At 71.8% G+C, this 57,671-nt stretch carries 47 protein-coding genes (2 of these 47 only partly in view); 20 read left to right on the forward strand and 27 right to left on the reverse strand.

The window, feature by feature from the left end:
* The 3 genes from ACFYWX_RS15160 to ACFYWX_RS15170 all read left to right on the forward strand — a co-directional run.
* Nucleotides 1-409: the 3' end of an AAA family ATPase gene (locus ACFYWX_RS15160; RefSeq protein WP_389424458.1), read on the forward strand. Its footprint begins 695 nt before the window's first position; 409 of the gene's 1,104 nt are visible here — the last part of the coding sequence; its start codon lies beyond the left edge, outside the window; it ends in the stop codon at nt 407-409.
* 40 nt (nt 410-449) lie between these two features.
* Nucleotides 450-4,631 (forward strand): SAV_2336 N-terminal domain-related protein, encoded by a 4,182-nt coding sequence (locus ACFYWX_RS15165; protein WP_389424459.1) that lies wholly within the window; start codon nt 450-452, stop codon nt 4,629-4,631.
* Between the two features lie 67 nt (nt 4,632-4,698).
* Entirely contained in the window at nt 4,699-6,282 is a 1,584-nt protein-coding gene (locus ACFYWX_RS15170) for a glycoside hydrolase family 3 N-terminal domain-containing protein (RefSeq protein WP_389424668.1), read from the forward strand.
* Nucleotides 6,283-6,285: 3 nt separating this feature from the next.
* Here the strand turns inward: ACFYWX_RS15170 and ACFYWX_RS15175 are convergent, their stop codons facing one another.
* The gene (locus ACFYWX_RS15175; RefSeq protein ID WP_389424669.1) at nt 6,286-7,572 is read right to left on the reverse strand and encodes a glycosyl hydrolase; all 1,287 of its coding nucleotides are present in this window, start codon (nt 7,570-7,572) and stop codon (nt 6,286-6,288) included.
* Nucleotides 7,573-7,594: 22 nt separating this feature from the next.
* Between ACFYWX_RS15175 and ACFYWX_RS15180 the strand changes: the two genes are divergently transcribed.
* On the forward strand, nt 7,595-8,761 hold the full coding sequence (locus ACFYWX_RS15180) for an N-acetylglucosamine kinase (RefSeq protein WP_389424460.1): 1,167 nt from the start codon (nt 7,595-7,597) through the stop codon (nt 8,759-8,761).
* A 268-nt stretch (nt 8,762-9,029) separates the two neighbouring features.
* Nucleotides 9,030-11,213, forward strand: coding sequence for a glycoside hydrolase family 3 N-terminal domain-containing protein (locus ACFYWX_RS15185; RefSeq protein WP_389424670.1), 2,184 nt, complete (start codon nt 9,030-9,032; stop codon nt 11,211-11,213).
* On the opposite strand, the gene ACFYWX_RS15190 is transcribed toward ACFYWX_RS15185, so the two are convergent.
* From ACFYWX_RS15190 to ACFYWX_RS15215, 6 genes are all read right to left on the reverse strand, one after another.
* Nucleotides 11,177-12,055, reverse strand: coding sequence for a carbohydrate ABC transporter permease (locus tag ACFYWX_RS15190; protein ID WP_389424461.1), 879 nt, complete (start codon nt 12,053-12,055; stop codon nt 11,177-11,179). The two genes, ACFYWX_RS15185 and ACFYWX_RS15190, sit on opposite strands and share 37 nt — an antisense overlap.
* Complete coding sequence (locus tag ACFYWX_RS15195) at nt 12,052-13,068, reverse strand: carbohydrate ABC transporter permease (RefSeq protein WP_389424462.1); 1,017 nt, start codon at nt 13,066-13,068, stop codon at nt 12,052-12,054. Before ACFYWX_RS15195 ends, ACFYWX_RS15190 begins: the two co-directional genes overlap by 4 nt.
* 2 nt (nt 13,069-13,070) lie before the next feature.
* The gene (locus tag ACFYWX_RS15200) at nt 13,071-14,444 is read right to left on the reverse strand and encodes an extracellular solute-binding protein (protein ID WP_389424463.1); all 1,374 of its coding nucleotides are present in this window, start codon (nt 14,442-14,444) and stop codon (nt 13,071-13,073) included.
* 127 nt (nt 14,445-14,571) lie between these two features.
* Nucleotides 14,572-15,228 (reverse strand): peptidyl-prolyl cis-trans isomerase, encoded by a 657-nt coding sequence (locus ACFYWX_RS15205; RefSeq protein ID WP_389424464.1) that lies wholly within the window; start codon nt 15,226-15,228, stop codon nt 14,572-14,574.
* Nucleotides 15,225-19,490, reverse strand: a complete 4,266-nt coding sequence (locus ACFYWX_RS15210) for an NEW3 domain-containing protein (RefSeq protein ID WP_389424465.1) — start codon at nt 19,488-19,490, stop codon at nt 15,225-15,227. The genes ACFYWX_RS15205 and ACFYWX_RS15210 overlap by 4 nt, the downstream gene beginning before the upstream one ends.
* A 110-nt stretch (nt 19,491-19,600) precedes the next feature.
* Nucleotides 19,601-20,485, reverse strand: coding sequence for a MurR/RpiR family transcriptional regulator (locus ACFYWX_RS15215; RefSeq protein WP_389424466.1), 885 nt, complete (start codon nt 20,483-20,485; stop codon nt 19,601-19,603).
* A 134-nt stretch (nt 20,486-20,619) separates the two neighbouring features.
* On the opposite strand from ACFYWX_RS15215, the gene ACFYWX_RS15220 reads away from it, so the two are divergent.
* On the forward strand, nt 20,620-21,384 hold the full coding sequence (locus ACFYWX_RS15220) for a sugar isomerase domain-containing protein (protein WP_389424467.1): 765 nt from the start codon (nt 20,620-20,622) through the stop codon (nt 21,382-21,384).
* Nucleotides 21,385-21,916: 532 nt separating this feature from the next.
* Here ACFYWX_RS15220 and ACFYWX_RS15225 read toward each other — a convergent pair.
* Entirely contained in the window at nt 21,917-22,642 is a 726-nt protein-coding gene (locus ACFYWX_RS15225) for a hypothetical protein (RefSeq protein WP_389424468.1), read from the reverse strand.
* Nucleotides 22,643-23,526: 884 nt separating this feature from the next.
* Here ACFYWX_RS15225 and ACFYWX_RS15230 point away from each other — a divergent pair.
* The 3 genes from ACFYWX_RS15230 to ACFYWX_RS15240 are packed head-to-tail and all read left to right on the forward strand — an operon-like array spanning nt 23,527 to nt 26,619.
* Nucleotides 23,527-23,925 (forward strand): hypothetical protein, encoded by a 399-nt coding sequence (locus ACFYWX_RS15230; RefSeq protein WP_389424469.1) that lies wholly within the window; start codon nt 23,527-23,529, stop codon nt 23,923-23,925.
* A complete protein-coding gene (locus tag ACFYWX_RS15235; protein ID WP_389424470.1) occupies nt 23,922-25,745 on the forward strand; it encodes an FAD-dependent oxidoreductase in 1,824 nt (607 codons plus the stop codon). The genes ACFYWX_RS15230 and ACFYWX_RS15235 overlap by 4 nt, the downstream gene beginning before the upstream one ends.
* Before the next feature lie 19 nt (nt 25,746-25,764).
* Nucleotides 25,765-26,619, forward strand: coding sequence for a hypothetical protein (locus ACFYWX_RS15240; protein WP_389424471.1), 855 nt, complete (start codon nt 25,765-25,767; stop codon nt 26,617-26,619).
* A 216-nt stretch (nt 26,620-26,835) separates the two neighbouring features.
* Here ACFYWX_RS15240 and ACFYWX_RS15245 read toward each other — a convergent pair whose 3' ends face one another.
* The 3 genes from ACFYWX_RS15245 to ACFYWX_RS15255 form a co-directional block, all read right to left on the reverse strand.
* Nucleotides 26,836-27,633, reverse strand: a complete 798-nt coding sequence (locus ACFYWX_RS15245) for a maleylpyruvate isomerase family mycothiol-dependent enzyme (protein ID WP_389424472.1) — start codon at nt 27,631-27,633, stop codon at nt 26,836-26,838.
* Between the two features lie 440 nt (nt 27,634-28,073).
* Nucleotides 28,074-28,604 (reverse strand): GNAT family N-acetyltransferase, encoded by a 531-nt coding sequence (locus ACFYWX_RS15250; RefSeq protein ID WP_389424473.1) that lies wholly within the window; start codon nt 28,602-28,604, stop codon nt 28,074-28,076.
* Complete coding sequence (locus ACFYWX_RS15255) at nt 28,589-29,842, reverse strand: helix-turn-helix domain-containing protein (protein WP_389424474.1); 1,254 nt, start codon at nt 29,840-29,842, stop codon at nt 28,589-28,591. Before ACFYWX_RS15255 ends, ACFYWX_RS15250 begins: the two co-directional genes overlap by 16 nt.
* A gap of 252 nt (nt 29,843-30,094) precedes the next feature.
* Between ACFYWX_RS15255 and ACFYWX_RS15260 the strand changes: the two genes are divergently transcribed.
* Entirely contained in the window at nt 30,095-30,580 is a 486-nt protein-coding gene (locus ACFYWX_RS15260; RefSeq protein ID WP_389424671.1) for an ATP-binding protein, read from the forward strand.
* Nucleotides 30,573-30,917: a hypothetical protein gene (locus tag ACFYWX_RS15265; protein ID WP_389424475.1), complete on the forward strand. Its 345-nt coding sequence runs from the start codon at nt 30,573-30,575 to the stop codon at nt 30,915-30,917. Before ACFYWX_RS15260 ends, ACFYWX_RS15265 begins: the two co-directional genes overlap by 8 nt.
* A gap of 418 nt (nt 30,918-31,335) precedes the next feature.
* Here the strand turns inward: ACFYWX_RS15265 and ACFYWX_RS15270 are convergent, their stop codons facing one another.
* Nucleotides 31,336-31,521: a hypothetical protein gene (locus ACFYWX_RS15270; RefSeq protein ID WP_389424672.1), complete on the reverse strand. Its 186-nt coding sequence runs from the start codon at nt 31,519-31,521 to the stop codon at nt 31,336-31,338.
* A gap of 496 nt (nt 31,522-32,017) precedes the next feature.
* On the reverse strand, nt 32,018-33,298 hold the full coding sequence (locus ACFYWX_RS15275; RefSeq protein ID WP_389424476.1) for a helix-turn-helix domain-containing protein: 1,281 nt from the start codon (nt 33,296-33,298) through the stop codon (nt 32,018-32,020).
* Nucleotides 33,299-33,420: 122 nt separating this feature from the next.
* Between ACFYWX_RS15275 and ACFYWX_RS15280 the strand changes: the two genes are divergently transcribed.
* Nucleotides 33,421-33,765, forward strand: coding sequence for a DUF5958 family protein (locus ACFYWX_RS15280; RefSeq protein WP_389424477.1), 345 nt, complete (start codon nt 33,421-33,423; stop codon nt 33,763-33,765).
* A 611-nt stretch (nt 33,766-34,376) separates the two neighbouring features.
* On the opposite strand, the gene ACFYWX_RS15285 is transcribed toward ACFYWX_RS15280, so the two are convergent.
* The 4 genes from ACFYWX_RS15285 to ACFYWX_RS15300 form a co-directional block, all read right to left on the reverse strand.
* The gene (locus ACFYWX_RS15285) at nt 34,377-34,670 is read right to left on the reverse strand and encodes a DUF1330 domain-containing protein (RefSeq protein WP_389424478.1); all 294 of its coding nucleotides are present in this window, start codon (nt 34,668-34,670) and stop codon (nt 34,377-34,379) included.
* A gap of 111 nt (nt 34,671-34,781) precedes the next feature.
* On the reverse strand, nt 34,782-36,125 hold the full coding sequence (locus ACFYWX_RS15290; protein WP_389424479.1) for an MFS transporter: 1,344 nt from the start codon (nt 36,123-36,125) through the stop codon (nt 34,782-34,784).
* Between the two features lie 119 nt (nt 36,126-36,244).
* Complete coding sequence (locus ACFYWX_RS15295; RefSeq protein ID WP_389424480.1) at nt 36,245-37,690, reverse strand: sensor histidine kinase; 1,446 nt, start codon at nt 37,688-37,690, stop codon at nt 36,245-36,247.
* On the reverse strand, nt 37,687-38,376 hold the full coding sequence (locus ACFYWX_RS15300; protein WP_389424673.1) for a response regulator transcription factor: 690 nt from the start codon (nt 38,374-38,376) through the stop codon (nt 37,687-37,689). Before ACFYWX_RS15300 ends, ACFYWX_RS15295 begins: the two co-directional genes overlap by 4 nt.
* Nucleotides 38,377-38,527: 151 nt before the next feature.
* Between ACFYWX_RS15300 and ACFYWX_RS15305 the strand changes: the two genes are divergently transcribed.
* The 3 genes from ACFYWX_RS15305 to ACFYWX_RS15315 are packed head-to-tail and all read left to right on the forward strand — an operon-like array spanning nt 38,528 to nt 41,286.
* Nucleotides 38,528-39,865: a ferric reductase-like transmembrane domain-containing protein gene (locus tag ACFYWX_RS15305; RefSeq protein ID WP_389424481.1), complete on the forward strand. Its 1,338-nt coding sequence runs from the start codon at nt 38,528-38,530 to the stop codon at nt 39,863-39,865.
* Nucleotides 39,866-39,875: 10 nt separating this feature from the next.
* Nucleotides 39,876-40,550 (forward strand): FMN-binding protein, encoded by a 675-nt coding sequence (locus tag ACFYWX_RS15310; protein ID WP_389424482.1) that lies wholly within the window; start codon nt 39,876-39,878, stop codon nt 40,548-40,550.
* A 22-nt stretch (nt 40,551-40,572) separates the two neighbouring features.
* Complete coding sequence (locus ACFYWX_RS15315; RefSeq protein WP_389424674.1) at nt 40,573-41,286, forward strand: FAD:protein FMN transferase; 714 nt, start codon at nt 40,573-40,575, stop codon at nt 41,284-41,286.
* A gap of 22 nt (nt 41,287-41,308) precedes the next feature.
* Here the strand turns inward: ACFYWX_RS15315 and ACFYWX_RS15320 are convergent, their stop codons facing one another.
* A complete protein-coding gene (locus tag ACFYWX_RS15320) occupies nt 41,309-43,342 on the reverse strand; it encodes an ArnT family glycosyltransferase (RefSeq protein ID WP_389424483.1) in 2,034 nt (677 codons plus the stop codon).
* 263 nt (nt 43,343-43,605) lie between these two features.
* Here ACFYWX_RS15320 and ACFYWX_RS15325 point away from each other — a divergent pair, with 263 nt between their 5' ends.
* Genes ACFYWX_RS15325 through ACFYWX_RS15335 form a run of 3 tightly spaced genes read left to right on the forward strand, consistent with a single transcriptional unit; the run spans nt 43,606 to nt 46,216 of the window.
* The gene (locus ACFYWX_RS15325) at nt 43,606-44,847 is read left to right on the forward strand and encodes an ABC transporter ATP-binding protein (RefSeq protein ID WP_389424484.1); all 1,242 of its coding nucleotides are present in this window, start codon (nt 43,606-43,608) and stop codon (nt 44,845-44,847) included.
* Nucleotides 44,844-45,551 (forward strand): ABC transporter permease, encoded by a 708-nt coding sequence (locus ACFYWX_RS15330; protein ID WP_389424485.1) that lies wholly within the window; start codon nt 44,844-44,846, stop codon nt 45,549-45,551. The genes ACFYWX_RS15325 and ACFYWX_RS15330 overlap by 4 nt, the downstream gene beginning before the upstream one ends.
* Complete coding sequence (locus ACFYWX_RS15335) at nt 45,548-46,216, forward strand: ABC transporter permease (protein WP_389424486.1); 669 nt, start codon at nt 45,548-45,550, stop codon at nt 46,214-46,216. Before ACFYWX_RS15330 ends, ACFYWX_RS15335 begins: the two co-directional genes overlap by 4 nt.
* 47 nt (nt 46,217-46,263) lie before the next feature.
* Here the strand turns inward: ACFYWX_RS15335 and ACFYWX_RS15340 are convergent, their stop codons facing one another.
* From ACFYWX_RS15340 to ACFYWX_RS15355, 4 genes are read right to left on the reverse strand one after another with little or no spacing between them, the layout of a single operon-like run.
* Complete coding sequence (locus tag ACFYWX_RS15340; RefSeq protein ID WP_389424487.1) at nt 46,264-46,863, reverse strand: ATP/GTP-binding protein; 600 nt, start codon at nt 46,861-46,863, stop codon at nt 46,264-46,266.
* Nucleotides 46,850-47,299, reverse strand: a complete 450-nt coding sequence (locus ACFYWX_RS15345; protein WP_389424488.1) for a DUF742 domain-containing protein — start codon at nt 47,297-47,299, stop codon at nt 46,850-46,852. The genes ACFYWX_RS15340 and ACFYWX_RS15345 overlap by 14 nt, the downstream gene beginning before the upstream one ends.
* A 37-nt stretch (nt 47,300-47,336) precedes the next feature.
* Entirely contained in the window at nt 47,337-47,819 is a 483-nt protein-coding gene (locus tag ACFYWX_RS15350) for a roadblock/LC7 domain-containing protein (protein WP_389424489.1), read from the reverse strand.
* Nucleotides 47,816-50,866, reverse strand: coding sequence for an ATP-binding protein (locus ACFYWX_RS15355; protein WP_389424490.1), 3,051 nt, complete (start codon nt 50,864-50,866; stop codon nt 47,816-47,818). Before ACFYWX_RS15355 ends, ACFYWX_RS15350 begins: the two co-directional genes overlap by 4 nt.
* A 294-nt stretch (nt 50,867-51,160) precedes the next feature.
* On the opposite strand from ACFYWX_RS15355, the gene ACFYWX_RS15360 reads away from it, so the two are divergent.
* Together ACFYWX_RS15360 and ACFYWX_RS15365 are read left to right on the forward strand one after the other, a co-directional pair.
* Nucleotides 51,161-52,138 (forward strand): ABC transporter substrate-binding protein, encoded by a 978-nt coding sequence (locus ACFYWX_RS15360; protein WP_389424491.1) that lies wholly within the window; start codon nt 51,161-51,163, stop codon nt 52,136-52,138.
* A gap of 7 nt (nt 52,139-52,145) precedes the next feature.
* The gene (locus tag ACFYWX_RS15365; protein ID WP_389424492.1) at nt 52,146-53,717 is read left to right on the forward strand and encodes an aromatic amino acid ammonia-lyase; all 1,572 of its coding nucleotides are present in this window, start codon (nt 52,146-52,148) and stop codon (nt 53,715-53,717) included.
* Between the two features lie 654 nt (nt 53,718-54,371).
* Here ACFYWX_RS15365 and ACFYWX_RS15370 read toward each other — a convergent pair.
* From ACFYWX_RS15370 to ACFYWX_RS15390, 5 genes are all read right to left on the reverse strand, one after another.
* Nucleotides 54,372-55,745: a glycoside hydrolase family 43 protein gene (locus ACFYWX_RS15370; protein WP_389424493.1), complete on the reverse strand. Its 1,374-nt coding sequence runs from the start codon at nt 55,743-55,745 to the stop codon at nt 54,372-54,374.
* Nucleotides 55,746-55,950: 205 nt separating this feature from the next.
* Entirely contained in the window at nt 55,951-56,532 is a 582-nt protein-coding gene (locus tag ACFYWX_RS15375) for an ATP/GTP-binding protein (RefSeq protein ID WP_389424494.1), read from the reverse strand.
* Nucleotides 56,519-56,878 (reverse strand): DUF742 domain-containing protein, encoded by a 360-nt coding sequence (locus tag ACFYWX_RS15380; RefSeq protein WP_389424495.1) that lies wholly within the window; start codon nt 56,876-56,878, stop codon nt 56,519-56,521. The genes ACFYWX_RS15375 and ACFYWX_RS15380 overlap by 14 nt, the downstream gene beginning before the upstream one ends.
* Nucleotide 56,879: 1 nt before the next feature.
* Nucleotides 56,880-57,311, reverse strand: a complete 432-nt coding sequence (locus tag ACFYWX_RS15385) for a roadblock/LC7 domain-containing protein (protein WP_389424496.1) — start codon at nt 57,309-57,311, stop codon at nt 56,880-56,882.
* Between the two features lie 11 nt (nt 57,312-57,322).
* Nucleotides 57,323-57,671 carry the final stretch of a nitrate- and nitrite sensing domain-containing protein gene (locus tag ACFYWX_RS15390; RefSeq protein WP_389424497.1) on the reverse strand. Its footprint extends 2,015 nt past the window's final position, so 349 of the gene's 2,364 nt are visible here — the last part of the coding sequence; its start codon lies off the right edge, out of view; it ends in the stop codon at nt 57,323-57,325.

The following is a 57,671-nucleotide window of genomic DNA, read 5'->3' on the forward strand; positions in this document are numbered from 1 at the left end:
CCAGCCCGAGGTGGCCATCGCCACCGACGACGCGCAGGACCGGTACGTGACGATCCGGCGGGGCCGCGTGCAGTGCCGCTACTTCCCCGTCGTGGTGCTGACGAGCAACGGTGAGCGGGAGTTCCCCCCGGCCTTCCTGCGCCGCTGCGTACGCCTCCACCTCCAGGCGCCGGACGCGGAGAAGCTGGCCCGCATCGTCCGCCGACGGCTCGGCGTCGACGTGGCGGAGTCGACCGAATACCAGCAGCTGCTCCTGGACTTCCTCGACCGCAGGGCCGACGGGGATCTGGCGACGGACCAGCTCCTCAACGCCATCCAGCTCCGGCTCAGCCGGGCCTGGACGAACCCGGAGGACCGCGAACGGTTCCTCGGCACCGTGTTGCAGCACCTGACGGGGCCCTCGGCGTGAGAGGCGGACGGAGCCCCGTCCGCCGGAAACGAGCCGACGCGTGATCGAGGAGCTGCTCGCCGCGTTCGCCGAGGACGGCACGGACGTAGGCGTGGACGAGGTCGCGGACGTCCTGTGGCTGGCCGCCCGGGTGGCGGCCGCCGCCCGCACCCCGCGCCCCGAGCCGCCCGCCTCCGAGCCGCTCCCGGCCCCCGGACAGCGACGGCCCGCCGCACCCGCCCGTGAGCCGGAGGCGGAGCTCTTCCCGAGGCGGTCCGCGACGAAGGGGGACGAGGCCGGTCGGGACGGCGCGCGCGGGGGCGTACCGCTGCGCGTACCACGCGCTGCCGCGCTGCACGACCCGCTGGACCTCATGCGCTCACTGCGGCCCCTGGGCCGGCGGGCCATCGGCGGTCCGGGCGACCGGCTGGACGAGCAGGCGACCGTGGAGCACAGCGTCGAGCAGATGCTGCCGTGCCCGGTGCTGCTCCCGGCCGAGAGCAGATGGCTGGACCTGGCCCTGGTCGTCGACACGCACCACTCGATGCTCCTGTGGACCGACCTGGTCGACGAACTGCGCCGGGCCCTGACCAGCAGCGGCGTCTTCCGTGACGTACGGACCTGGTACCTGTCCGGCACGGTCGGTGCCGGGACCCCCGGGGTGGCCCACCGCCCCGGCGCGCCGCCGCGCGACCCCGCGGAGATCGCCGACCCGTCGGGGCACCGGCTGATCGTCGTGGTCACGGACACCGTGGCCGACGGCTGGAGACGGGGCGCGCTGCACGACGTACTGCACCACTGGAGCGGACACAACTCGGTGGCCGTCCTCAACGTCCTTCCGGAACGGCTGTGGTCCCGCGCCGCCGTCCGGCCGGTGTCACTGTCGCTGCGCGCCGACCGCCCGGCACGGCCCACCCGGTCCTGGCAGCGCGCAGCCGCACCGCGCCGCACCCGTGCGCGGCACCGGCTCGGCCCCGCGCCGACGGCCGGGACACCGCCGGTCGTGCCCGTGGTGTCCGCGTCCCCCGGGAGCCTCGCGCGGCTCGCCCGGCTCGTCTCCGGCGATGCCGGCCGGCACCGCTTCGCCTGCCTGCGCCTGGACGTGCGGCGCGCCGACGACATCGGCACGGAGGCCCCGACCACGGGCGCCGCCCCCGACCCGCTGGTGGCCGTGGAACGGTTCCGGGCAGGCGCTTCACCCACCGCTCAGCGACTCGCCGCGTACCTGGCGGCGGTGCCCCTGACCCTGCCCGTCATGTCGCTGGTACGCCACAGTCTCCTGCCCGGCTCGGAGCACGGTCACCTCGCCGAGGTGGCCCTCGGCGGGCTGTTCGAGCCGTGGGGTACGACGGGTGCCGATGTCCCGCCCGACGACTTCACGTTCGACTTCCTGCCGGGTGTGCGCGACGCGCTGCTCGGCTCCCAGCTCCGCGGTGACGTGGCCGCCGTGCGGGAGCTGGTCCGGCAGAGCGTCTGGGACCACCTCGACCGAGGCCAGGGCTTTGGCGGGGAGTTCACCGCGACGCGGGTCGGCCGGGGCGCGTCCGGTCGGCGCCGGGTCGAGGCGGACGAGCAGTCCTTCGCCGAGCGGCGGCCACGTGAGACCGGGCAGGAATCCGGGCGGACCGAGGCGGACTCCCCGAGCGGCCCACCACCGAGCGGCCTCGCCGGTCGCCTGGTCAGAGTCTCGCCCCTGGTCTCCACCGGCGGCGACGGCGGAGTCGGCCTCCTGCTGACGCCGCAGTTGGTGCTCACCTGTCTGCAGGCCCCGGCCGGCGGCGACCCGGGGTACGTCGTGAGCGTCGACGGCCGGGACATCTACGCCTGGGTCGTCTGGAGCGAGGGCCGTACGCCCGGTGCCGGCCTGCTCCTCACCCAGGAGGACGTCCTCGACGCGGACACCTGGGCGCAGCGCGCTCCGGAGCGGCTCCGCTGGGCGTCCCAGGGGGACTCGGCACCGGTGCCGGTGGACATCGACGCCTTCTCCGAGGTCGGCGATCCGGTCCGGCTGGGCGCAGAGGCACACCCGGCGGGCAACGTGCTGAAGGTCGACATCACCGCGCCCCATCCCACGACGGGGTGGCCGCAGCTCGCGGGGGCACCGCTGTCCAGGGACGGTGAGTTCAGCGGCTTGGTCGTGGGGCGGGACCGGACGGGGACGAGGCTCGTCGCGCTGTCCGCGAGCCGGTTGCTCGGTGAAGGGGAGCTGCAGCAAGCACTCGCCCAGGCCGGTCATACGCCATACGCACGCGAGTCGGCGGGACCGTTGTGCCTGGCCGTTGAGATCGTGCGGCGGGACGGCTCCACCACCGATGGCGGACAGAGTGAGCACGAAGTGGCCGATCTCCTCGTCGAGTTGATGGCCGGTGCGGAGGTCGACGGCACAGTCACGCGGCAGGGCGGACCGGGCAGGCCCGATCTGCTCGTGGAGCTGGACGCTCCGTTCGCCCTGCCCGGTCTCGGCCGCCTCCTCACCGAACTGTCCGACAGGCTGGCCCAGTACGGCGACCGGACGGGCACCGGGATGACCCTCGTCATGGCGGTCGCGCAGGAGTCGGAGGGCCGGGATGCCACTGCGTTGCTCAGGCACCCGGGCTTCCGCGACCGGCATGCCGGGATGGTGTTGTGGCCGGGCGAAGGCCCGCTGCTGCTCGCCGTGTCCCCCCTGGTGCACTTGCGCATGATCGAGGCCCTGGACCCGGAAAGCGGGTCCAGGTGGTTCATCCCGATCGGAGGCCTGGGGCCCGGTGCCCCCATCGGCTGGTTCCGGACCAGCGACTGCGTACGCTTCGGACGGGCCCTCGCGGTGCTTACGGATGCGGACCCCGTTCCGGTTCGCTGCGGCTTCGGAGCGGACGGCACCGACGGCGGGGGCTGCGTCGGGCGGGCGCTGCCGGGATACGAGGCCTGCCTGGAGCATGTGTCGGCCGAGGAGCGGCGGCGCTACCTGGCCACCCTGCCCTCCGCGGTGTCGGTCGACTTCTCCGGCACGACCTTCTCGCAGGCTCTGTTGGCGGAGCTCCTGAGGGCGCTCGCGGATCCGGACCTCACCCTCCACCCGGTCCTCGGGCGCGCGATCTTCGACCGGGCCGTCTTCAGCGACGGCTGTGACTTCCGGGGTGTCGAGTTCTTCGAAGAGGCGCGGTTCGACCGGGCCGTGTTCGCGGGTCCTGCCCGCTTTTCCGGGGCCCTCTTCCGGGGCACCGTCTCGTTCGATCGTGCTGTTTTCAGCGACCAAGCCGACTTCGACACGGCCGCATGCAACTCCGATGCCTCCGTGTGCCGTGCGGTCTTCGAAGGCCGGGCGAGCTTCGCCGAGGCCCGGTTCAGCAGCACGGCCTCCTTCGACCACAGCAGATTTCGCGATGCGGCACTGTGGACGCGTGCACATTTCGGAGGGGCGGCCTCCTTCGCTCAGACCGTGTTCGAAGGCCTGGTCGACTTCAGCTCAGCGGAGTTCGACGGGGCGGTCGACATCGCGGGCAGACGCTTTGCAGGCGGCTCCGAGACCGGCCTCCTCGCCGTTGGGGACACTGACGAGCCGGCCTACCTGCGCAGGCTGATCGGCTCGGCACAGGCCGTGGTGTTCGGCTTCGACGGGACCCTCTGCCGGCTCTTCGCCGGGCGCGGTCCCGAGCACATGGCCCGCGATCTCGCCGAACGGCTCCGCGCGCGCGGCCTGGGCGCGCTGCTCCCGGCCGGTGACGCGGTCGACCCCTATGCCCTGCTGAGCGACATCTCCCGTGGGTATCCGGGCAGTGATCTGGTCAGGGAACTGGACGAGCGTCTGACGCGGCAGGAGCTGCGAGCCGTGACCACGGCCTATCCGATCGCCTATGCGGACCCCCTGCTCCGGTCGTTGTCGGCGATCGGGACGCCCCTCGCCGTCGCGACCCACTGCTCTCCGAGGGCGGTGCAGGCCTACCTGGACAGCCGGGCGCTGGCCTCCGTGGTCGGGCACGTCCACGGCCGCTCCTCGAGCGGCGAAGCCTTCCCCCCGCCGAGCATGCTTCGGGCCGTGAGCGCCCTGGGTATCGCCCCGGCCCAGGCCCTCATGATCGGCGCCACGCCCGCCGACTACCGGGCGAGCCGGGAGGCCGGCGCCCGGTTCCTCGGGCTCGCGCGCGATGACCGGGCGTCCGAGCGGCTGCGCGCGGAGGGAGCGGACGCGGTCGTCCGTTCCTTGGAGCCTGTCCTGGCCGTGATCCGGGACATCGCGTCCGGCCGACCCCCGTCCGACTGAACCTTGCCTGACACGGTGAATCACTCATCCAATTCTTCTGTTGACTTTCGGTTAAGTCAGCCAGATGATGTCCGGGGTGACCCACACCGCGCACGACACCGTCGGTCCTTTCCTTCCCTCCGCCCTGGACGAGGCGGCGCACCGCTGTCTCGTCGCGGGCTTCGAGGGCACCACGACCGTCCCCGACACCCTGAAGCGGCTCATCGACCGCGGACTGGGCGGGGTCATCCTGTTCACCCGGAACGTGCGGGACGCGCAGCAGGTCCGGCAACTGACCGACACGCTGCGGGCGTTGCGGCCGGACCTGCTCGTCGCGATCGACAACGAGGGCGGCGGCATCGGGCACCTGGTGGGCGCGAGCGCGCCCGACGTGCCGGGCTCCTGGGCGCTCGGTGTCGTCGACGACCCCGCCCTCACCGCCCGCTGCGCCGACGCGCTGGCCGGACATCTCGCCTCACTCGGCATCACCGCCTCCTACGCCCCCGTCGCCGACGTCCAGCACCGGCCGGAGAACCCGATCGTGCGCACCCGCTCCTTCGGCGCCGACCCCGGGCTGGTCTCCCGTCATCTGCGCGCCTGGATCGCCGCCACCGAGGCACGCGGCGTCGCCTCCTGCGCCAAGCACTTCCCCGGCCACGGCGGCACGGTCACCGACAGCCACCACGAGACGGCGGTCGATCCGCGGCCGTACGACGAGCTCGACCTCGCGCCCTTCCGGGCCGCGATCGACGCGGGCGTGCCGATGCTGATGAGCGCGCACGTGGTCTTCCCCGCGCTCGACCCCGACCGTCCCGCCACGCTGAGTCCCGGTGTCCTGGGCGGCCTGCTGCGCGACGAGCTCGGCTTCGACGGGGTCCTGGTCAGCGACGCCCTGGAGATGAAGGCCATCGCCGACCGTTACGGCGAGGCGGCGGGCGCCCGGCTCGCCCTCGGCGCCGGGGCGGACCAGGTCATCGTCGCCGTACCCGACCTGGCCACCACGCTCGCCTGCCGGGACGCGCTGCTCGACGCGCTGTGCGCCGGGGAACTGGCGGCGGAGCGGGTCGAGGAGGCCGCGGGTCGGGTGCGGCGGCTGGCGGAGCGGTACGCGGTCCGGGCGGGGGCGGGTGTAGTGGAGTGCGGGCCGGTGGGCGCGGGCGCCGGGGCCGGGGTGCTGGGTGTGGGCGCGGTGGGCGGGGGACCGGGCGCCGCGGTCTCGTGGGACGTGACGGCCGGGCTGACGGCCGCGCGGCGGGCCGTGCGCAGTCGGGAGCCGCTCCCGGCGCCCGTGCCCGGCGCCCACGTCGTCGACCTCTTCCCGCTGCCGCACCCCGCCCTCAACTGGGGCGGCGAGGACCTGCTGACCGAACTGCGCGCCCTCGACCCCGCGGCCACGGGGACGGCCGTCGCCGGGGAACCCGAGAACGCCGAGTCCGTCCTGGCCGCGGCCCTGCGAGCGGCCGAGGGGCGTCCGTTGGTGGTCGCCGTGTGCGATGCGGAGCTGCACCCCTGGCAGGCCGGCCTGCGCGACGCCCTGCTGGCGGCACGACCGGACGCGGTGCGGGTGTCGACCGGGTTGCCGGAGGCGGCGGACGGCGCGGGGGTGGTCTGCTCGTACGGGCGGGGGCGGGTGAACCTGCGGGCGGCGGCGGAGGTGCTGGCAGGGGTGTGAGCGTCACTCCGTGGGCAGCAGTTCCTTGATTCCGCGTGCCGTGAGGTGGTCCGGGTCGTCCGCGCGCTCGGCCAGGACCACCGCCGGGCGGGCGCCCTCGGTGCGCAGCCGCATCCACGCCTCGAAGAAGGCGCCGCCCGGGCCGGACGCGGAGCGGGTGGACGGGGTGCAGTCCAGGACCAGGGCCGTGTCGCGCGGCGGGGGCGGGACGGGCTCGGTGCGTAGGGCGGTGATCGTTTCGGCCAGGGCGTGCGCCATCGGCTTGGGGCGGCCCGCGGAGTCGAAGAGGCCGAGGGTGTACTCGAGTTCCGGGTAGTCGGCCAGGGCGCGGTCCACGTCGTGGGAGCACCACCAGGTCACGCCCCACAGGCCCGTGCAGCCGGCCGCGTTGCGCAGGGTCGCGCGGGCGAAGCCGGGGGCGTCGGGCGCCGGGATGTGCGGTTCGGGCGCGCCGGTCTCCTGGACCCAGACCGGGCGGGCCGGGTCGGTGGCGTAGGCCTTGGCGAGCTCCACTCCGTACTCGGCGAGGTGCCGCACCTGCGGGGAGCGGGGGCCGTAGCGGCGGGCGCAGTCGCCGGAGAAGACCCAGGGGTGGACGGTGGTCAGGTCGCCCTTGCGGGCGGAGGCCTCGGGGGTGAAGGGGTGGTCGTCGCCGTACCAGGCGGCGTCGTACGCGGAGTGCGTGACCAGTCCGCCGCCCTCGCCCAGGCCGTCCCGCGCGGCGGCCAGCAGCGTGTCGAGGTAGTGGTCGACCTCGTCCGGGGTGACCGGGTTGTGCTCGACCAGGTTGTTCAGCTCGTTGCCGAGCTGCAGCCCGAGGACGTTCGGGCGGCCGGCGAGGGCGCGGCCGAGCGTGCGCAGGAGCGTGGCCTGGGCCTCGATCGCGTCGGGGTCGCTGAACACGTTGCGGTGGTGCCAGGTGCGGGTCCACTCCGGGTAGAAGTCGAAGCTCGAGAGGTGGCCCTGCACGCCGTCCACGAGGACGTCGAGTCCGAACTCACCCGCCAGGTCGACGAGTTGTGTCAGCTGGTCGACGGCGGTGGAGCGGATGAGCGTACGGTTCGGCTGGAGGAGCGGCCACAGGTGGAAGACTCGGACATGGTCGAGGCCGAGTCCGGCGATCTGCGCCAGATCTTCACGAGCGTGACCCGAATCGAAATCGTGCCAGGCGTGGAACCAGCCCCGTCGAGGCGTGTAATTGACGCCGAACCGGAGCGGCGGTGCGGGCGCGGTGGACGCGTGGGGAGTGGCGATGGGGTCCTCCTCCGGTCGGGCTTGTCTCCGCCGAATGTATCAACCACCATGGGCGCCAATGAATAATTATTTGAACCAGGATTTCGCCGCCGGTGCCTACGTCGTGGGTGTCGACGCCGGTGGCACCCGGACGCGCGCCGTCCTGGCCGCCGTGGAAGGCGGCGGGCCGCAGGGTGAGGGCAGCGGAGGGCCGGGGAACGCGCTGAGCGTCCCGGTGCCGCAGCTCACCGCGCACCTGGTCGAGGCGGTGGGCCGGGCGGTGCCGGAGCGGCTGCGGAGGCGTGTGGTCGCGGTGGCGGGCGGCTTCGCGGGGGCCGCGCGCACGGCGGACGAGCCCGGCCGGGTCAGGGCGGAGGCGGCCCTCTCCGCGGCGCTGGAGCGGCTGGGCATCGCCCCGACCTCGATCGAGATCCACAGCGACATCGAGGCCGCGTTCGCCTCAGCGCCCGGGCATCCCGCCGACGGGATCGCGCTCGTGGGCGGGACCGGCGCGGTCGCGGCCCGGATCGAGGGCCGCGTGTGCGGTGCGACCGCGGGCGGCGACGGGTGGCTCCTCGGCGACGACGGCAGCGGCTTCTGGATCGGCAGGGAGGCGGCCAGGGCAGCCCTCCGCATGGCGGACGGACGCGGACGGCCCACGGTGCTGGCCGGTCTGGTGGGGCGGGAACTGGGGGTGCCGGGGGATGTGCTGCCGGGCGGGGAGCTCCTGGGAGGGGGCCGTGGAGGCGGCGGGGCGGGGGACTGGCCGGCGAGCGGTGTACTGCCGGGGGAGGTCTCGCTGGGTGACGCACTGGCGGGTGAGGCGGTGACGGGGGAGGCCCTCACCGGGGACGGACTGCCGTACGGCCGTGAAGGCGGCCCGCGCTGGACCCGGGCGCAACGTGTGGCCTACCGCATGCATGTGCTGCCCGCAGTGATGGACCGGCCGCCGGTCCGGCTCGCCCGCCTCGCCCCGCTGGTGACGCTGGCCGCCCAGGACAAGGACCCCGTCGCCGAGGCGATCCTCCAGGAGGCGGCCGACCATCTCGCCGACACCGTCGAGGCGCTGGCACCGCGCCCGGGTGAGCGGCTCGTCGTCACGGGCGGCCTGCTCGGCCCCGACGGCCCCCTCCTCGCCCCCCTCACCGACCGCCTCCGCCTCCTCGGCCTCACGATCGACCGCGTCACCGACGGCTGCCCGGGAGCGGCGGCCCTGGCCCGCCTCGCCCTCGCCCACGAGGACTGACGCCCGCAGGGAAAGGACCGACGGCATGCCGACCCCGCACCACACGGCCGACCCGGCCGAGAGCTCACCTTCGACGGCCGACACGGCTGAGGGCCCGGGTCCGACAGCCGACACGAGTGAAGCCCCGCGCCCCGTGCCCCCGACCGGGGCCCGACCCGTGGCGGCACCCTCGCTCGCCGCCGAGTCCCGCACCGCAGACCCGATCCTCCCCCCGTACCGCGACCCCACCGCCCCCCTCCCCGCCCGAGTCGCCGACCTCCTCTCCCGGATGACCCTGCGGGAGAAGGCCGGTCAGCTCAACCAGCGGATGTACGGCTGGGACGCCTACCGGCGCACCCCCGACGGCGGCTTCGAGCTCACGGAGGCGCTGCACGCCGAGACGGACCGTTTCGAGGGGCTCGGGGCCCTGTACGGGCTGATGCGTGCCGACGCCTGGTCCGGGGTCGACCACGGCAGTGGACCGGGGGCGCGGGACAGCGCGGAGCTACTCGACCTCGTGCAGCGCCACGTCGTCGAGCGCAGCCGCCTCGGCATTCCCGCGCTGTTCGTCGAAGAGGTCCCGCACGGCCACATGGCCCTGGACGGCACCGTCCTGCCGGTGAACCTCGCCGTCGGCGCCACCTGGGACCCGGAGCTGTACGCGCGTGCCGCCGCCCACTCCGCCGCCGAACTGCGGGCCCGCGGCGGGCACATGGCACTCGTGTCCGCCCTGGACATCGCGCGCGACCCGCGCTGGGGCCGCACGGAGGAGTGCTTCGGCGAGGACCCGTACCTGGCCGCCCGGCTCACCGAGGCGCTGGTGCGCGGCATGCAGGGGGAGCTCGGGGAGCCCGACGCGCACTTCGCCGCCGACAAGGCCCCCGTCGTCCTCAAGCACTTCGCCGGTCAGGGCGCCACCGTCGGCGGCCGCAACTCCGCCGAGTCCGAACTCGGCCGGCGCGAGCTGCACGAGATCCACCTCCCCGCCGCCCGGGCCGGCGTCCGCGCCGGGGCCGCCGCCGTGATGGCCGCGTACAACGAGGTCGACGGCACGCCCTGTTGCGGCAACCGCGCCCTGCTCGACGGGCTCCTGCGCCGGCGCTGGGGATTCGACGGGCTGGTCATGGCGGACGGCCTTGCCGTGGACCGGCTGGCCCGCATCACCGGGGACAAGGTCTCCGCAGGGGCTCTCGCCCTCGACGCCGGTGTCGACCTGAGCCTGTGGGACGAGGGCTTCACGCACCTGGAAGAGGCGGTCGAGCGGGGACTGGTCGGCGAGGAGGCCGTCGACGCCGCCGTGGCCCGCGTGCTGCGGCTCAAGTTCCGACTCGGGTTGTTCGAGCGGCCGTACGGCCATCACGGGCCCGCACCGTCGGCCGAGCGCGGGCGCGAGGTGAGCACGGCGCTCGCCCGGGCCGCGGTCACGCTTCTCCACAACGACAGCGGCGTGCTCCCGGTCAGCCCCGACGTGTCCCGGCTCGCCGTCCTCGGCCCGCACGCCGACACCACCGCCCACCAGCTCGGCGACTACACCGCCCCCCAACGCCCCGGCACCGGCAGCAGCGTGCTGGACGCGCTGCGCCGGCTCGCCCCGCCCGGCACCGCCGTCCGGCACGCCCGCGGCTGCGCCCTCACCGGCGACGACCGCACGGGCATCCCCGAGGCGGTCGCCACGGCCACCGCCTCCGACCTGGCCGTCCTGGTCCTGGGCGGCAGCAGCGCCCGTACGCCCGACACGGAGTTCGACGCCAACGGGGCCGCGCGCACGGCCGTCTCCGAGATGACCTGCGGCGAGGGCGTCGACCTCGCCGGACTGCGCCTCGGCCCCGCCCAGCACGCGCTCCTCGACGCGGTCACCGCGACCGGCACGCCCACCGTGGTCGTCCTCGTCCAGGGCCGCCCGCACGCCGTCCCCGAGGCGGCGGACCACGCGGCCGCGCTGCTCACCGCCTGGTATCCGGGGCCCTGGGGCGGCGAGGCGGTCGCCGAGGTGCTGCTCGGGCGCGCGGAACCGGTCGGCCGTCTGCCGGTCTCCGTCCCGCGCTCGGCGAGCCAACTCCCCGTGTACTACAACCACAAGGACACCGAGTACGGCGGCTACGTCGACGACAGCGCCGAGCCGTTGTACTCCTTCGGTCACGGGCTGTCGTACACGAGCTTCGCGTACGGCCCGCCGCAGGTGGACGGGCGAACCGTCCGCGTCGACGTCACCAACACCGGCCAGCGGTACGGCCGCAGTGTCGCGCAGCTCTACATCCGCCGCCTGCGGACCCCCGTCTGGCCCCGCACCCTCGAACTCCGCGGCTTCCAGGCCGTCGACCTCGCGCCGGGCGAGACCCGCACGCTTGCCTTCCCCCAGCTCGGCTCCGGTTCGCAGACCACGGTGGAGATCCGCGTCGCCGAGTCGGCGCGGGCGGCGCTCACCGCCGTACCGACTCAGAGCTTCACGGCGCCCGACGACACTCCTCTGTAGAACCACCGCTGCGTGATCACGAACAGCACCAGCACCGGGATCACCGAGATCACCGAACCCGCCATCACCAGCCGCTGGTCGTAGCCGAACGACGACGACTGAAGCCGTGCCAGCCCGAGCGTCAGCGTGAAGTGGTCCTCCGTGCGCAGCACGATCAGCGGCCACAGGAAGTCGTCCCAGGCACTGATGAAGGTGTTGATGGTGACGACGAGGAGCGCGCCGTACGCGGACGGCAGGTACAGATACCGGAACCGCTTCCACTCGCCCGCCCCGTCGAGCATCGCCGCGTCCTCGATCTCGCGCGGGACGGCGAGGAACGCGGCCCGCATGATGAGGACGTTGATCGCGGCGACGAAGCCGGGCAGCCACACGCCGGCCAGGTTGTCGACCAGGCCCAGGTCCCGGATGCTGAGGAACAGGGAGACCATGATGGACTCGAAGGGGAACATCATGGACGCCATCAACAGCACCCACACCAGCTTGCGGCCCTTCCAGCCGGGCTTGGAGAGCATGTAGCCGGCCAGCGTGGAGAAGACGAGCTGGCTGCCGATCGACAGGAGCGCCACCACCAGGCTGTTGCGGATGTACGTCCACACCGGGACCTGGTCGAAGACCTGCCGGTAGGCCCGCAGCGACGGATGGTGCGGGAAGAGCGAGGCACCCGAACCGAACACGTCCTCGCCGGCGCCCTTCAGCGACGACAGCACCTGCCACAGCAGCGGGCCGACGGTGATGCCCAGGACGAACAGCAACAGCAGGTAGCGCACGACGAGTTCGCGGGGGCGGCCGTAGTCCCGCCAGCGCGGCATCAGGCGACGGCGCTTCTGCACGGCCGTGGTCATCCCTCGTCCTCCTTCGTCAGGCGCTGTGCGAACAGCGTGAGGCCCAGGGTGAGGGCGAAGAGGGCGACGCTGACCGCGGATCCATAGCCCACGTTTCCGGTGAGCGGGTCCAGGCCGACGTCCCGGATGTAGAACGGCAGCGTGCGGTCCGCGCCGCCGGGCCCGCCGGTGGAGCCGCCGAGCATGTAGATCTCGGTGAAGACGCGCAGCGAGCCGATGCCGGTGAGGGTGCCGACCAGCATCATCGAGGTCCGCACACCGGGCACGGTGACGTGCCAGAAGCGGCGCACCGCGCCCGCGCCGTCCACGGCTGCGGCCTCGTGCAGCTCCTTGGGGACGTTCCCCAGCGCGGCAAGGTAGAAGATCATGTACCAGCCGAGGCCCTTCCACAGCGTCAGGCCCATCGCCGACAGCAGGATCAGCCACGAGTCGGAGAGGAAGGGGATGGCGGACCGGATCAGGTGGGCCTTCTCCAGCCAGGTGTTGACCAGGCCCTGGTCGGCCAGCAGCCACTGCCAGCTCAGGCCGACGACCACGCTGGAGGCGAGGACGGGCGTGTAGAACGCGGAGCGGAAGAAGCCGATGCCGGGCAGGTTCTTCTCGACCAGGACGGCCAGCAGCAGCGGCAGCAGCACCATCAGCGGCACGACGATCAGCGCGTACAGCAGGCTGTTGCGGGTGGCCAGCCAGAAGTCGGAGTCGCCGAACATCCGGGTGTAGTTGTCCAGGCCCACGAAGGACGCGGCGCCGCCGAGCGGCTTGGCGTCGGTGAAGGACAGCAGGAGCGTGTTGAGGAACGGGTACACCCCGAAGACCGTCACGCCGACGATCGCCGGTGACATCCACAGCCAGGGCAGCCACCAGCGGCGGTAGAGCGCGGCGCCGCCCGCGTCGGCGCTGGGACCGGGCAGCACCGACCGGAGCCGCCCGCGCCACCGGGCGGGGCGCCCGGCGGTGGCCGGGGCGCCCGTGTCCGATGCCGCCGGCACGGGCGCCGAGGACAGTGTCGTCATCGTCAGCTTCCCTGCGCGATCAGCGCGTTGGCCTTCGACTGGGCCTCGTCGAGGGCGTCCTGGGCGCTCTTCTTGCCCTGCATGGCGAGCTGCACCTGCGCCGAGACGGCGTTCAGCTCACCGGGTGTCAGGGCGATTTCGTCGGCCGTCGCGGTCTTGCGGTCGCTCGCCACGATCTTGCGGGCCTCGGCGAAGGGATCGTCGCCCTGGACCGACTGGAAGAACGGGTCGTTCAGGGAGGCGGTGGTCGACGGGAAGATGACGACGTTGGGGTCCTTCGCCCACTCCAGCTGGTTCTGGGCGTTCGTCAGGAACTGCGCGAAGGCCAGCGCGGTCGAGGCGTTCTTGCTGGTGGACGCGGTGCCGATGTACTGCGGGGCGCCGACGGTGTGGCCGAGGGCGTCCAGCATGTAGCGGGCGACGCCGGTCTTCTTGTAGACGCTCGGGTTGTTCTGCTGGATGAAGCGCAGGAAGTTCGGGTTGGTGGAGCCGTAGACCAGCTTGCCCTGGCCGTAGACCGTGGACGGGTCCTGGTTGGAGGAGAGCGAGTCGCGCGGCATGGCGCCGGCCTTGTAGAGCCTGGTCATGCCCTCGACCCACTGTGCGGTCTTCGGGTCGTCGGCGAAGGTGAACTTCTTGCCGTCGGCGGTGAGCACCTTGATGCCCATCTGCTGCCAGTCGGCGGGGATGCGCAGACTGGGGTTGGCGAGGAAGGCGTAGTACTTGCCGTCGGAGACCTTGGCGATCTTCTCGGCGTCGTCGAAGAGGCCGAGGATGGTCGTCGGAGGTTTGGCCGGATCGAGGCCCGCCTTCTTCAGCAGGTCGTCGTTGAAGGTCTGCACGATGCCGCCGGAGTACCAGGGCAGGACGCTGTGCACGTCGGTGCCGGAGGAGTCCGCGTAGGTGCTCGACTGCCACATCGAGGTGGTGAACGGCTTGCCCGCGCCGGGGGCCTTCTTGTCCAGGTTCAGCAGGTAGCCGTTCTTGGTGAGCGCGATCGCGGTGTTGACGTTGATGTTCACCACGTCGGGCAGGGTGCAGGCCTGGGCGTCGGCGACCAGCCGCTGGGTGAAGGTGGCGTCGCCCGGGTCGTCGATCCACTTGACGCTCGTGCCGGGGTGCGCCTTCTCGAACGCCTTGATGACGCCGTTGAAGTAGCCGCTGAAGTCCTTCTTCAGGTTGGTCGTCTGGAAGGTGATCTTGCCCTTCACCTCGCCGGTGAGCTTCCCGGACCCGACGTTGTCCTTGGCCACCTTGCACCCGCCGGCGGTGGCGGAGCCGTCGCCGGATCCGCCACCCGACAGGCCGCAGCCGGCGGCCGTCAACGTCAGGGCGACGAGACAGGTGAGGGATCCGGTGAGTCTTCTCGCACGCATAGCTGCTGCCTCCTGCTGGTTCAAATCACCAACTCTGACCCCGATTGATGAAAAGGTGGACCAGAATTCATCGGAGGTCAATGGTTTCCCGTGTTGCGTTTCGGTTCCGTGCGGGAGCCGGGTGCGATCAGTGCCGGTGTTCGTGGTCCGGGTGGGACGGGTCGCCCGGGTGCTCGTGCCCGGCCGCGTACACCACCCCGGCACGGGCCCGGTCCAGCCAGTCGAAGAAGGCCCGCTGGGCCGCCACCCGCCGCAACTCGCGCGCGATGCCCGCGCGGGCGCGCCCGTAGGGCAGGAAGTCCTCCGGGGCCGCCCCGCCGAACGGGTCGACCCCCTGCCGGAGCGCCTCGGGGGTGAGGAAGCGGTCCGGGTTGCGGTCGTAGTAGTCCCGTACGGCCGCCTCCGGGACCTCCTGCTCGCGCTCCAGCTCGGCCAGCAGGGCGCGCGCGGCCGGGGAGTGGGCGAGCGTCGCCGCGACGATGCTGCCGAGGTCGGCGACGTCCGTCCCGGCCACGGCGAGCACCCGGGACGGCGAGACCTCGTCGGGCGGTGCCAGGCCGCGTTCCGCGCAGGTCCGGCGGGCGAGTTCGTCGGTGACGACGACCTGGGTCGCCCAGCGCCGCCGCTGCCGTCCGGCCCGGGCGAGCGCCTCGGGGCGCGTCTCGCGATCCCGGGCCGGGACGGCGGTGAGCAGGGCATCCACCCGGCTCCGGGGAACGGCCTCGCCGTGCACCAGGGCGGCGTGCTCCACATGGGCCGGTTCATGAGACCCGTGTTCCCTCACGGCGTCACCTCCACCGGTACCGCCTCCGTGTACGCCACACAGCCGTGCCAGGCGAGCTTCGCCATCAGCCAGTACGTGCCCGGCGGCACCGCCGAGCCGTCCACCTCGATGGCGTACTCGGCCTCCTGCCCGGCGTCCACCGTGAACCCCTGGCAGCCCGGTGCGACCCCCGCCCAGGTGCCCCAGGAGGACACGGCCCACAGGGTGCCGTTCACCGGCCCGTGGGTCGGGTTGCGCAGGGTCACAGGGACCCGCGCGCGCTCGCCCCGGCGTACGGTCACCCGCTCCACCGCGAGGCCGGACACCAGCGTCGGACCGGGGGGTTCGCCCGGCACGTCGAGGGCGACGACATCCTCGTACGCCTGCCCGCCGTACGACAGCCGAGCGGTCAGCCAGTGCCGGCCGGGCGCCGCGTCCGGCGGCGGCACCACCGTGACCTCGCCGAGCGTGAACCCGCCGGGGCCCAGCGCGTACGGCAGCTCGGCGGGCTCGACCGACCAGCCGGGCGGCGCCTCCAGGCGCACCGCCCCCGAGACGGGCGCGTCGGTCAGCTCCGAGCCGACCCGGACCGTCGCCGTGACGGGGCCGGACGCGGTGAGCGTGCTCGGGGAGAGGTACACCGCCACGGGGAGGTTGCCGCGCGGCGCGGGGCCGGAGTTGTGCAGCCAGTAGCGGGTGGCGACAGGTCGGGCGGGCTCGTGGGCGGCGACGCCGGGGCCGGAGGCTCCTGGGCCGGTGAGGGGTGTCGCCAGGACCGTCGCCACCTCGAAGCCCGTCAGCCGCACGTCGAGGCTGCCGTCCGCCTCAGGTGACAGGGGCTCCCCGGCCCGTTCCAGTACGTCCGCCCGCGCGCCGCCCGTCCACGCGCGGGGGCCCCGCACCCGCGCCCGCACCGGACGCCCGTTCACCTCGTGCATCCGGACGACGACCCCGCGCCCCGGGTCGGCCGGCGCGACGCTGCCCCGGGCGAGCGGTGAGCCCGCCGGCTTGAGGGCGTCGAGCAGGACCGTGCCCGCGGGTTCGAGCTCCAGCAGGGTCGCCGACCTCGGCAGCAGCGCGTCCTCTTCCGAGGGCCGCCTCAGCCGTGCCGTGAGCGGATGGTTGAACGCATGGCCCGCCTGCGGCAGCCGTAGTTCCCGCCAGTCGCCCTCGCCCGCGACGACCGCGTACTCGAACGTGTGGGACCAGCGCTGGAGCTGGAAGGCGGACCCGTCGGGGGCGGTGCGGCGGGGCGGGTCGACCCAGATGCCGGAGGGCCAGCCGGTGCAGGAGCGCATCAGGGACATGTAGAGGTCGCCGGAGGGTGTGACGACACATCCCGGCGTGCCGCGGTTGAGGAGGGCGAAGCTCCGGCCGTCCCAGGCGTCGCCCGGCGGCAGCGCCTCGCCGCCGCCCGCCGCGGCGGCCCGCACGGTCGCCGTGTCGTCGAGCTGGTCGACCAGCGCGTCGACGGCCTTGGCGTCGTCCTCGGGGCGGGCGCCCGCCACCACGAGCAGCGGCAGCCGTTCGAGGTCGCGCAGGTCCGCCCCGGGCACCCACTCCTCGCGCAGCGAGGCACGCGGCGCGACCCACACGGCCGCGAGGCCGCCCTCGGCGAGCTGTCGGCGCAGCTCGCGCGCGGCGGCCGGGTCCCAGCCGAGGGCCTCGGCGACCACGGCGTTGCGGTCGGGCCCGCCGACGGCGACGCGGATGTCGGGGAGGTTGGAGTCGACCTCCAGGTCGCCGTACCGGGGGCCGCCCGCGATCGTCGAGGTCGCGGTGACGCCCGCGCGGACCAGGGCGGCCGCGAGCGGGGTGCCGAGGTCGCCGGCCTCCTCCCAGGAGGCGAAGACCAGCTCGGCGACCCCGATCGCCCGGTGCCCGAGGAACCGCCCGGAGTCGTCATGCACCGCGACGCGCGCCGTGGACCCGAGGCCGAACCAGGTGTGGGCCGGGTTGTCCAGCGTCCACGGGAACCGCTCGCTGTCCACGTCCACGAAGCCGAAGCCGCGCCCGATCACCGCGTCCGCCACCTCGTGCACCGGCAGCCCGCCCCGCACGTCCGACGGCCAGCGCACCCGGATCAGCCGGTCGGCGCCGTCGTAACCGTCGACGGTGGTGGACACGTCGAGGCGGTCGACGCCCGTCCACAGCGTGAGCCGCTGCGTGTAGTGGAAGAGGCCGAGGTCGGCGCGGACGGTGATGCGGGACCCGGCGGGGGAGTGCTCGACATCGATGTCGGCGCTCACGTCACGGCTGCGGGCGACGGTCGTGCCGGTCGGGGTGAGGTGCCAGGGGCCCTCGCCGAAGCGCGGGTGCCTCGGGTACTCCTCCTGGACGACGAGCTCGTTGCCGACGTCACCGGCGCGCAGCAGCTCCCGGCCGGCCCCGGCCCCGGCTTCGGTTTCGGCCCCGGCTTCGGTGAGGGCGCGCAGGCCGCTGACGGCGCCGCCGCGTGCCGGGTCGACCGTCACCTCGTAGAACTCGTTGCGGATCGTTGTCCCCTCGCCCCTGGTCCACCCGGGCACGGGACCTCTGGCGAGGGGGAGGGCCTTGAGTCCCGTGCCCGGTGTCTTCGGTGCGACGACCCGCAGGCACCCGTCGTCGTCGCGTACGGCGGGCAGGGGCTGGAAGGTGTCGTCCAGGGGGACCAGGTCCGGATCGTCGACGGTGAGCACGTCCCGCCGCTGCCAGGTCGCGGAGTTGAAGACGACCAGGTCCGGGCCGCTGCCCGGGGTGACGCGGTCGGCGAGGGCCTGGGTGGCGTCGGCGTGCACGGTCCGGGCGAGGTCGTACAGCTCGCGCCAGCCCGTCAGCAGGTCGATGTAGACCTGGTCGGACTCGGAGCCGGTGATCGCGTCGTGGTGGGCGCCGTAGATCAACTGCCGCCAGGCCTTGTCGAGGGCCGCGTCGGGGTAGGGGTGACCGGTGACGAGGGAGGCGAGGGTCGCCCAGGTCTCGGCGTCGGCGAGCAGCGTCTCGCCGTGGCGCTGGGCCTGCTTGGTGTCGATGTAGGAGACGTCCTTGCCGGTGTAGACGGGGTTCATGTCCCGCGTCTGCGGCGAGGCGCGGCGGCCCTCCGCGGCGAGCTGGGCCCGTACGGCGGCGAAGAAGTCGCGCGGGATGCCGCTGACGAAGCGCGGCCAGACGTACCGGGCGTTCCAGTCGCGGTGGATGGCCATCACCCAGCGGCAGGGCGGCGCGTAGTCCCCGCCGACCGGGAGCAGCACGTTGCGGGTGAGCGCGACCTTCTTCAGTCCCGTGAACAGTTTGAGGGCGGCCGCCTCCGCCTCCGGCAGGGTCGGCGCGTTGTCGATCGCCCAGCCGGCGCCGTAGTGGTTGACCATGTACGCGGTCAGCAGCCCGCGCCCGGAGGGGGCGATCCACTCGAACTCGGCCGGGAACTGCATCCGCTGCGGATCCCTCGGCTCCTCCCCGAACACGGACAGCGTCGGCCCCCACTGGTGGAACGGCCCCCGCGCCCACGAGCTGGAGGTGACCCCCGCGTCCGCCATCAGCCCCGGGAACTGCGGATCGTGCCCGAAGGCGTCCAGCTGCCAGGCGGTCTCGGGGGACGCCCCGATGATTCCGCGCTGGTATCCGTCGCCGTACAAGGCGTTGCGTACGGTCGCCTCGGCGCCGGTGAGGTTGGTGTTGGGTTCGTTGTAGGTGCCGCCCATGATCTCGACGCGGCCGGTGCGGATCAGCTGGCGCAGGAAGGCGCGCTCCTCCGGGAAGGCGTCCCAGTACGGCTTGAGGTAGTCGACCTCCGCGAGCACGAAGGTGTACGCCGGGTCGCGCCGGGCCAGGTCGCAGTGGGCGCGGACCAGGCTCATGCCGGACTGGCCGCGCGAGTCGAAGGTGCGGGCGGGCAGGCCGGTGAGGGCGGGGTCGTCGGCGACGTCCCAGGTCTCGGTGTAGGCGGCCTGGGTGTTCCACCAGACGGGGTCGTAGTGGAAATGGCTGACCATGAACATGGTCCAGCCGGGCTCGGCAGCCGTGAACTCGGCGGTGTGCCGCACCACTTGGGCGCCGTCCTCGGCGGTCACCGTGATCTCGCGGCGCTCGCCGGGGGCGAGGCCGGCGGCGGTCACGGGGACCTCGGCGCGTACGGTGCCGTCGTCGTCCGTCGTGGCGAGGGACTCTCCGGTGACTCCCGGGCCCTCGACGGTGAGGCGGACGCTCCGGCCGGGGGTGTGGCCCAGCTCGACGGCGACCACTTGGCGCGGCTGCTCGGCGGTTCCGACGAACAGCTCGGTCGACTCGACAGAGGTGACGCGCATGGGGCTCCTACGAGGGATGCTCGGCGGGGCCCCATGGTGGCATCGTAAGGATGATTCAAACAACCATCTTCACGATTCGAAGTTGGTTCATCCATACATTCGTGGTTGGCTCAGCGCGCGCGCCGGTTCTTCACCGCGTGCTGCCCGGCGATGTGGTCGGTCAGCGCCAGCGACGCGCTCGCGCGCTGGTAGGCGAGCTGGGCGACCCGGACGTACAGGCAGTCGATGAGGACCAGGACGGAGTGGCGGGCCCCGATGCTGCCGGTGCGGAAGCTGGTCTCCGAGGAGGAGGAGATGAGCCGGACGTCGGCGACGCGGGCGAGCGGCGAGCGCGGGTCGGCGGTGATCGCCACGGTGGTGGCACCACGCTCCTTGGCCAGTTCGAACGGCTCGATGACCTCCCGGGTCGCCCCCGAGTGCGAGATGCCGACGGCGACGTCCGCCGGGGTGAGCAGAGCCGCGGAGGTGGTCGCCGCGTGCACCTCGGTCCAGCCGCGGACCGCGCAGCCGATGCGGAACAGCCGGGTCTCCGTCTCCTGGGCCACCGCGCCGCTGCCGCCGACGCCGTAGACGTCGATGCGCCGGGCGCGGGCCGTGGCCTGTGCCGCCCGCTCGATCGCGTCGAGGTCGATGCGGTCGATGGTCTGCTGGACCGCCCGCAGGTCCGCGCTGCCGACCACCTGCACGACCCGTTCCAGATCGTCGTCGGGGGAGATGTCGGGGCCGATCTCGGCGCTGCCCCAGTCGGACGCCTCGCCGCGGCCGCGCTCCTGGGCCAGCTCGATCAGCAGGTGCTGGTAGGAGTCCAGGCCGATGGCGCGGCAGAAGCGGGTCACCGTGGCCTGGGAGGTGCCGGTGCGGCGGCCCAGTTCCGCGGCCGAGCAGTGGGTGACGGCGGCCGGGTCCTCCAGGATCAGCTCGCCGACTTTGCGGAGGGAACCGGCCAGACGTGGCAGTTCCGTGCGGATCAGGGTGGTGACGTCGGTCGAGGGCATGAAGAGAAGGTATCAGCCACCGATTGACGCGCTGATTGAATACCAGGACCGTGTGTGATTTATTGATTCACCGATAGAGTTGCAGAGGGTGGTTCAATCCACCAGATCTGTTCCGCCAGTGTGGGGAGTGTCGTGTGTCCGTCGAGTCCGTGAGCGCCGAGAGTTTCGCGCGGGAGGGCCTGGCCGTCCTCCACCGCGTCACCGAGTCCGCCCGGGACGACGTGGCCCGGGCCGCCGCACTGATCGCCGACTGCGTACGCGCGGGCGGTGTGGTCCAGGCGTTCGGCACCGGTCACTCCCAGGCCCTGGTCCTCGAACTCGCCGGGCGCGCGGGCGGGTTGGTGCCCACCAACCGGCTGAGCATCGCCGACCTCGTGCTGTACGGCGGCGACGCCCCGAGCGTCCTCGACGACCCCCTCCTCGAACGTGAGCCGGGCGTGGCCGAGCGGCTCTACGACCTCGCGGCCCCGCGCCCCCAGGACCTCCTCGTCGTCATCTCCAACTCCGGCGTCAACAACGTGATCGTCGAGATGGCCCTGCACGCCAAGGAGCGGGGCCACCGCCTGCTCGCCATCACCTCGCTCGCCCACACCCGGGCCGTCCCCGCCGGCCACCCCAGCGGCAAGAAGCTCGCCGACCTCGCCGACGTCGTCCTCGACAACGCGGCCCCGCCCGGCGACGCTCTCCTCGAACTCCCCGGCGGCGGCTCGGTCTGCGCCCTGTCCACCCTGACCGGCGTCATGCTCGTCCAGATGACCGTCGCCGAAACCGCCGCCCAACTCCTCGCCACCGGCGACCGCCCCCCGGTCTACGTCTCCGCCAACGTCCCCGGCGGCTTCGAGGGCAACCTCGAACTGGAGAAGCGGTACGCGGGACGGATCCGGCGGACGGCGAGCTGAGAGGGACGGCCGGCTGGGCCGGGCGTCCGTGGCCGCGGCGCTGGGAGGTGTGTGACCACTCTCGTGGAAAGAAACACCCCATCTTGGCTGAACGCCACCCCCGGGTGGTAACCCAAATGGCTGGGACGCTGTGACCTGGGGTTTCGCTGTAGACGCCTGCGGCTGGTCTGTCAGTGTCGGTCGCTGTTGAGGGCCTCGTTCACCCTCGTACGGCCCAGAGACGGCCCAGGATTAATCATCTCGATTCGCCCGCGCGGTCGACGGCGACCCCCTCGACTCTGCCCGTCTGAACCTCAGCCGCCGACAGCCGGCCACGACGGCGGGCCGGCCAACCGACCATGCGCGCGTGTGCCTCGCCGCACCCCCACCGGCCTCAGCCACGCTGCCTCTTTGTTATGGCGAGCAGGCCGAGCACCATGCCCCTCGTCTCTGCAAGCCGCACCAGCGAGCCGATTACTCAGCACAGCCACAACAACATCACTCAGAGATGCAGAAGACACCGACCATGTTGAGGACCCCCTCGGGCCACGCCTCACGGGATCCGGATACGCGTGCAGGTCGGCCCGCGTTGGCTGCGTGATTCGCACAGGTCGTCGGTTCCGTTACTCGCGTTGAGGGCCGTGATGCTGATGCCCCCTGCCTCTGGTGGAAGTGCCATCGGCATGCTGACTCGCTGCTCGACCGTGCCCGTGTCGTCAGGTCTGAGCTCACTTGAGTAGTCGTCGACCGAGCCCCGGACGGGCGTGTCCAAGTTGGCCCTGGTGACCGTCACGTACACCCGGATGGTCGCCCACGTCTCCACGCCGTCGGCATGCACGTCGAAGCTCAGTTGCAGATGGGACCGAGGGCCTTCGATCTTGACGTCGGTGATGTTGGGTCGTCCGTTCCCGCCGGCGGCCTTGGCCGCGCCGATCACCGCCACGCTGAGAGCCACCATGTAGAAGATCACTCCAAGGATGAGAACGCAGGTCTCCCACAGATTGCCCCGCTGGGTGGGGTGGATGAGCAGGGCAACGATGCTGCAGACGATGGCGAGGATCGCGCAGAGCGAGGCCACGTAGATCGGCCATGACTCGTTGTTGAGGGCGACGAACACGACGTCGCTGGACAGCCCAAGAGCCGTCATGATCCCGGCAACGGTGATCAGCGCACCGGCCAGGATCTTGGCGACGTCGTCCAGGCGCTTTCCGACCCTGGCCTGGATCTCGTCGGGCGTCGGCGCAGCCTCTTTGTCGTCGCCCGTGTTCGGCACCCTCATTGCGGCCCTCCACGCCGTAGGCCCACGCAGGCAAGGCCATACACCGCTTGGTGCGCCCAATAAAGAGGCAACCCAGCCCATGGCACCCGCTCGACTACTCGCCATCGGGTGGGTGAGGCTGCCAGCCCCAGTCTGGCCGTGGCCTGTGAGCAGGTTGCTGCAACCTATCGACGGGCAGCCGTGATCGTGCTGCGGACACTCGCACTCCACGCATCTTCACCGAGCGAAGTCACCCCATCGAGGCGGCTCCCATTCCCGGCTTCTGGATGTTGCGGGTCTGCCATGGCGGCGGCATCGCCATCCCCCTCAACTCACCACTCTCCCTAGCTCCCGCACCAGCCACGCACGGCCAGCACTCGCGAACGGCGCCCCCGCCATCTCGGAGCCTGAGCGCCCCCGCCGGAGGCATGTCCTACACCTGCGGCCGACTTCCTCGCTTCTGTCCGCAGCACCTAGCGCGCCGCCGGGCGCGGCCAGCCGGGCCGCAGACAGGAGGCAGGCCGCGCCGCAGAGGCGGCGCGCGCCCGCGCCGTGCGCGGACCTTGAACCCGTAGAGAAAGTTGTGGTCGAGCAGCGGTATCACGCGGTCATGAAGGTCCCTCAACAAGTCCTTTCGTTGCAGGTCAGGAGTACTTTCCGCTTTTCTGATCAAGCCTTGGGCAGCCCACTTCCGCGTGGTCTGAGCGTGGTAACGGCCCGCGACCTGGGCGGGCTGGATCCGGCCGTGCGGTCCGATTCGATGTCCTGCCCTGATCGTCCAACGGCCCTGGCGATCCGCTCGTCCGAGCCGCGCGCCAGGCGTCAGCGCTCACACTCGCGTACCTTTCCGGCCATACGCGGGCGGCACAGCATGGTCGACGAGCCACAGGGGCACCGATGCCCTCGTGCAGACAACAGACGAGACGGCCGACTTCATGGCGCTGTCGCAGGAGTTGACCGGATTCGACGCGGCGACGCTGCGGGGCACGGGACTCGCCGAGACATACCTGGCAGTGGCCGCCGAGCGACTGGGCAGGGACCGATTGGGGCGGCTGCTGGGGGCGGGCGGAGACCCGCTCGGCGAGCTGGACGACGACCTGCTCAGTGCCGCCCGCGCCCTCACCCACCTGTGGTACACAGGCAGTTGGCCGGAACCGTCACCCTTCGTGGTGTCGGTGCGCGCCTACGCCGAGGGGCTGGTCTGGAAGGCGGCAGGGCTCGCCGCTCCCGCCACAGCACCCGGCGGGTACGGGAGTTGGGCCGCCTCCCCGTCGTCCTCCCCCTCCCGGGCGGGCTCCCGGTGAGCCACTACGACGTGATCGTCGTGGGCGCCGGGATCGCGGGCTCGCTCGTGGCGAAGGAACTGAGCCGCCGGGGTCGCCGCGTCCTGGTCCTGGAGGCCGGGGAGCGCGCCACCGACCCCGCGCGAGGCCACCGTGAGGCCCTCGACCGGTACGCCACGGCATCCGCGAAGGTGCCGGGCTCCGCCCACCGGCCCCACCCCGCCGCCGGCTGGCCCGAGGTCACCGACCTGACGGGCACGGACGGCGACCCGGGATTCCGGGCGGCCGGCCATCTGTTGCAGGACGGCCCGCTCCCGTACGCCAGCGGCTACGTCAGGGCCAATGGCGGCACCGGCAACGTCTGGACCGGCCTCGCCCCGCGCATGCTGCCGGAGGACTTCGACACCGAGGCCTTCGGGTACGGGCGCCGCTGGCCGCTCACCTATGACGACCTGGAGCCCCATTACCGGGCGGCGGAGGGGGAGTTGGGGGTGGCCGCCGACACCGACGAGCAGCGCGCGCACGTCGGGCTCGGTTTCCCCGAGGGCTACACCTTCCCCATGCGGGCCCTGCCCGCCAGCCACCTGGACCGCCTCCTCGCGGCGAGCCTTGACGGACGGCGCGTCAAGGACCCGGTGACCCTGGGTGAGGTCGAACTGCGGTTGGTCGGCACCCCGCAGGCCCGTAACAGCGTGCCGGACCCGGGCTATGACGGCGGGCGCGGCTATGTTCCGCGCGGCGCCCAGGGACAGCCCGATCCAGCCAGCCGGTGCGTGGGCAACGCGACGTGCATCCCGCACTGCCCCTCGTACGCGAAGTACACCCCGCTCAAGACGCAAGGACAATGGGGGAGTTCGGTCACGCTCGTGGACCGGGCCGTGGTCAGCCGCGTGCTCGTCGACGGGAACGGGCGCGCCACAGGCGTGGAGTACCTCTCGTACGACGGTCAGGCCACGCGGGTGCACGCCGTCGTCGTCGTCCTCGCCGCGCACGCCATCGAGAACGCCCGACTGCTACTCCTGTCCCGGCTCGCCACCCGCAGCGGTCAGGTCGGCCGCAACCTGATGGACCACCCGGTGCTGCTCACCTGGGGCCTCATGCCGGAAGCGGTCGACCCCTACCGCGGGCCCGGGTCCACCTCGGGCTTCGAGGGTTTCCGTGCCGGGCCCGAACGGCGCGCGCGGGCGCCCTTTCGCATCGAGGTCGGCAACTGGGGGTGGGTGTGGGCCAAGGGCTCGGTGGACGGCGATGTGGCCCAACTCCTCCACGACAAGGGCCTGTTCGGAGCCGAGCTGCGGCGCGCCGTCGGGGACCGGGTACGCCGCCAGTTCGCCCTGCAGTTCGAGATGGAGCAGGGCGCCGACCCCGCCAACCGCGTCACCCTCCACCCGCACGCACGCGACCAGCTCGGCCTGCCCCGCCCCCAGGTCACCTACGATCTGTCGGACCACGTCAAGGACGGCATGGCCGCCGCCAAGCGCGCGTCCGACCAGATCTTCGCCCTGCTCGGCGCCGAGGACCACACCGACTACGAGCCCGCGGCGGCGTGGCCCGGCCGCTTCGAGCGCAAGGGCCGCCTCTACGGCTATCGCGGCGCCGGCCACGCCGCCGGCACTCACATCATGGGCGACTCCCCGGGCGTCTCGGTGGTCGACTCATGGCAGCGGTGCTGGGACCACCCCGGCCTGTACGCCGTGGGCTGCGGCAGCATGCCCTCAGTCGCCACTTCCAACCCGACTCTGACCATGGCCGCCCTCGCCCTGCGCAGCGCCCAGCGCATTGAGGCCGACCTCGCCGAACGGGACCGCCCCGTCGCCCTCACCCCAGATGTTCCCGCATGAGTACCCCAGGAGTGCCCGCATGAGCCCGCTGCCCCTGCCGCCCGTCGCCGAACCCTTCCAACTCCCTTTCCACTACGGTGCGTTGCACAACATCGGCATCGACTGGCTCACCGAGGTGGAACCGGTCCGGGACCTGCTCGCCAAGCATCACCCCGCCCTGACCGCCGCCACTTTCGACGGCCGGGCCCTGGTTTCGCTCAACTACCAGCTCTACTTTGCGCAGTACGCGTTCGGCGGGGGCGTCACCCAGGAGATCGAGTACAACGTCATCGCCTTCCCCACCGCCCAGGCGGACCGCGTCCCCGAGCTGACCTACGCGCAATACGCGCAGGGCTGGGACCAGACGAAACTCCTCGGCATCGCCCGCATCCGCGTCGTGTGCGACAACCCGTACGCCATCACAGCCGGACGCGAGCTGTACGCCGAGCCGAAGTACCCGGGCTGGTTCGAGGTCGACCTGCCGTCCCTGAACGGTCCGGCGGGCGAGACCTGGACCGTGCACTGCAAGGCGGCCGAGGTGGCGCGGGACGACACCCTGGTGCGTGAGGACACACAACTGGTCTCCCTCAGCGCCGAGTTGGACGGCCTGACGGCCACTCCCGCCAACAACACCCCCATCACCGGCTACGGCACCGACGCCGACGGCCGGGCCCTCGCGGGACCCATGAACGTCTACCAGCCCTACCGCTGGTACGACCTGAGCGCCCCGCACCACACCGACCGTGTACGCCTGACTGTCCATGCCCACGACAGCGACCTCGGCCGCGACATCCACCAACTGCTCGGTGACACCCGCGCCGTCGGCGCCTGGACCTACCAGTCACCCCCGGTGGCCGCCCACAACCGGCCCTACTACCTGAGCTCCCAGGGCTGATGGACTCCTTGGAGCGCGACCGCGGTATCGGGCGGCTCCGGCCTGTGGGGTCACCGGTGTAACTCATGATCGTTCAACGGCCCTTGCGCCTTGGTCGATCGTTCACCGAGGTCCGGCGCTGACCGCTGCGGTTCGTGCTTGTTGGTGTCAGCCGCTGGTGTCAGACGCCGCATGCAGTCTTGACAAGGCTTACTTCGCCGCTCTACAGCACCCGTCCTACTCCTCCGGGTCCCACGCGCGGAGCAGGTCGAACAAACCTGCGTCTCCCTCGATCTGCAGGGAGTCCGCCGGGATACGGTCGTACACGAAGAGAACCAGCTCACTGGCCGTGCCGCGAACGGAGACGCCAGCCGCGTTCGGGCCCTCGTCGGCAGCGGCGACAGGCGTCGTGCCGGGCGCGGAGATACGGGTGGAGCGTGCGCCGTCGCCGTCGACCGTGAGGCGCCAGGAGTGGCCCTCGGTGGCGTGGAAGTCGAAGGCAGTGGGCTTGTGCGGCCAGGCACTCGTCGTTGCGACGCAGGTGGACAGGAACTCCTCGACACCGTCGAGTGCCACCTCATCCGGCAGCGGCTCCGGGGCACCCACAGTGACCTGGGCGTCGTAGGTGTGCACCGCGATCTGCTGGAGCTGGTGCCGGGCGACGGCGCCACAGGTCTGCGGCGACTGGGACGCACCCCACCACGTCCAGCAACCGCGATCCGGGCCGGCCTCCCGCAGTGCGTCCACCAACTCCTGCGTCGACGCGGCCAACCAGGCCGGCACGGCCTCGCGCTCCCGAGGCGCAGCCGGGGCGCCCTCCGCTGCGGACTTGGCCGGAGCAGGCCCTGCGGCGACGGTGGCGGCCCAGGCGCGGCGCCCCTCGCCGATGTGCTGCGCCAGATCGAACAGCGTCCACTCGGGGCAGGTCGGCACCTGTACGTCGAGGCTGGGCGCGGAGGCGACCACGGCGCGGAAGGCAGTCGACCGTTCGTCGATCAGTCGCAACAGAACGGGGAACGGAAGTGTCGTTGTCACATGGACCCTTCTATCACCGTGTTCCGACAATCGGACAGTGATTTTCACAGCCGAGGCGGCGAGCGCGCGGCACGGGCCGGGCGCCCTCAGATGACGCCATGTCCACATTCTGAAACGATCAGTGAGTCACGCAACGCCGCGCCGGCAAGGCCTCATTAGCCGCTCTTACCGTGCCCAATTTGAGGTTTCCGAATTGACTCGCGGGTCTGGCTCCGACACTCGCCACGATGTGCCGGCACTCGCATACGTCGCCCCGTCCATGTCTGATCGGCGCGTGCAGGGAGAGAGCGGGATGATGAGGCCGTGCTGGTGGAGGTGAGAGTGGTCGAGCAGTGGTATCACGCGGTCATGGAGGTGGCCGCGGGTGTTTCCGTCACCCAAGTCGCAGGCCGGTATGGGGTGTCGAGCGCGGACCAAGTATCTGTGCAGAGACCCTGAACTCAGGCGCGAAGGCCCTTGAGCATGACTGCGTACACCGGCGAGTCGGCGAAGGGTTGTTGTTCGCCGGTCTTGGTGTAGCCCCACGACTCGTACAGTGCCTGCACCTTGGGGTGGGTCACGTCGACCAGGAGTACGGCGAGGTCTTCCGTGCGCTCTTTCAGGAGGGCTTCGTGGAGGCGTTCGGAGATGCCTTGTTTGCGCCAGGCTGGGCGGACCATGACTTCGGAGACGGCGTAGGTGGAGGTGTAGCCGTTGTTCGGCTTGTAGGGGGTGGAGCGCCACCATTCGCGGCCGGGGGCGAGGGGGGCGCCGTAGGCGAAGCCGGTCGGCTCGTCGCCGTCGTACGCCACGACGCACGTGAAGCCCGCCTTGCCTGACCAGCGGTCGACGAACCAGGCAAAGCGCTGATTGAAAGGGTCGTCCATTTGGTCGGCATAGGCGTCGGCGTGTACGTCGATGAGCATCTGCCGAAAGCTTTCGGGGAGATTTCCGTGCTGGAAGTGGCGCAGGTTGATCACGCTCGGCTCCATTCGTTCCGCATACGGTCTGCCCAGTCTCGTGCGAAGGCGGTAGAGGGGGCCAGGACGAACAGGTCCCGGTGGAAGTCGCCGATGAGCGTGCGCGTGCGGCCGGGAAGGGGGTCGCCGTCCATGATGGTGAAGACACCGGTGGCTGTGGCCGTGGCCTGTTCTGCGTCGCGCTGGTGGATTTGTGCGAGGGCGAGTTGGGCGGTTGCCAGCGCCCGGTTGCGGCGGAAGACCGGCGGGATCCTGGCCAGGGCGCGGTGGGCCATGGCTTCGGCGTGGGTGGGCTGTCCGCTGCGGTTGTGAACGATGGCGGCGAGGTGGTCGAGTTCGGCCTGGCCGTAGAAGGCAGTCCATCGGGGACGCTCGCGTTCGCAGGCCTTGGCAAGAGTCTCCTGGGCTGATCCGAGAGAGCGGAGGGCACCCTGACGGTTGCCGAGCCCTGCGTACGCGAGAGCGACGCGAACTCGGCCGAGCGAGTCGAAGAACGGGTCCCTGCGGGCCCCTTGAGAGGCTTGTGCGGCCTGAGCGGCCGCGAGAGATTCGGGCCAGTTGCGACGTTGAGAGGCGAGCATCGAGAGGTTGACCCAAACCCGCATTTCGGTGGGACCGTCCTGGGAGAGGCCGGCGTACGTCGAGGCTTCGTTCAGGTACTTCTGCGCCTGATCGAGATTGCGGGCGTCGATGCAGGACCAGGCCGCCATGGCGGTGTACTCGGCGGCCAGCGCGTACAGGGCTCGTCGGACGCGTTCGCCGGCGTTGCGCTGCTGTAGCTCCAGCACGCTGGCGCGGCCTTGGACTGCGGCTTTCTCCAGTTCGGCGTGGCCGCCTTGGCGGTCGTCGGCCTCGACGAGTGCGTTCATCCCGGCGGCGGCGCGGGCCACGTCCGACATGCCGACCGTGCGGCGTTGGGCCACCAAAGGGACGGCGGCGGCTGCGGTTCCGGTGGCCGAGGTGAGGAAGGTGCGACGGCGCACTGGGCCCTCCTGCGGGTTGTGCATGGTGTGTGGTGCGCTGAACCCCAAGTCCTCGACGGGACAGCCGAACACCCGCTCCAGCGCCGCGCACGTACGGCCGATGGGACGGCAGGAGGTTCCGTTCAGCAGGTTGCGGATAGTGCGGGCGGAGACGTCGCCCGGGCGGCCGGTGATGTCTGCCAGCGCGGTGTTCATTCGGGCGGCTAACTCTTCCTGGGTGAGCCCGAGTTCCTGCATCCGGGCCTTGAGGACGGCGTTCGCTCCCATGCCGCCGACGGTAGACCTCCCGGCAGGCGGGAGCCAGACAGGAGGTCACGAGGAGGCAAAGCCTTCCGGTTCGGGGCTGGCGGTCGGAGCAGTGCCTTTCCTGTTCCCCGCCTGCGATGGGTCGTTGACTGGGGAGCAGGCCGTCGAGAGGGCTTTTCAACTCCCTTCGGCGGCATGGAGGAAAGCCCGCACCAGCGTCACTTCGTCGTGCTGGGCGGGCGTCCCACCCTCGGAGGGGATGTTCCCGTGACCATGACCTCAGCCAGGCCCGCCGCGACCGGCGCCCCCGGCTACGCCGAGACGATGCCTTGCGAGCCGGAATCCGCTCGCCGGGCCCGTCTGCTCGTCTCCGTCGCGCTGCACACCTGGGGGATAGGCGAGTTGGCCGAGGACGGGCAGCAGATCGTCGCCGAGCTCTTCAACAACACCATCAACCACACGCGTCGCAGCGCAGCCCGTGTGGTGGTCACGCGACCGACCGACAGCCTCGTGCGCATCGGTGTCGCCGACAACTGCCGGGAGGCCCCAGGCGTGGGCAGCCCCGGTCACGACTCCGAGGAAGGGCGCGGCCTGATCCTGGTCGAGGCCCTGAGCTGGAGATGGGGGTACGACCGGAAGCCCTCGGGCAAGGTCGTCTGGGCCGAACTGAAGCACCGACCTCACGCTGAGGCCCTGTCTGCCGGTACGGCTGATGCGGGCGAGGAACTGGTTGACGACCGGAGGAGCCCGCATGAGTGACGCAGCCCAGGGCATCGCCCCCGAGGCCCTGGCCCTCCTGGCACTGCCCGCCCTCGACACGCTCACCGAGGACCAGTCGCGCGGAAGGACCTGCGTGTGGGGTGACGAGGACCTGACCGCCGAGACGGCCGTCGACCTCGGCGAACGTGTCATTCAGCCGGACGGTTCCACGCCTCCGGTGCGGTGGTTCCCGCGCGGTTGTCGTGGCTGTGTGGCCAAGCGGGCGCTGGACGCGCTCTTCGACCATGCCCCGCAGTGCGAGCCGTGCGTGCAAGAGCCCAGCGAGTGCGCAGTCGGGCGAGGCCTGGCCAGGCTCGTCAGGGGGTTCCGGCCGTGATCCGGCTGTGCGGGCGGTGTGGCAAACCGATCGGCTCCGGCGAGGCTCACACCACGCACATCCTCGACGGAGACTCCGTCGCGAGCGTCACCGTCTACATCCATGCCGAGCCGTGCCGACGGGGACCGACCCAGACCAGGCAGACGTCCGTGCGTGACTGAGCCCTCGGGATTGGGTGGGTTGTGGCATCCGTGTGGCACAGGAGCACGGGGGCGAACCAAAGCGAAGGGCCAGCCAGGAGGAAACCCCTCCTGAGCTGGCCCTCAAGGCTGTGCTCCCGGCAGGATTCGAACCTGCGACACCCGCTTCAGGAGTTCGATCAACCGGGCGCTACTGCGTGCTGCGGTAAAGGGTGCGGTGGCGTAGCGGACCATTGGGGACCGTGGGCGTACGTCGGCGTTGATGTCAACTGTGGATGTCAGGCAGGCCGAGGCACGATGCTCACCGCGCGGTAGTCGTATCCGTCCTGCCTGAAGCCAGGGGCTTCCCATGTGAGGTCGACCTGCTGTCCGGGCGACAGGGCGTGGAAGCCGGTCGCCTGGATGATGGAGTAATGGCCAAGGAACCCGAAACCCTGGCAACCGCCTTGTGCCCCTCCCCTGATCCTGGGAGTGGGGCCGGGCCGGTGGCGGTGGGTGCGACTTGGCGGCAGCTGCGGAGTGTGGCCCGCTGGTGGGATGTGGTGGGCCGAGGGCGGTCGCCCAGCAGGGTGGAGGCGGAGTGGAGCAGCAGTCGGATACCGGCGAGGCCACCGCCGACCGCGTCGACGGGGGAGGACCTGGGCTGGCCGCGCAGCCGCAGGATGGTTGTCGTGCGCGTAGTGGCTTACGCCGGGTGGCGGTATCGGCCGGCTGCGTTGTGACATGTTGGTGGTGCCCGGGGCGCTGGAGGTGGCCGCGGTAGAGCGGGTTTGGCAACTGGCCAGATCGGCACGGGCGGCGGACAACGGTGGTGTCTGCGCTGGGGGATTTGAAGCCGGACAGACGCGCGAGGTGCGCGGCCCCCCCCGGGCCTCGCCCGGATCCCATCGACGGCGGGCCGGACAAGGCCCCACTCCCGCCGGTTGTGCTGCCGGGCGGGCTGCGTGGCCTGTTGCTTCGTCAGTCGCCGGTTGCCGCCATGTTGGCGGCGGGGATCGGGACCCAGCGGCCGGGGTGGTGATAGATGCGGTCGTACCGGTAGCCCGGCAGTCCTTTGGTGCTGGTGGTGCGGAAGGGGCGGCCGTGGTCGTCGATGCGGACCGTGCCGGTGCGGCCTTGTGAGGACCAGTCGAGGTCGAGGTACCAGTCGCAGGTGCAGGACTCGGTGAGCGCGGAGACCACCAGGACTTCGGGCTCCTGCAGGGACACCAGGTAGGGGAAGTCGATTGCGGGGATCGGTGTGCCCGCCCCGTTGTCGCCGGGCATCGAACGGGCCAGGGGCTGGTGCGCGTCGAGGTTCACGGAGAAGTAGCGGGGGATGAGGGCGGCGCCGCAGCCGTCGCTCAAGGAGTAGGCGATGCCCCGGCCGGCGGCGGGGGTGGCGTGGTTGATCACGCGCACGTGCAGTGCTTCCAGGACGACGGCTGCGGAGCCGCGTCCCTGCACCGTGATCCGCACGCCGGTGGTGTCCCCGTGCACCGCCTGCTGGGAGGCGACCCACGCCGCGATGTCCTCCGGGTGTGGGGGCGGCGGGACTTGCTGCGTCGGCTTGGCGACGACATAGGGTTCGCCGCAACCGGTGAGTCCGAGTGTGTGGGAGTTGGCGGTCCAGGTGAGGGGGGCCACCGGTGGGGCCGTGCCGGCGCTTGCCTGGTTCGGCTTGGGGCTGCCGTTGTGTGTGGCCGACGCGGAGGGGGGTCCGGCGGATGCGGTGAGGCCGAGGAGCGCGGCGACGAGCGAGGCCGCCAGTGCCATCGACCGCACGGGTCGTCGTCGGGGGCGCCCGCCGTGGGGCCGCGGCCAGGGCGGTGAGGTTGGCTCGGGGCGCTGGTTGGCCGGTGAGATCGGTCTGGGCGCCTCCACGGCCGGGCTGCTGCCGCTCGCAGAGACGGCCGACGCGGCAGCGCTTGCGGGGACGATTGATGCCGCTGTGCTCGTGGTGGTGTGGGGCGCTGGTGCCTGCCGGGTATCGGATGGGCGTGGTCGTTGCCGCGCGGCGGCGGCCACGATCCACCGGCGGTGCAGCTCAGTGCGTTCCTCGGGGGAGGCGCCGCAGAGTGCGGCGAACCGCTCGATTCCGGCGAAGTCCTGCGGGACTGCTTCTCCGGAGCAGTAGCGGTGCAGGGTGGAGGCGTGAACGCCCAGTCGGCGGGCCAGTGCCGCGTAGCTGCGGTCGGTGCGCTTCTTCAGACGCGTCAGCAGTAACGCGAACTCCGCTACATCGTCGTGGATCGAATCCATGTGGTCCGTACTCGTATCCGTTTGCCGGCCCGCGCGGGCCTGTCCCGATGGGGCACGGTTTCCCAGGCGCTCCCCCATACCTGCACGCCAATACGCCTGGGACGGTTCCAGGGTTGCGAAGCGTGATCTTGTTCACGACCAGCCCGCAGAACGGTGAGCCTTCCCTGGGGCGTGGACAACCACCGTCCGCAGAGGTGCCGTTCTGCGGGCGGGCTCGCGCCCGCGAGGAGGACGTACCGGAGAGCATCGCGCGTTCCGGCATCCGCCCCACTCACACGTCGGCGGTGATGCTCACGAAGCGGCGCTCCGGGATGGACACACTTCCGGCCTACGAACTCACCAAGTCCTTCCGCCTGCCCGTCGCCCTCTTCAGCATCGCGGATACCCGCAGGCGGACGCTGTACTGCGCCGGGGAATGCGGCCACGCGTGGCACAACCTGCCGGATCCGCCACGGGACGCAACCTGAGGTTCCCGAGCACGGCCCCCGCGCGCGCCACCGGCCGCCGCATCCTGCTGATAGCGTCCGGAGGCGCCGCCGACCTGCGCCGAGTCGACCCGGCTCTCCTGCACCCCGCCGACCGCCTGGTCCTCAACGACGTCGACCCCGACGTCCTCCAGTACGCCCTCACACACCTGCCGCCCGCGACCCGCGCCCAGACCGCCGCGGCCCCCGGCAACGTCCTGCGACGCCCACCTGGCCGCCGACCACGGCCCCTTCGACCTGGTCCTGGCCGGAGGCCTTTTCGACTACCTCGAAGAACGCTTCGCCCGAGCCCTGATCCGCACCACTCTGTCCCGCCTGTGCCGCCCCGGAGGCACGTTCTACTTCTCCAACATCGCGACCCCGAACCCCTACGCCGCCCTGATGACCCACATCGGCCGCTGAAACCTCGTCGAACGCACCCCCGCCGACATCGAGGCCGACGGCCGTGCCGCGCGCCGCCGGGAACCGTCGCCGGACTGGACATCACCGCCGATGCCACTGGCCTGACGCTGTTCGCGACGGTGCGGCGCGCTGACGAGCCGGGGTGATCCCCGCAGTCGGCTTCGTGTTCGTCGCCGACGCAACCTCGATCGTCAGTCGAGGCCTTCGATGATGCGGAAGTCGCGCTCGACGCCGTCAGCAAGTGTGGCCAGCGCCTCCTGGTAGGCCGCACTCGCGCGTGCGGCGACCGCCTGTTCGAAGCTGTCGAACTCGATCAGGACGGTGCGCTCGGCGATTCCGGCGTCGTGTGCGGCGACCCGGCTGCCGCGGGAGAGCAGCCGCCCGCCCGCGGCCTTGACGGCTGGACCGGCCAGCTTGTCGTAGGCAGCCACCTTCTCGGGGTCCGCAATGGTGCGGTAGACGCTGACCCAGTAGCCCTTGGCCACGGTACCTCCTGTGTTCGGAATTGATGATCAGAAACATGCTCAGATCCATGGCCGGCGCGCTGTGGGTCAGCGAGCCGACGGAGCGGCGTCGAAGTCGGACGGCTTCGATCCTCAGCTTCCGGTTCGACTCGACCGGCCCAGGTCCGGCACACCGACTGGGGCTGTGATCGGATTGGTCTCGGGTGAGCGTCGGCGGGCTAGGGCGAGGGCGAGGGCGAGGCTGGCCATCGTCGTGATCGCCATCGCGGCGACGCCGACCAGCGCCGCGGTCGTGTAGGCGTCGTCGTTCGGGAAGAGGCGGCCCGTGGCGGTGCCGGCGGCCAGGACCAGACCGCCGATGGCGCTGCCCAGGGAGTACCCGACGCTGCGGACGACGTAGTTGAAGCTCATGGCGCTCGACGTCTCGCTCTTGGGGGTGACGGCCAGGATGACGCCGGGCATGGCGGCCGAGAAGCTGCCGACGCCGAAGCCCAGCACGCCCATGGCCGCGAGCAGTTCGGCCAGGTTGGACCGGGCGGTGGCGAACAGGACGAACCCGCCGCCGACGATGGCGGCGCTGCCGGCCAGGAGCAGGGGGCCGTCGATCCGCGTCCGGACCCGCGGCGTGAGCTTGCCGGCGACGAACCCCAGCACGGAGAACGGGATGAGGACCAGCCCCGCCACGAAGGTGGTCAGTCCGAAGCCGTAGCCGGCGCTGTGCGGCGTCTGCGCGTAGCGGGTGATGAGCGTGAGCAGGAGGTACATGCCGCTCCCGCCGACGAACATGGCGATGTTCGCCCCGGCGACCGCCGGGTGCCGTACCGCCCGGACGTCGACCAGGGGCGTCTTGGTTCGCAGTTCGGAAACGGTCCAGACGCAGAGCAGGAGTACGGCGGCGACGGCAAGGGTCACCGCCACGGCGAGGTGTCGGCTCCACAGGCTCCTCTCGCCGGCCAGGAACAGGACGAGGAGCAGTCCACCCGCCAGGACGAGCGCACCGGCCACGTTCACGTGAGCGGAGCGGCCTTCGGGAGCTGCGGGCATGGAGCGCCACGCGGTCACGAAGGCGATGGCGGTGACGAGCAGGCCGAGACCGTAGGCGGCCCGCAGTCCGCCGAACTCGGCGAGCAGCGCGGCCAGCGGGTAGCCGACGCCGGCTCCGATGATGGAGACCACTGAGATCAGGGCGATCGTGGCCGCGCTGCGCTCCTCGGGAAGATGGTCGCGGGCCACGCCCATCATCAGCGCCGTGAGACCGAGTCCGACGCCTCGGGCCGCTCTGCCCACGAGCAGCCAGGCGAACGGCAGCGGCAGCACGGTGAGCGCGCTGCCGACGACGACGATCGCCAGCGTGGCGAGAATCGTGGCCCGCCGGTGCGGACCGGCTCCGAGCCGGCCGAGGACGGGTGTGGCGACGGCGCCGCTGAGCAGGGCGATGGTCAGCGTCCACTGCGCGCTGTCGACGCGAAAGGCCACCTACGAGGATCCGTAGGTGGCCTTTGCGCTGGTGCCCCCGGCAGGATTGGAACCTGCGTAACCCGCTTCAGGAGAGCGGGACCTGTGCTCGCAACCCCCCGCGTCAGCGGTCCCCGCCCTCACACCCCCCGCGTCCGCGGGATCCGTACCGTGAACACCGTCGAGCCCGGGCCGCCGCTCAGCTCCAGGGTGCCGCCGTGGGCGTGGATCAGGGAGCGGGCGACGGAGAGGCCGAGGCCGCTGCCGCCGCGGTCGCGGCTGCGGGCCTTGTCGACGCGGTAGAAGCGGTCGAAGACGCGCTCGCGGTCGGCGGGCGGGATGCCGGGCCCCGCGTCGGTGACGCGGACGAGGGCCGCGTCGGGAGCGACGGCGATCTCCACGGACACCGGGGTGCCCGCCGGGGTGTGCACGGCCGCGTTGGTGAGGAGGTTGTCCAGGACCTGCCGGACGCGCTGCGGGTCGATGCGCAGCCGGAGCGGTCCGGGCCCGGCGTTGACCTTCAGGGGGCGGTCGGGGCGGCTCGCGCGGAAGGCGTCCGCCGCCTGCTGGACCAGCTCCGCCAGGTCGGCGTTCTCCAGGCGCAGCGGTGTCTCCACCTCGGCCGCGTCCAGCCGGGCCAGCAGGAGGAGGTCGTCGAGGAGGACGCCCATGCGCGCGGCCTCGGCGCGCAGCCGGGCCAGGTGTTTGTCCCGTTCCTCGGGCGCGTTGGCGGCCGCGTACTGGAAGAGGTCCGCGTAGCCCCGTACCGACATCAGCGGTGTGCGCAGCTCGTGCGAGGCGTCGGCGACGAAGCGGCGCAGCCGCTGTTCGGCCTTGGCGCGCACCGCGAGGGAGTCGTCGATGTGCTCCAGCATGGTGTTGAACGCGGTGCGCAGCTCCTCGACCTCCGGTCCGCCCCCGGGGCTGTCCGCGCGCAGCGGCAGCCGGGCCGCCGACTCGGTGAGGTCGTGCGAGGTGATGCCGTGCGCGGTGTGCGCCATGTCGCTCAGCGGCTTCAGGCCGCGCCGCAGCATCGCCCGGCCGAACACCACCAGGGCCAGCAGGGCGAGCCCGAAGGTGACCACCTGAATCGTGATCAGCTGCCCCACGGTGTCGTCGATGTCGTCCAGGGGCGCGGCGCTGACCAGGACCACGCCGGGCTTCACCTCACAGGCGCGCAGCCGGTACTCGCCCTTGCCCCGCAGATCCGCGGTACGCAGGAGTTCCGTGTCGGCGGTGGTCTGCGCCCGGGCCAGGGAGGTGAAGTCGTCGACGTCCTCCGGCAGGTCGGCGGGGTCGTCGGGCCGGCGGAGCTGGGGCTTGCCGTCCGCCACGTCGTACACGGCGTAGAACCAGCTGTAGTACTTCTTCCCGGACAGCGTGCCGTAGTCCGCGATGCTCTTGGACTGGGCGATCTGGCCCTGCGCCAACGTCGTGTCGAGCTGGGCCGACAGATAGTCGCGCATGTACATGGTCAGCACGTTGCCGACGACGGCGAACACCACCAGCGACAGGACGCCCAGGCCCAGCGCGAGGCGGGTGCCGAGCCGCAGCCTGCGGTACGACTGCCGCAGCCGTCCGATCACTCGGCGACCTGCCGGACCACATAGCCGAACCCGCGCACCGTGTGGATCAGCGGCGAACCCGTGGCGTCCAGCTTGCGGCGCAGCCGGCTGACGACCAGCTCCACCACGTTGGAACGGCCCCCGAAGCCGTACTCCCACACGTGGTCCAGGATCTGCGCCTTGGTCAGCACGGTCGGCGACTTGCGCATGAGATAGCGCAGCACCTCGTACTCGGTCGGCGTCAGCGTCAGCAACTGCTCGCCGCGGCGCACCTCGCGGGTGTCCTCGTCCATCGTCAGGTCCGCCACCCGCAGCACCGACCGCTGGAAGCCGGGCCCGGCGCTGCGCCGCAGCACGGTCCGCAGCCGGGCCATCAGCTCCTCCACCGCGAACGGCTTGACCAGGTAGTCGTCGCCGCCCCGGGTCAGCCCCGCCACCCGATCGGCTACTCCGTCGCGCGCGGTGAGGAACACCACGGGCACCATGGTTCCGGAGCGGCGCAGCCGGTCCAGGACGCCGAAGCCGTCGATGTCGGGCAGCATCAGGTCGAGCACCACGATGTCCGGGTGGAACTCGGCGGCGCTGCGCAGCGCCGCCTCACCCGTGTTCGCGGTGACCGCCTCCCAGCCCTCGTAGCGGGCGACGGTCGCGACCAGGTCGGCGATGGGCGGATCGTCGTCCACGACCAGGAGTCGTACTTTTTCCACCCGCTCATACTGCGTCACGGACCCGCTCCCGCCACCCCCGGGCACCCCACCCATGTGCTTCGATAAGCACTTGAAAGTTGTACGACAGGAAAACGACAGCTTCCAGCGGCGAAGCTCGGAGTCCTGAGGACCCGATCAAGGAGTTTCGTCCGTGACGACCGTCCAATCGCCACCCGTACCCCCCACGGCGATTCGTCCCAAAATCGTGGCCCGTACCGGCCTCTACGCCCTGGTCGCCGCCAACGCGGCCGTCGTGGCCTTCTTCTTCGTCCAGGCCGGTTTCGACTCCGGTGCGCTGATGGTGCTGGGCCGCTTCACCGGCCTGTACGCCGCGCTGCTGATGGCGTTCCAGCTGCTGCTGGTGGCCCGGCTGCCCTGGCTGGACCGCCGGATCGGCATGGACCGGCTGACCTCCTGGCACCGCTGGGTCGGCTTCGGGCTGCTGTGGACGCTGGTCGGGCATGTGGTGTTCATCACCTTCGGCTATGCCGAGCTGTCGTCGACGGACCCGCTCAGCCAGCTGATCGACCTGGCCGAGACCATCGAGGGCGTGCTGCGCGCCCTCGTCGCCTTCGTGCTGATCCTCGTGATCGGCGCGGTGTCGGGCCGCTGGGCGCGGCGCCGACTGGCGTACGAGACGTGGCACTTCCTCCACCTGTACACCTACGCCGCCGTGGTGCTGGCCTTCACCCATCAGGTCGCGGTCGGTACGACGTTCACCGCGTCGCCCGCCGCCACGACGTACTGGTACGCGCTGTGGGGCGTCGCCCTCGGCTCGGTGGCCGTCGGCCGGCTCGCCCTGCCGCTGTGGCGGAACTGGCGTCACCAGCTGCGCGTCTCGGCGGTCGTCCCCGAGTCGGACAACGTGGTCTCCGTCTACATCACCGGACGCGACCTGGACCGGCTGCCCGCCCGGGCCGGACAGTTCTTCCTGTGGCGGTTCCTGACGAAGGACCGCTGGTGGCAGGCCAACCCGTTCTCCCTCTCGGCCGCGCCCGACGGCCGCACGCTGCGGCTCACCGCGAAGGCCGCGGGCTCCGGCTCCGCCGCCCTGCGGCACGTCAAGCCGGGCACCCGGGTCTTCGCCGAGGGCCCCTACGGTGCCTTCACCACGATGCACCGCACCCGGCCCGAGGCCGTGCTCATCGCGGGCGGCGTGGGCGTCACGCCCATCCGGGCCCTGCTGGAGGAGCTGCACGGCCACGCGGTGGTCATCTACCGGGTCGCCACGGACCGCGACGCCGTCCTCTACGACGAGCTGCGGGAACTCGCCCACGCCAAGGGCGCCGACCTGCACCTGGTGACCGGCCCGCCCGTCCCCGACAGGCTGGCCCCGGCCGAGCTGGTCCGGCTGGTGCCGGACATCGCCGACCGGGACGTGTTCCTGTGCGGACCGCCGCCGATGATGAACGCGGTGCTGGGCAGCCTGCGCGAGCTGAACGTGCCCAAGCAGCAGACCCACTTCGAACGCTTCAGCCTGGCGGGATGAGAGAGACATCGTGAAGCGAGCCATTCCTGTCCTGGTCCTGTCCGTAGCGGGCCTCATCCCCGTCTGGCGCTACGAGCCGTCCACCGGCTCCACCCCCACCACGGAGGCCGCCGCCCCCGCCTCGACGCCGTCGGGGTCCTCCTCCCAGGTCGTGAAGGGCACGGTCGTCACCACCGAGAAGGGCGACGTACAGGTCGAGGTGACGTTCGCCGACGGCAGGATCACCGCCGTCCGGATGCTGAAGCAGCCGAACCACCCGCAGACGACGGCCGCGGTGCCGAAGTTGATTGCGCAGACGTTGGAGGTGCAGAGCGCGGACATCGACACGGTGTCCGGGGCGACGATCACGAGCGACGGCTACAGGGAGTCGCTCCAGGCCGCGATCGACCAGCAGACGACCGCCGCCGCCTCACCGTCCGCCGCCTCGCGGGTCGTCGCGGGCTCGACCGTGAACACCGAGAAGGGTGACGTGCAGGTCGAGGTGACCTTCGCGGGCGACAAGATCGGTTCGGTGCGGATGCTGAAGCAGCCGAACCACCCGCAGACGACGGCCGCGGTGCCGAAGTTGATTGCGCAGACGTTGGAGGTGCAGAGCGCGGACATCGACACGGTGTCCGGGGCGACGATCACGAGCGACGGCTACAGGGAGTCGCTCCAGGCCGCGATCGACGCGAAGGGCGCCTGACGTGCACCGCGTCGAGCACGTCATGGGGTTCCCGGTCTCGTTGCGGGTCGACGACGAGCACGTCCCCGACGAGGCCGCGGACGCCGTCTTCGCGTGGCTGCGCGAGGTCGACGAGCGGTTCAGCCCGTTCAAGGCCGGCAGCGAGGTGTCCCGCCTCGACCGGGGCGAGCTGCGCGCCGACGAGGTGAGCGCCGACCTCGCCGAGGTCCTCGACCTGTGCGAGCACTACCGCGTCGAGACGGGCGGCGCCTTCGACGTACGGCTGCCCGGACGCGGCCTCGACCCCTGCGCGGTGGTCAAGGGCTGGTCCGTGCAGCGGGCGGCGGAGCTGCTGACCGCGGCCGGCGCGCGGCGCTTCTGCCTCAACGCCGGCGGCGACGTCGTCGTCTCCGGGGGCCCCTGGCGGGTCGGCGTACGGCACCCCGAACACGCCGACAAGTTGTGCACCGTTCTCGCCCTCACCGACGGCGCGGTGGCCACCTCCGCACGCTACGAGCGCGGCGACCACATCCTCGACGGCCGCACCGGCCGCCCGTCCACCGGCCTCCTCAGCTTCACGGTCGTCGCCTCGACACTGACGGAGGCGGACTCCGTGGCCACCGCCGCCTTCGCGATGGGCCCCGAGGGCATCGAGTGGGCGGCCGCACGAGAGGGCTGCGAGGTGTACGCCGTGGACGCCGAGCGGCGTGTGCTGCGGACGCCGGGGTTCCCGGGGGCGGGGGCGGCGGCCGCGTGAGCCCCGCCCCCGTGCGGGTGCTTCAGCTGACGTCGGAGGCGTCCAGGCGGTAGAGGCCGCTGTAGTCGGAGACGGCCGTGCCGTTCGCCTTGACCCAGGTCGAGACCTCGGAGTTCGAGGAGCCCTGGCCGCTGTCGCCGATGACGATGTAGTGCAGCTTGCCGGCCTTCACCAGGCTCTTGAGCCCCGCGAGGGTCATCGCGTTGTCGCTGCCGGACCAGCCGCCCATGGAGATGACGGGCTGACCCGACTCCAGGATGATCGAGGACGCGGTCTGGTCGGTGGCGACCGCGACCAGCCAGGTGGCGCCGTCCTGGTTCTTCTTCAGGTACGTGATCATCGCGGACGACACCTGGGTGCCTCCGCCCATGCCGCCACCGCCGCCGCCAGCGGTGCCGGTCGGCTCGCTGCCGGTCCTTGTGTTCGTCGGCGCGCCGCCGCTCTCGTCGGCCGTGCTCGGTCCGCCGTTCGCTCCGCTGGGACTCTGGCCGCCACCCTTACCGCCGCCCATGCCACCACTCGTGTTCGGACCGGCCGTCGGGTTGGTGCCGTTGGGGGTCGAGGAGGCCGCCGAGACCGAGTACGCGGCCGGGCCGGCCAGCAGGGCGACGACCGCGGTCAGGGCCGCGACACCCATCAGACGGTGTCGCCGGGTGAACCGGCCGATCAGCAGGCCGATCACCGCCGCCGCGCCCCCGGTACCGGCCACCACCTCGGCGACCGTGTACAGCGTCCCGGAACCGGAGACCCGCTGGAGCAGCACGACCGCCCAGACCGTGCTCGCCGCGATCGCCGTCGGGAGCACCCAGCCCCACCTGGCCGCCGAGCCCTCACGGAGGGCCTGGTACAGCATCACCCCGCCCGCACCCGCCAGGGCCGCGATGCCCGGGGCCATGGCGGTGACGTAGTACGGGTGGAAGGTGCCCTCGGCGAGGGCGAACGTCAGGTAGTGGAGGACGAACCAGCCGCCCCAGAGCAGCAGGGCCGCCCGCCTGGCGTCGGTGCGGGGAGCACGGCCGCGCAGGACCAGGCCTGCCACCAGCGCGATCGCCGCGAACGGGATCAGCCAGGAGATCTGGCCGCCCATGATGTCGTTGAACAGCCGGTACAGGCCCGCCTCGCCGCCGAAACTCGCCCCGTTGCCCTGCGAGCCCACCGACGAACTCGCCCCGAAGATCCGGCCGAAGCCGTTGTAGCCGATGACCAGGTCCCAGACCGTGTTGTCGGTCGAGCCGCCGATGTAGGGGCGGGAGGAGGCCGGGATCAGGTCGACGACCACCATCCACCAGGCGCTGGACACCACCAGCGCGACCGTGCCGACGGCCAGGTTGCGGACACGTCGGCCGAGGCTGCCGCGTGCCGCCCACAGGTAGACCAGGAAGAACGCGGGCAGCACGACGTACGCCTGCATCATCTTCGTGTTGAACGCGAAGCCGATCGCGACGCCGGACCACACCAGTGGCATCAGGCGTCCGGTGCGCACGGCCTTCATCAGGGCGGCCGCGCCGAGCAGCATCAGGAAGACGAGGACCGGGTCCGGGTTGGTGTCCCGGGTGATGGCGACGGTGATCGGCGTGAGGGCCAGCGTGAGGGCCGCGACGATGCCCGCGACCGGGCCGAAGTCCCGCTTGACCATGCGGTGCAGCAGGGCCACCGAGCCGACGCCGACCGCGACCATCGGCAGGGCCAGCTGCCAGGTGCCGTAGCCGAAGACGCGGGCCGACAGGCCCATCACCCACAGGGCGAAGGGCGGTTTGTCGACGGTGATGAAGCTGCCGGCGTCCAGGGCGCCGAAGAAGAACGCCTTCCAGCTCCTGGTGCCGCTGTAGACGGCCGCGTTGTAGAAGCTGTTGCCGGTGACGGAGGAGAGGTTCCACGCGTACAGGGCCGTGGCCAGCACCAGGACCGCCCACAGCGCGGGACGCGCCCAGCGGGGGTCCTCCGGGGTGCCGGTGAACAGCGCCCTGGTGCGGGAGGCGAGTCCGCCTCGGACGGGCGGGGCGGCCCGGTGCCTGCCCTCCTGGGCGGACGCGGGCGGCGGGGCGAGGATCGTCATGACGCGTACTCCAAGGGCTCCGGGCGGCAAGAGGCGTTCATGGCAGCGACCATCGGGGCCCTGTCTGGGGGAGCGCTGAGCCTGCGGTGAGCGGACGATGAGAATCAGCGGACTCACAGGTCGCCCACAGCCTGGCCTGCCCGGACGCCAAGCCTCGGCCACAGCCGTGCAACATGAGCCGTCTAGACTCTCCCCGCAACGGCCCGCCTCACGGCCAAGAGCGCGGGCGGCATTTTTGCCAGACCCGAAGGGTGTTCGGCGTTTTGATACGGATAGATTCAGTCACCAAGCGGTATCCGGACGGCACGGTGGCGGTCGACCGACTCTCCCTGGAGATACCGGACCGCTCGATCACCGTCCTCGTCGGCCCCTCGGGCTGCGGGAAGACGACGACCCTGCGCATGATCAACCGGATGGTCGAGCCCAGCGAGGGCACCATCCTCATCGACGGCAAGGACATCACGCAGCAGCCGGTCAACACCCTGCGCCGGTCCATGGGTTACGTCATCCAGAACGCCGGCCTCTTCCAGCACCGCACGATCGTCGACAACATCGCCACCGTGCCCCGCATGCTCGGCTGGGGCAAGGAGAAGGCGCGGGAGCGGGCCCGCGAGCTGATGGGCCGGGTCGGGCTCGACGCCTCCCTCGCCAAGCGGTACCCGTACCAGCTCTCCGGCGGCCAGCAGCAGCGCGTCGGTGTCGCGCGGGCGCTCGCCGCCGATCCGCCGGTGCTGCTCATGGACGAGCCGTTCTCCGCCGTGGACCCCGTCGTCCGCAAGGGCCTCCAGGATGAACTCCTGCGTATCCAGGAGGAGTTGGGCAAGACCATCGTCTTCGTCACCCATGACATCGACGAGGCCGTCAAGCTCGGCACGATGGTCGCCGTGATGCGCACCGGCGGCCACCTCGCCCAGTTCGCGCCGCCCGCCGAGCTGCTGTCCGACCCCGCCGACGCGTTCGTCGAGGACTTCCTCGGCGCCGACCGCGGCATCCGCCGGCTCTCCTTCTTCCCGTCCGCCGGCCTTGCGTTGCTGACCTCCCCGATCGTCGCCGTCGACGCCACCGCCGAGCAGATCGCCGCGCGCGCCACGTCGGACGTCCCCTACCTCCTCGTCACCGACGTGGAGGGCAGGCCCCTCGGCTGGAGCGAGCCGGGCGAGCTGGCCGCCGGGGAGATCGTGCCGGAGCGGCTGCTGCCGTACGGGCGGCCCTTCACGGCCGGTACGGGCACGCTGCGGGCCGCGCTCGACTGTGCCGTCCTGTCGCCCACCGGGTGGGCCGTCGCCGTGGACGCGGACGGCAGGGCCGCCGGGGTCGTCTCGCAGCAGACCATCGCCGAGGAGATCCGAGGGGCGCACGCCGAAGGCCGCGCGGGCCGGCAGAAGGCCGCCGGTCGCGCGAACGACCCGAAGGCCGCCGACCCCGCGAACGACCTGAAGACCGCCGGTCGCGCGAACGACCCGAAGGCCGCCGACCCCGCGAACGACCCGAAGGCCGCCCGGTGAACGGCTTCTTCGACATCCCCAGCGACCTCCAGCACAGCTGGCTCGGCCTCGTCGGACTGCACCTGCGCGAGGCGCTGCTGCCGGTTCTGGCCGGCCTGGTCGTCGCGCTGCCGGTGGCCCAGCTGTGCGTGCGCTTCCGCTGGCTGTACCCGCCGGTGCTGTGGGTGACGACCGTGCTGTACGCCATCCCGTCGCTGGCCTTCTTCGTGGTCCTCATCGACTACACCGGCCAGACCGAGCTCACGGTGATGATCCCGCTCACCGTCTACACCCTCGTCGTCCTCGTGCCGGCCATCGTCGACGGCGTCCGCTCGGTGCCCCAGGAGACCCTGGCCGCGGCCACCGCCATGGGCTTCGGGCCCGTACGCCGTTACGTCCAGGTCCAGTTGCCGATCGCCGTGCCCGCGATCATCGCCGGTCTGCGGGTGGCGACGGTGTCGAGCATCTCCCTCGTCAGCGTCGGCACGCTCATCGGCAACCAGGGCGCGCTGGGCAACCTGCTCAACGACGCGACCATCTACAACCGGCCCGAACTCGCGTGGAACGCCGTGATCACCATGGCCGTCCTGGCGATCCTCGCCGACGCCCTGCTGGTCCTCGTACGCGTCCTGCTGACCCCCTGGATGCCGAGCGGCACGCGCCGCCGGAAGACCGAGACCCGGCCCGATCCGGCCGTGCCCGCCCTGAAGGACGCTGCCCGGTGAACGTACTCAACTTCGTCAACGCCTTCTTCAGCGACCACGCCCACTGGACCGGCTACGACGGCATCCCCACGCGCGTCGGGGAGCACGTCCAGTACACCCTGCAGGCGCTCGCCCTGGCCGCCTTGATCGGGCTGCCGGTCGGCCTGGTCACCGGCCACTACGGGCGCGGCGGAAACGCCCTGTCCCTGATCGCCACCGCCGGGCGGGCCCTGCCCACCTTCGGTCTGCTGGTGCTGATGACCCTGTTGCTGGGGTTCGGCCTGGTGAACGTGATGATCCCGCTGGTCGTCCTCGCCGTTCCGCCGATCCTGGTCACGACGTACGAGGCGATGCGCTCCGTCGACCCCTCCCCGGTGGACGCCGCCCGGGGCATGGGCATGCACGAGGCCGGCATCCTCTTCCGGGTCGAACTCCCGGTCGCCCTCCCGCTGATCCTCAGCGGCCTGCGCTCGGCCGCCATCCAGATCGTCTCCACGGCCACCATCGCCGCGTACGTCTCCCTCGGCGGCCTCGGCCGCTACATCGTCGACGGCCTCTACCAGCGCAACTACGAGAAGGTCATCGGCGGCGCCAGCTGCGTCGCCGTACTGGCCCTGGCGACCCTGGCCCTGTTCTGGGCGGTCGCCAGGATCGCGGTGTCACCGGGGGTGCGCAGGAGCGCTTAGAACCTGGCGGCGGATCGGGTCGCGGGAGTCGGCCGCACTCCTGCCGGTCACGCCTGCGAGCGGGCCAGTGCCAGTTCCAGGACGACGAGCAGAGCGTCCCGTACCGAGCCGCGTTCGCGGGCGTCGAAGACGATGACCGGGACGCGGTCGGCGACATCGAGGGCCCAGCGGACCTCGTCGAGGCTGTGCTCGACCTTGCCGTCGAAGGCGTTGACGGCGACCGCGAACGGGATCTGCTTGTGCTCGAAGTAGTCGACGGCCGCGTAGCAGTCGTCCAGGCGGCGGGTGTCGACGATGACCAGCCCGCCGACCGCGCCCTCGACGATGTCGTCCCACATGAACCCGAACCGCTCCTGCCCCGGCGTGCCGAACAGGTACAGCTTCAGGGTGGGGTCGATGGTCAGGCAGCCGAAGTCCATCGCGACCGTGGTCGTGGCCTTGCGCGGGGTGTGCGTGAGGTCGTCCACGCCCGCCGCGACCTCGGTGATCGCCGCCTCGGTGGTCAGCGGCTCGATCTCGGAGATGGCGCCGACGGTGGTGGTCTTGCCCACCCCGAAACCGCCCGCGACCACCATCTTCACCGGCAGCGGCGGCCGTACGGCGGCCCGGTCGGCGGCGACGGGGGCGAGCGGTTCAGTCGGAGTCACGGAGTACCCCCCGGGAGTCGGGAATCGCGCGCAGGCCGTCGATGAGCCTGCGCAGGACGGAAGCGTCGTGGGTGACGTCGGCGTCGGGCACGTGCACCGTCAACTGCCCCGCGTCGCGCAGGTCCTCGGCGAGGACCCGCACCACGTTCAGGTGCAGCCGCAGCCGGGCCGCGAGCTCCGCGAGGGACTGCGGCAGGCGGCAGGCGGCGACGATGTCGTGCTGCTCGAAGGAGAGCCGGTCGAGCGCGTCGAGCCCGGTGACGGTGGCCACCACCTGGGTCTCGACGGGCATCGTCCGGCCGGAGGCGGTGCCCGCCACCCGTCCGGCGGTGACCAGGAACGGCCGTACGGCGGAGGCGGGACCGACCGGGGCCGGTTCGGGGGGCGGCGGGGAGCCGTCCTCGTCGGCGCCGCGCGCAGTGCGGCCGTCCGCCATCGCAGGTCGTCTCCCTCTCTCGGCCGACGGCGGGCGGTCAGCGCCGCGTCGGCTTGGTGGCGCCGACGCTGTTCTTCAGCTCCAGCACGAGCTGCGGACTGAGCGCGGTACCGGCCCGGTTGGCGAACACCGTCATCTCGTAGGCGATGTTGCCCAGTTTGGCCTCCTTGCTGGTGACCACGCCGAGCACGGCGCCGCTGCCGATCGCGGAGACCAGGACGTGGCCGCCCTCCAGGTCGATGATGACCTTGTTGAGAGGGCCGAGGCCGTAGTTGCCGGAGGCACCGGCGGCCAGGCTGGTGATGCCGGAGACGATCGCGGCGAGGCGCTCCGAGTCGGCGTGCTCACGCAGCTCCGACACCGCGATGAGCAGGCCGTCGGAGGAGACGGCGATGGCGTCCACGACACCCGCGGTCTCGGTGGCGAAACGGTTTAGCAGCCAGGTGAAGTCGGCTGCGGCGGCCTGCAGGTCGGTCGGCGTGGTGCCTCCCGTCGGGGTGCCACCTGTCGACGTGCTCACTGCTCGGCTCCTTCCGGGAGGTGGTTCTGGTGGTGCGGTTCACGCGGGCCGGGTTGGTCGTGCCCGTCGGGTTGGTCGTGCCCGTCGCGTGGGGTGGGCTGGGGGGCGTGCGGGTGGTTCTGGGTGGGGCGGTCGTCCGGCGTGCGTCGGTCGTTCGGCGTGTGCCGGTCGTCCGTCGTGTGCCGGTCGTTCATGTGGTGCGCGTCGTGCGGGTCATGCGCGGCGCGCTCTTCGTGTGGGCCGCCGCTGTCGCGGTGCGCGCGCTCCACGGCCTCCTCGAACTCCTCCAGCGCCAGTCGTACGGCGTCGGCGTCGGCGGGGCGGGCGGCTTGCCGCGCGGCCTGCTCGGCGGCGGCACCGACCGTCGTACGCAGGGTGGCTCCCCGGACGCGGCGGCGCAGCGGGCGTGCACCGGGGTCGCCGCCGGCGGGGGGCGGGGGTGAGGAGGGGGTGCCCGCAGCGGGCGTGCCGGTCGACGCGGGGGTGCCCGAGGGACGCGTGCCTGTTCCCGAGGGCGGGGTCGCCCGGGGCGTGCCTGTTTCCGAGGGCGCGGTCGATCGGGGTGTGTCTGTCTGCGAAGGGCGGGTTGCCCGGGGCGCGTCTGTCTCCGAGGGGCGGGTTGCCCGGGGCGTGTCTTTCGCCCAGGACGGGGTCGCCGGGGGCGTGCCCTCGCTGCGGGGCCGGGGGGCGGGCGGCGTTTCCCCGGCTGCGGTGGCGGCGGTGCCGGCGGGGGACGGTGCCTGCGGGCCGCCCGAGGCGTCGTCCCGCCGGGGGACGCGCCGGGGGAGGGGGCCGGGCTCGTCGTGGGAACCGGCCCGTGCGCTCTGGGCCGGTACGGCAGGCAGCGGGACCCGGGCGGCGGTCGTGAGCCCGGCGCGGGCCGAACTCCCGTCACCGGAAGCGGACTTGTCGCCTGCCACGCCCGATGTGGCGCTCGCCGTGCTCACGGCGTCGATCGCGCTCCGGTCGGCCGCCGTGCTCGCCGCGTCGGCCGTGAGCTCCGCCTTCACCGGCCCTCGTGATGCGGCACTCCCGGCCACAGGGGGCACCGTCGGACCGCCGGAGGCCAGCGTGCTCATGGTGAGGAGCAGAGTCGACGGGATCGTCACCTCGGCTGTCACGCCGCCGCCGCGGGTGCGGGAGAGGGCGACGCCGACCTCCCAGCGGCGGGCCAGGGCGCCGACGACGAAGAGGCCGAGGACCTTCGTGGGGACCAGGTCGAGGCGCTCGCGCCGGATGAGGCGGGCGTTCTCCTCCTCCAGCCGCTCGGCGCTCATGCCCAGGCCGTGGTCGGCGACCGTGATCAGCGCGCCCTCGGCGACATCCCGCACGGTCACCTCGACGAGGCTGTCCGCCGGGGAGAACGACACGGCGTTCTCCAGAAGTTCGGCCACCATCAGGGTGAGGTCGCCGATGATGTCGGGCTCCACCATGACCTCGGTCCCGGCGGACAGCCGTACCCGCTGGTATCCCTCGATCTGGCCGAGCGCGGCGCGCACCACGTTGGTGAGCGCGGTCGGGCCGGAGTCCAGGACCGTCTCGCGGATGCCGGCGAGCAGCATCAGGCTGTCGGCGTTGCGGCGCAGCCGGACCGCGATGTGGTCGATGCTGTAGAGCCGTTCGAGTAGCGCCGGGTCGGTCTCCCCGCGCTCCACCGCGTCGATCAGCGCCAGCTGCCGGGTAGTCAGGTTGCTGACCCGGCGACCGACGTTGCCGAACATCTCGGCGGTGTTGCGGCGGCTGAGCACCTGCCGTGCCAGCAGCGCGACCGCGGTGGTCTGCACCCGGTTGAACACCTCGGCGAGCTGGCCGATCTCGTCGCGTGCGGTGACCGGGATCTCGCGCAGCCGCGGCGGCCCGTCGTCCTCGGTGTCGTCGTCGGCGACCCGCGCGAGTTCGCGGTCGGCGACGTCGGCGACCTGCCGCGCGGCGCCGGTGAGGGCCAGCACCGGGCGGACCACTGAGCGGCGCACCAGCACGGAGAAGGCGATCCACAGCGCGAAGCCGATGAGGGTGATGTTCAGCAGCAGCCCGGCCCGCCACTGGGCGCTCTCGGAGGCGTCGTCGGCTCGGTCGGCGATCTCGCCGATGAGCGAGGTGGTGATCTTCAGCCGGCTCTCGGCCTGGTCGCGGTATTCGCCGTAGGACGACAGCGCGTCCTGGAACGCCTTGCGCGCCTCGGCGGGCGTGTCGGCCTGCAACGTGCTGGGGTCGACGGTGAGTTCGGCGTAGTGCCGGCCGATGGTGGCCTGCGGGGTGCTGTGCTCGATGCCGCCGAGCGCGTCGGCCTGCTCCTCCGTGGCGAACCGCGCGAAGCGCTCCGCCTGGTAGGTGTAGACCGCGTAGCTGCCGACCGCGCCGGTGAACTCGATGAGCGCGTTGGAGTCACCGGTGCGCGCCGAGAACACCCCGGTCTCGTAGGCGGCGTGGGCGGCGTCGGCGCGCAGCAGCGAGTCGAGCAGGTTGCCGGTGAAGGTGGCGGCCAGGGCGGCGTTGCGGTCCAGGCCGAGGCCGTCGATGACGCTCTGGGCGGCGTTGGTGTACGCCGGGTCGATGTTGTCGGCGGGCAGATAGCCCTGCTCGATGGTGTCGCGCAAACTGTCCAGGCCGGTGATCTCACGCAGGGCCTGTGCCTCGGTGCCCGGCAGCCGGTCGCCGAAGGTCTCGCGCACCTTGCGGACCTGGGAGTCCACCATCACCTGCGCCACCCGGTAGGCGGTCTGCGAGGGGGTGCCGCCGTCGTTGGTGGCCTCGTGCCGCACGGAGAGCAGGATGGCCTGCTGGTGCTCGGCCTCCAGACGGTCCACGAGCGAGGCCACCTCGGCGCTGTCGCGGACGAGTTGGGCCGCCGACTCGGCGCGGTCGGACTCCTGGACGAGGTCGGTGATGAGGTAGGTGAGGAGTACCGCCACCACGGCGAGTGGAACGCCCAGCAGGACGTTGAGCTTGAGTCGGAACGGCCACCGGTCGGCGAAGCCGTGCAGGCCGTGGAGCCGGCGGACCCCGCGCCGCGAGGGCGCGGGCGCGTCCACCTCGTTCGTGGACACCGGGCCTCCTTCGTGGGGTGTCTCAACCGCGCGCGAAGAACGCACGTGACCGGATCTGATCGACGCGGACTGGTCCCCCCGCGAACGCTGTGACCGTTGTGACCGATGTCAACTGATGTGAGCCTACCGGCTCGCGGAAGGGCCGATCGCGTCGCCCTAAGTCAAGAATCCATTACGAAGCGCCGTCGGTCCCGGCTGCTCCGCGCCCCCGGCTTCTGTTTACCTGTCTTTTACAACTGGTCATGTTTCGAAGCCAATCAGTAACCGGGCCGCTCTTGACTGGGCGAGAACTGGATGGATTGGATCAATCCTGTGATTCCTACCGCGAAGAGCAGCTGGTTCAACCCGAAAAACCCCGGCGTCGCAGCCGTAGCCGTCGCCGCCGCAGCGGTGCTCGTCGCGGGATGTTCGTCGTCCTCCGGCGACACCGAGGACCCGCTCTCCGGAGGCAAGTCGGACGGCAAGACCGTCGTCGTCGGCTCCAACAACTTCGCCGAGAGCATCCTGATCGGCGACATCTACGGAGAGGCCCTGAAGGCCAAGGGGCTCAAGGTCAGCTACAAACCCAACATCGGCAGCCGCGAGACGACCTACGGTCTGCTCAAGAACGGGTCCATCACCGTCCTGCCCGAGTACAACGGCTCGCTCCTCGCCTACCTGGACGCCAAGGCGGAGCAGAAGTCCAAGGAGACCGTGAACGCGGCGGTCAAGGCCAAGCTCGACAGCAAGCTGACGCTGCTGGAGTCGGCGCCCGCCGAGGACAAGGACTCCGTCACGATCAACGCGGCGACCGCGAAGAAGTACAACCTGACCTCGCAGTCCACGCTCGCCGACCTCAAGGACGCCGCTCCGGACCTGGTCATCGGCGGCTCGCCCGAGTTCCAGACCCGGCAGCAGGGCCTGCTCGGGCTGAAGTCGGAGTACGGGCTCGAGTTCAAGTCCTTCAAGGCCCTCGACGCCGGTGGTCCGCTCACCCAGGCCGCGCTGAAGAAGAACACCGTGCAGGCGGCGGACATCTTCACCACGGACCCGACCATCCTCAAGGAGAAGTTCGTCGTCCTGCAGGACCCGAAGAACCTCTTCGGCTTCGCGAACGTGACGCCGCTCGCGTACAAGAGCGGGCTCTCCCAGGAGGGCGTCGACGCGCTGAACGCGGTCTCGGCGAAGCTCGACACGAAGACGCTGCTCGACCTGGACCTGCAGGTGCAGCTGGAGAACAAGGACCCGCTGGACGTGGCCAAGGCCTGGCTGAAGTCCGCCGGCCTGGACTGACCATCGCGTGAGTACCACCGCCGACGACCCGACGCGACCGCCCCCGGCCTCCGGGGACGGCCCCGTCACCCTGGACGGCACCGGCCTCACCGTTGACGAGCTGATCCGGCTCGCCGACGGCGGGGCCGTTCCCGTTGTCGCCCCCGAGGGGTACGACCGGGCCCGCCGCTCCTGGCACACCGCGCAGCGACTCGCCGCGTCGGGGCGGCTCTACGGCCGCGGCACCGGCGTCGGCGCGCACCGTTCCGTCAGCGTCGACACCGACGACGAGGCCTCGCACGGCCTGCGCGTCCTGCGCAGCCACGCCGGTGGCGCCGGGCCGTTGCTCCCCGCCCGCGAGGTCCGCGCGATGCTCGCCGTCCGCGCCAACCAACTCCTCGCCGGCGGCTCCGGCATCCAGCCCGCCTTCATAGACGCTCTCACCGACGCCCTGGCCGGCGGCGTCCATCCCGCCATCAACGCCTACGGCGGCATAGGCACCGGCGACCTCACGGCTCTCGCCCAGACAGGTCTGACGTTGATCGGTGAACGTCCCTGGTTGACGGACCCGTTGGAGAAGGCACACGACCAGCCCGCAGGTGCGCCCACTCCACCGACGGACCCGCACCCCGACCACATGCCCCCCGTTCCCCGCCGCCTGCCGACCCCCGTGGCCCTCCAACCCGGCGATGCCCTCGCGCTGCTCAGCAGTAACGCGCTCGCGCTCGGGCAGGCGGGGATCGTCTGTCATGAGGTCGAGGTGTTGTTGCGGGCGACGCACGCCGTGGCCGGGTTGGCGCTGGTGGCGGTGGGTGGGTCGGGGGAGGCGTATGCCGCGCCGGTGCACGCGTTGCGGCCGTATGCGGGGGCGGCGAGGGCGGCCGGGGAGGTGCGGCGGCTGCTCGGGATGGCGGATCGGCCGGTGGGCGCCGGGCGGCGGATCCAGGACCCCTTCGGCTTCCGGGCGTTTCCGCAGGTGCACGGCTGCGCCCTGGACGCCGCCGACGCACTGCGCCGGATCGTCGAGGTGGAGGTCAACTGCCCCTCCGAGAACCCCCTCATGGCCCCCGACGGCACCACCGCCTACCACCACGGCGGCTTCTTCGCCGCCCCCCTGGGCCTCGCCCTGGACGGACTCGTCCTCGCCCTGCTCCAGACCGCCCAGCTGTCCGTCGCCCGCTTGACCGCGCTCGGCGACCCGGACCTCACCGGACTGCCCGCGTTCCTCGCCTCGGGCCCCGCGAGCAGCTCGGGCACGATGATCCTGGAGTACACCGCCAACTCGGCCCTCGCCGAACTGCGCGCCTGCGCCGCCCCCGCCTCCGCCGGCCACGCCGTCCTCTCGCACGGCCTGGAGGAGGCCGCCAGCTTCGCCTCCCAGGCCGCCCGCCAGGCCCTGCGCGCGATCGACGCCTACGCCACCGTCCTCGCCTGCGAACTCGTCACCGCCGTACGGGCGTCGCGCCTGCACCCCGTGCCCCCACCGGTGCCCACGTTCGCCGTGGCAGCGACCGCCCTGCCCGAGGGCACGGACGACCGCCCGCTGACAGCAGACGTGACCACGGCGACAGAACTGCTGCCCGCACTCGCCGAGTTGTGACCCAGTCCCTGGCAACCTTGACCGTCCGGGCCTGGCTCCTCGGCTCCTCGGCGCTCCGGGGCCTCCGGGCCCCCGAGGGTCCCCGGGGCTCCGGGTCAGGCCTCCGGGTCTCCGGGCCCTGGCCCCTCCGCCCCCGGCTCCTCGGGCCTCTGGGTCTTCGTGCCTCCGGGCCTCCGGTCCCCGGGGCTCCGGTCCCCGGGCCTCCGGTCCCCGGGCCTCCGGTCCCCGGGCCTCCGGTCCCTCGGACCCCAGGGTTTCCGGGTCTCCGGGCCCTCTTGCCCCTCCGGCCCCTGGCCCTCGGGCCCCCTGACAACCTTGGCCATTCGGCCCCTGGCCCTCGGGCCCCCTGACAACCTTGGCCATTCGGGCCCTGGCCCCTCCGACCCCCGGTTCCTCGGCCCCTCGGACCCCGGCCGTCACGGGTCTCGGCCGCCCTGGCCTTCGGCCCACCCGGCTTGCCTGGCCGACCCAGCTGCCCGGCCGACCCGGCCTACCCAGCCGGCCGGGTAGCCCGAGTCGGCCGCCCAAGTTCGGCCGCCCCGCACCTCAACCATCCGCGCCCGGGCCACTCCGCGGCCCGGGCGCCGGGACCCGGCGGCCCCGGCGCCCGGGGGGCTACGCGGTTCGCTTCTCTCGGTGCGGCCCGGCCTGGGCTCAGTACCCGACGTAGAACGTCGCGTCCTGCTTCTCCGTGGTCGTGGAGATGGGGTCGATGCGCAGGACGTAGTTCGAGTGGCGTATGTAGCGGGTCGGGAAGTTGTGCGAGCGGAACGACGCCCAGCTCGCGTCCGCCAGACCCGCCGTGCGGTGGAACGTGGCGTCCGAGGCGAACGTCGACGTGCCGTCGTTGACGTCCAGGCGCAGCTCGTAGTTGTAGTGCCGCAGGTAGCGGGTCGGGTTGTTGACCGACTGGAAGGAGACCCCCGTGCTGTCGGCCAGACCCGGCACCAGCTTCCACTGCGAGTCGGGGTACGGGTCGAAGGGGTAGGGGTCGATGCGCCCCGCGTAGTTGCTGTGCCGCACGTAACGGTCCGGGAAGTTGTACGACTTGAGCCTGTTCCAGGCCGGGGCGCCCCACGCGGCGACCAGATTGTCGTACTGCGCCGAGGTGATCGGCTGGATGCCGCAGTGCTTGGAGTTGAGCGGCTGGGTGTAGAGACGCTGGTCGACCGCAGTCCAGGTGCCGGCCGCGAGGTCGCTGCTCTGCCAGGCGTAGAAGACGCCGTTGGGGGTGTAGGTGTCCCCCCAGAGGTACCAGTTGCCGGAACTCAGCGACTTGACCAGGGTCGGGGCCTCGGTGCCGCCGTGCGAGACCGCGGTGCTGAACGGCGTGAAGCTGCCGGGGTTCAGGGAGGTCGACCTGGCGCCGAGGAGGGTCCCGTTCTTCTTGAAGTACAGGTAGTTGACGCCGTTCACGCCGACGGCCATGTCACCGTCGATCACGTCGTAGCCGGGGTCGAAGAAGACCTGCGGGGCCGACGCCGTGACGAAGTCGGTCGTGTAGTTGACCATGATGACGTTGTGGCCACTGCTGTTGACCGCGGAGTAGATGAGCGCGTACTGCCCGCGGCCCGCGTCCCAGAACGCCTCGGGCGCCCAGCTGTGGGTGTTCATGTCGTGCAGCTTCAACCGGTGGTAGCCGGTGAAGGTGCGCAGGTCGGTGGAGTTCCAGACGTGGACGTACTGACTGACGTAGTTCCAGTCGGTGCCCTTGAGGTCGGTGGCCAGCACGACGAAGGTGCCGTCCTGCTTGCGCAGGATGAACGGGTCGCGCAGCCCGAGCGCCCCTTCGGTGGGTGTGACCACGGGGTTGTTCTGGTTCAGCGGCATCCACTGCAGACCGTCCCGGCTGACGGCCAGGTGCAGACCGTAGTTGGCCTCGAGCATGGTCGTGGACTCGGTGAAGTACGCCATGACGTACGCCGAGTCGGCCGCCTGGGCGGAGCCGGAACCGAGGGTCAGGCTCAGCGGAACGGCGGCGGCCAGGCCGAGGATCGCGCGGCGGGAGGGTTGGGGGGCCGGGGTCATGTGCTCTCCAGGGGTGCGGGTGCCCTCAAGGCGTGCTCGAGCAGGCGTGCTTGAGCAGATGCGCTCAAGCAGATGCACTCAAGCGAGGTCGAAATATCGAACGTGGTTCGGTGGAGCGGTCAGAAGGTAGAGCTGGGGCGGGTGAGCGTCAATGAGACGGACGCGCTTGGCGGAAAACCGCCATGCGACGACCTCGGTCCGTGCCTCAGACGGCGGCGATCAACCGGTCGATCAGCGCGATCAGGACATCCCGGCACGACTCCCGCTCCCGCGCGTCGCAGAGCAGCACCGGGACGTGCTCCGGCAGCGCCAGGGCGTCCCGGACGTCCTGAGGCGGATAGGGGTGCTGCCCGTGGAAGCCGTTGACGCCGACGACGAAGGGGATGCCCCGGCGCTCGAAGAAGTCGACCGCCGCGAAGCTCGCCTCGGGCCGGCGCACGTCGATCAGGACCACCGCGCCCAGCGCGCCGACGGCGAGGTCGTTCCACATGAACCAGAACCGCTGCTGCCCCGGCGTGCCGAACAGGTAGAGCACGAGGTCGTCGCTGATGGAGATGCGGCCGAAGTCCAGGGCCACCGTGGTGGCACGTTTCTCCTCGATGCCGGCGAGGTCGTCGACGCCCAGCCCGGCCACGGTCAGCGGTTCCTCCGTGCGCAGCGGGGCGATCTCGCTGACCGAGCCGACCATGGTGGTCTTGCCGACGCCGAAGCCGCCGGCGATGAGGATCTTGACGGTGTCGGGTGCGGCGGTGGTGTCGGGTGCGGCGGTGGTGTCAGAGCCGGCCAAGGCCGTCCCTCACTTTCTGCAGCAGGTCCAGGTCCGGGGTGGCGCCGGAGACGGGATGCGGCGGACGGGCCGTGATCAGATCCGCCTCCAGCAGGTCGCAGAGCATGATGACGACCACGCTCACCGGGAGGTCGAGATGGGCGGCGAGTTCCGCCACGGCGACCGGCCGCGCGCACAGCCGCAGGATCCGCGCCTGCTCCGGCTGCGGGCGCGCGGCCCGGTCGGGCGGCGGATCCACCGCGGTCACCGTCGTGATGAGGGTGAAGTCGGCGCGGCTCGGCCGGGTCCGCCCGCGGGTGAGGGCGAACGGGCGTACCAGTCGGCCCGCCTCGTCGGCTCCGCTCACCTCACCCGCCGTTGGCGACGACGGGACCGATACCGGCCCGCGGCGCCGCGCTGAGGTGCTCGCCGATCTTCTTCACCAGCATGTTCATCTGGTACGCCACCACACCGACGTCCGCCCCCGGGCCGGTCAGCACCACGAGATGGGCGCCGGGCCCGGCGGCCGTGAGGATCAGATAGCTGTTGGCCATCTCGATCAGCGCCTGGCGCACCGGTCCGCCCCGGAAGTCCATGCTGACGCCCTTGCTGAGACTCATCAGCCCGGACGCCGTCGCCGCAAGGCGTTCGGCGTCATCACGAAGGAACCCGGTCGACTTGCTGACCACCAGCCCGTCGTCGGAGAGCACGACGGCCTGGTTCACGTCGGCGACCCGGTCCACGAGTCCGGTGAGCAACTGGTCGAGCAGGGTGTTCGTGGCGGGGATGGGGCGTGTCATGGCGGTGTCCTTCATGAGCGGTCGGCGGGTGGGGTCGAGTTCGGGAAGGCGCCCGCGGCGGCCGGTTCCTCTGCATCGTACGGCGGTCCTTCGTCGTCCGGCTCCGGCCGTTCGGCGGTCGGCTCCGGTCCTTCGTCGTCCCGCGCCCGGAGCGTGCCGTGCTGGAAGCCGGCGAGCGAGGAGGCGGCGCGCTCCGCGGTGAAGTCCTCGGCGGAGCAGTCCTCCTCGACGGGCCCGGCCTCCTCGCGCAGCTCGACGGGCAGACTGGTCTGCGGGACGCGCCGGGGCAGCGGGGTGAGCCCGTCGGTCCGGGCGGGCGCCGTGGGGGCGGCGACAGGAGCGGTGCGGGCCGGGGCCGGG

The sequence above is a fragment of the Streptomyces sp. NPDC002888 genome, assembly GCF_042888465.1.
GTDB lineage: Bacteria > Actinomycetota > Actinomycetes > Streptomycetales > Streptomycetaceae > Streptomyces.

What these genes read in the sequence shown, in the direction of transcription:
- ACFYWX_RS15170 (WP_389424668.1), top strand. Translation starts at nt 4,699, where the DNA reads ATGTCCGGGGTGACCCACACCGCGCACGACACCGTCGGTCCTTTCCTT.
- ACFYWX_RS15180 (WP_389424460.1), top strand. Translation starts at nt 7,595, where the DNA reads ATGAATAATTATTTGAACCAGGATTTCGCCGCCGGTGCCTACGTCGTG.
- ACFYWX_RS15185 (WP_389424670.1), top strand. Translation starts at nt 9,030, where the DNA reads ATGACCCTGCGGGAGAAGGCCGGTCAGCTCAACCAGCGGATGTACGGC.
- ACFYWX_RS15190 (WP_389424461.1), bottom strand. Translation starts at nt 12,055, where the DNA reads ATGACCACGGCCGTGCAGAAGCGCCGTCGCCTGATGCCGCGCTGGCGG.
- ACFYWX_RS15195 (WP_389424462.1), bottom strand. Translation starts at nt 13,068, where the DNA reads ATGACGACACTGTCCTCGGCGCCCGTGCCGGCGGCATCGGACACGGGC.
- ACFYWX_RS15200 (WP_389424463.1), bottom strand. Translation starts at nt 14,444, where the DNA reads ATGCGTGCGAGAAGACTCACCGGATCCCTCACCTGTCTCGTCGCCCTG.
- ACFYWX_RS15210 (WP_389424465.1), bottom strand. Translation starts at nt 19,490, where the DNA reads ATGCGCGTCACCTCTGTCGAGTCGACCGAGCTGTTCGTCGGAACCGCC.
- ACFYWX_RS15215 (WP_389424466.1), bottom strand. Translation starts at nt 20,485, where the DNA reads ATGCCCTCGACCGACGTCACCACCCTGATCCGCACGGAACTGCCACGT.
- ACFYWX_RS15225 (WP_389424468.1), bottom strand. Translation starts at nt 22,642, where the DNA reads ATGAGGGTGCCGAACACGGGCGACGACAAAGAGGCTGCGCCGACGCCC.
- ACFYWX_RS15240 (WP_389424471.1), top strand. Translation starts at nt 25,765, where the DNA reads ATGAGCCCGCTGCCCCTGCCGCCCGTCGCCGAACCCTTCCAACTCCCT.
- ACFYWX_RS15250 (WP_389424473.1), bottom strand. Translation starts at nt 28,604, where the DNA reads ATGGAGCCGAGCGTGATCAACCTGCGCCACTTCCAGCACGGAAATCTC.
- ACFYWX_RS15255 (WP_389424474.1), bottom strand. Translation starts at nt 29,842, where the DNA reads ATGGGAGCGAACGCCGTCCTCAAGGCCCGGATGCAGGAACTCGGGCTC.
- ACFYWX_RS15260 (WP_389424671.1), top strand. Translation starts at nt 30,095, where the DNA reads ATGACCTCAGCCAGGCCCGCCGCGACCGGCGCCCCCGGCTACGCCGAG.
- ACFYWX_RS15265 (WP_389424475.1), top strand. Translation starts at nt 30,573, where the DNA reads ATGAGTGACGCAGCCCAGGGCATCGCCCCCGAGGCCCTGGCCCTCCTG.
- ACFYWX_RS15275 (WP_389424476.1), bottom strand. Translation starts at nt 33,298, where the DNA reads ATGGATTCGATCCACGACGATGTAGCGGAGTTCGCGTTACTGCTGACG.
- ACFYWX_RS15315 (WP_389424674.1), top strand. Translation starts at nt 40,573, where the DNA reads ATGGGGTTCCCGGTCTCGTTGCGGGTCGACGACGAGCACGTCCCCGAC.
- ACFYWX_RS15320 (WP_389424483.1), bottom strand. Translation starts at nt 43,342, where the DNA reads ATGACGATCCTCGCCCCGCCGCCCGCGTCCGCCCAGGAGGGCAGGCAC.
- ACFYWX_RS15345 (WP_389424488.1), bottom strand. Translation starts at nt 47,299, where the DNA reads ATGGCGGACGGCCGCACTGCGCGCGGCGCCGACGAGGACGGCTCCCCG.
- ACFYWX_RS15360 (WP_389424491.1), top strand. Translation starts at nt 51,161, where the DNA reads ATGGATTGGATCAATCCTGTGATTCCTACCGCGAAGAGCAGCTGGTTC.
- ACFYWX_RS15370 (WP_389424493.1), bottom strand. Translation starts at nt 55,745, where the DNA reads ATGACCCCGGCCCCCCAACCCTCCCGCCGCGCGATCCTCGGCCTGGCC.
- ACFYWX_RS15385 (WP_389424496.1), bottom strand. Translation starts at nt 57,311, where the DNA reads ATGACACGCCCCATCCCCGCCACGAACACCCTGCTCGACCAGTTGCTC.